General features: G+C 67.2%; 57 protein-coding genes and 1 riboswitch (2 of these 58 cut by a window edge). Of the genes, 32 read left to right on the top strand and 25 right to left on the bottom strand.

Features of this window, described 5'->3' with window-relative positions:
• The 10 genes from ACFWU2_RS17970 to ACFWU2_RS17925 all read left to right on the top strand — a co-directional run.
• On the top strand, positions 1 to 892 hold the 3' portion of the coding sequence (locus tag ACFWU2_RS17970; RefSeq protein ID WP_378608690.1) for a formamidase. It extends 143 nt beyond the left edge of the window; the window shows 892 of its 1035 coding nt (coding positions 144–1035); its start codon lies off the left edge, out of view; it ends in the stop codon at positions 890 to 892.
• A 150-nt stretch (positions 893 to 1042) separates the two neighbouring features.
• On the top strand, positions 1043 to 1675 hold the full coding sequence (locus ACFWU2_RS17965) for a flavin reductase family protein (RefSeq protein WP_378608687.1): 633 nt from the start codon (positions 1043 to 1045) through the stop codon (positions 1673 to 1675).
• Positions 1672 to 2547 (top strand): carbon-nitrogen hydrolase family protein, encoded by an 876-nt coding sequence (locus ACFWU2_RS17960; protein ID WP_378608685.1) that lies wholly within the window; start codon positions 1672 to 1674, stop codon positions 2545 to 2547. The genes ACFWU2_RS17965 and ACFWU2_RS17960 overlap by 4 nt, the downstream gene beginning before the upstream one ends.
• A 1-nt stretch (position 2548) precedes the next feature.
• The gene (locus ACFWU2_RS17955; protein WP_378608682.1) at positions 2549 to 3580 is read left to right on the top strand and encodes a hypothetical protein; all 1032 of its coding nucleotides are present in this window, start codon (positions 2549 to 2551) and stop codon (positions 3578 to 3580) included.
• 1 nt (position 3581) lies between these two features.
• Positions 3582 to 4841, top strand: coding sequence for an FAD-dependent monooxygenase (locus ACFWU2_RS17950; protein ID WP_378608679.1), 1260 nt, complete (start codon positions 3582 to 3584; stop codon positions 4839 to 4841).
• 43 nt (positions 4842 to 4884) lie between these two features.
• A complete protein-coding gene (locus ACFWU2_RS17945) occupies positions 4885 to 6294 on the top strand; it encodes an MFS transporter (protein WP_378608676.1) in 1410 nt (469 codons plus the stop codon).
• Positions 6294 to 7145 carry an FAD binding domain-containing protein gene (locus ACFWU2_RS17940; protein WP_378608673.1) on the top strand — a complete coding sequence of 284 codons (852 nt, stop codon included), beginning with the start codon at positions 6294 to 6296 and terminating at the stop codon, positions 7143 to 7145. Before ACFWU2_RS17945 ends, ACFWU2_RS17940 begins: the two co-directional genes overlap by 1 nt.
• Positions 7142 to 9523: a xanthine dehydrogenase family protein molybdopterin-binding subunit gene (locus tag ACFWU2_RS17935; protein ID WP_378608670.1), complete on the top strand. Its 2382-nt coding sequence runs from the start codon at positions 7142 to 7144 to the stop codon at positions 9521 to 9523. Before ACFWU2_RS17940 ends, ACFWU2_RS17935 begins: the two co-directional genes overlap by 4 nt.
• A complete protein-coding gene (locus ACFWU2_RS17930; RefSeq protein WP_378608667.1) occupies positions 9520 to 10014 on the top strand; it encodes a (2Fe-2S)-binding protein in 495 nt (164 codons plus the stop codon). The genes ACFWU2_RS17935 and ACFWU2_RS17930 overlap by 4 nt, the downstream gene beginning before the upstream one ends.
• A gap of 27 nt (positions 10015 to 10041) precedes the next feature.
• Positions 10042 to 10707: an SRPBCC family protein gene (locus ACFWU2_RS17925; RefSeq protein ID WP_072703932.1), complete on the top strand. Its 666-nt coding sequence runs from the start codon at positions 10042 to 10044 to the stop codon at positions 10705 to 10707.
• A gap of 18 nt (positions 10708 to 10725) precedes the next feature.
• Here ACFWU2_RS17925 and ACFWU2_RS17920 read toward each other — a convergent pair whose 3' ends face one another.
• From ACFWU2_RS17920 to ACFWU2_RS17910, 3 genes are read right to left on the bottom strand one after another with little or no spacing between them, the layout of a single operon-like run.
• Positions 10726 to 13008, bottom strand: a complete 2283-nt coding sequence (locus ACFWU2_RS17920) for a tetratricopeptide repeat protein (RefSeq protein WP_378608663.1) — start codon at positions 13006 to 13008, stop codon at positions 10726 to 10728.
• 7 nt (positions 13009 to 13015) lie between these two features.
• On the bottom strand, positions 13016 to 13987 hold the full coding sequence (locus ACFWU2_RS17915) for a glutamate ABC transporter substrate-binding protein (RefSeq protein ID WP_378608660.1): 972 nt from the start codon (positions 13985 to 13987) through the stop codon (positions 13016 to 13018).
• Positions 13984 to 15231, bottom strand: a complete 1248-nt coding sequence (locus ACFWU2_RS17910) for a hypothetical protein (RefSeq protein ID WP_378608657.1) — start codon at positions 15229 to 15231, stop codon at positions 13984 to 13986. Before ACFWU2_RS17910 ends, ACFWU2_RS17915 begins: the two co-directional genes overlap by 4 nt.
• Before the next feature lie 241 nt (positions 15232 to 15472).
• Here ACFWU2_RS17910 and ACFWU2_RS17905 point away from each other — a divergent pair, with 241 nt between their 5' ends.
• Positions 15473 to 16327, top strand: a complete 855-nt coding sequence (locus ACFWU2_RS17905) for an NUDIX domain-containing protein (RefSeq protein WP_378608655.1) — start codon at positions 15473 to 15475, stop codon at positions 16325 to 16327.
• 10 nt (positions 16328 to 16337) lie between these two features.
• Here ACFWU2_RS17905 and thiE read toward each other — a convergent pair whose 3' ends face one another.
• A complete protein-coding gene (gene thiE, locus ACFWU2_RS17900) occupies positions 16338 to 17030 on the bottom strand; it encodes a thiamine phosphate synthase (RefSeq protein WP_378608652.1) in 693 nt (230 codons plus the stop codon).
• A 28-nt stretch (positions 17031 to 17058) separates the two neighbouring features.
• Positions 17059 to 17173: riboswitch (TPP riboswitch) on the top strand.
• Between thiE and thiO the strand changes: the two genes are divergently transcribed.
• The 6 genes from thiO to ACFWU2_RS17870 all read left to right on the top strand — a co-directional run bounded on the left by thiO (position 17168) and on the right by ACFWU2_RS17870 (position 22602).
• The gene (thiO, locus tag ACFWU2_RS17895; protein WP_378608650.1) at positions 17168 to 18241 is read left to right on the top strand and encodes a glycine oxidase ThiO; all 1074 of its coding nucleotides are present in this window, start codon (positions 17168 to 17170) and stop codon (positions 18239 to 18241) included. It overlaps the preceding riboswitch by 6 nt.
• A complete protein-coding gene (gene thiS, locus ACFWU2_RS17890; RefSeq protein WP_378608648.1) occupies positions 18238 to 18468 on the top strand; it encodes a sulfur carrier protein ThiS in 231 nt (76 codons plus the stop codon). The genes thiO and thiS overlap by 4 nt, the downstream gene beginning before the upstream one ends.
• The gene (locus tag ACFWU2_RS17885; protein ID WP_378608646.1) at positions 18461 to 19261 is read left to right on the top strand and encodes a thiazole synthase; all 801 of its coding nucleotides are present in this window, start codon (positions 18461 to 18463) and stop codon (positions 19259 to 19261) included. Before thiS ends, ACFWU2_RS17885 begins: the two co-directional genes overlap by 8 nt.
• A 50-nt stretch (positions 19262 to 19311) precedes the next feature.
• Positions 19312 to 20241, top strand: coding sequence for an ABC transporter ATP-binding protein (locus tag ACFWU2_RS17880; protein WP_378608643.1), 930 nt, complete (start codon positions 19312 to 19314; stop codon positions 20239 to 20241).
• Positions 20241 to 21023 carry an ABC transporter permease gene (locus ACFWU2_RS17875; RefSeq protein WP_378608641.1) on the top strand — a complete coding sequence of 261 codons (783 nt, stop codon included), beginning with the start codon at positions 20241 to 20243 and terminating at the stop codon, positions 21021 to 21023. Before ACFWU2_RS17880 ends, ACFWU2_RS17875 begins: the two co-directional genes overlap by 1 nt.
• A 40-nt stretch (positions 21024 to 21063) precedes the next feature.
• Complete coding sequence (locus tag ACFWU2_RS17870; RefSeq protein ID WP_378608638.1) at positions 21064 to 22602, top strand: M20/M25/M40 family metallo-hydrolase; 1539 nt, start codon at positions 21064 to 21066, stop codon at positions 22600 to 22602.
• Positions 22603 to 22618: 16 nt separating this feature from the next.
• Here the strand turns inward: ACFWU2_RS17870 and thiD are convergent, their stop codons facing one another.
• Positions 22619 to 23464 carry a bifunctional hydroxymethylpyrimidine kinase/phosphomethylpyrimidine kinase gene (gene thiD, locus ACFWU2_RS17865; RefSeq protein ID WP_378608635.1) on the bottom strand — a complete coding sequence of 282 codons (846 nt, stop codon included), beginning with the start codon at positions 23462 to 23464 and terminating at the stop codon, positions 22619 to 22621.
• Positions 23465 to 23619: 155 nt separating this feature from the next.
• Here thiD and ACFWU2_RS17860 point away from each other — a divergent pair, with 155 nt between their 5' ends.
• Positions 23620 to 23976: a GNAT family N-acetyltransferase gene (locus ACFWU2_RS17860; protein WP_378608769.1), complete on the top strand. Its 357-nt coding sequence runs from the start codon at positions 23620 to 23622 to the stop codon at positions 23974 to 23976.
• A gap of 67 nt (positions 23977 to 24043) precedes the next feature.
• On the opposite strand, the gene ACFWU2_RS17855 is transcribed toward ACFWU2_RS17860, so the two are convergent.
• From ACFWU2_RS17855 to ACFWU2_RS17845, 3 genes are read right to left on the bottom strand one after another with little or no spacing between them, the layout of a single operon-like run.
• A complete protein-coding gene (locus ACFWU2_RS17855) occupies positions 24044 to 24856 on the bottom strand; it encodes an exodeoxyribonuclease III (protein WP_378608633.1) in 813 nt (270 codons plus the stop codon).
• Between the two features lie 34 nt (positions 24857 to 24890).
• Entirely contained in the window at positions 24891 to 25880 is a 990-nt protein-coding gene (locus ACFWU2_RS17850) for a GNAT family N-acetyltransferase (RefSeq protein ID WP_378608630.1), read from the bottom strand.
• Positions 25870 to 26466, bottom strand: coding sequence for a peptide deformylase (locus ACFWU2_RS17845; protein WP_169619201.1), 597 nt, complete (start codon positions 26464 to 26466; stop codon positions 25870 to 25872). The genes ACFWU2_RS17850 and ACFWU2_RS17845 overlap by 11 nt, the downstream gene beginning before the upstream one ends.
• A gap of 131 nt (positions 26467 to 26597) precedes the next feature.
• Here ACFWU2_RS17845 and ACFWU2_RS17840 point away from each other — a divergent pair, with 131 nt between their 5' ends.
• The 4 genes from ACFWU2_RS17840 to ACFWU2_RS17825 all read left to right on the top strand — a co-directional run bounded on the left by ACFWU2_RS17840 (position 26598) and on the right by ACFWU2_RS17825 (position 29573).
• On the top strand, positions 26598 to 26957 hold the full coding sequence (locus tag ACFWU2_RS17840) for a DUF3263 domain-containing protein (protein ID WP_378608626.1): 360 nt from the start codon (positions 26598 to 26600) through the stop codon (positions 26955 to 26957).
• A 32-nt stretch (positions 26958 to 26989) separates the two neighbouring features.
• Complete coding sequence (locus ACFWU2_RS17835; protein WP_378608623.1) at positions 26990 to 27589, top strand: LytR C-terminal domain-containing protein; 600 nt, start codon at positions 26990 to 26992, stop codon at positions 27587 to 27589.
• Positions 27590 to 27703: 114 nt separating this feature from the next.
• Positions 27704 to 28360 carry a superoxide dismutase family protein gene (locus ACFWU2_RS17830; protein WP_378608620.1) on the top strand — a complete coding sequence of 219 codons (657 nt, stop codon included), beginning with the start codon at positions 27704 to 27706 and terminating at the stop codon, positions 28358 to 28360.
• Positions 28361 to 28451: 91 nt separating this feature from the next.
• On the top strand, positions 28452 to 29573 hold the full coding sequence (locus ACFWU2_RS17825; protein WP_378608617.1) for a glutamate--cysteine ligase: 1122 nt from the start codon (positions 28452 to 28454) through the stop codon (positions 29571 to 29573).
• 11 nt (positions 29574 to 29584) lie between these two features.
• Here ACFWU2_RS17825 and mnhG read toward each other — a convergent pair whose 3' ends face one another.
• The 13 genes from mnhG to ACFWU2_RS17760 form a co-directional block, all read right to left on the bottom strand.
• A complete protein-coding gene (gene mnhG, locus ACFWU2_RS17820; RefSeq protein WP_378608614.1) occupies positions 29585 to 29917 on the bottom strand; it encodes a monovalent cation/H(+) antiporter subunit G in 333 nt (110 codons plus the stop codon).
• Entirely contained in the window at positions 29914 to 30174 is a 261-nt protein-coding gene (locus tag ACFWU2_RS17815) for a monovalent cation/H+ antiporter complex subunit F (protein WP_378608610.1), read from the bottom strand. The genes mnhG and ACFWU2_RS17815 overlap by 4 nt, the downstream gene beginning before the upstream one ends.
• A complete protein-coding gene (locus tag ACFWU2_RS17810; RefSeq protein ID WP_378608766.1) occupies positions 30174 to 30719 on the bottom strand; it encodes a Na+/H+ antiporter subunit E in 546 nt (181 codons plus the stop codon). The genes ACFWU2_RS17815 and ACFWU2_RS17810 overlap by 1 nt, the downstream gene beginning before the upstream one ends.
• 2 nt (positions 30720 to 30721) lie before the next feature.
• Positions 30722 to 32311 carry a Na+/H+ antiporter subunit D gene (locus tag ACFWU2_RS17805; protein WP_378608608.1) on the bottom strand — a complete coding sequence of 530 codons (1590 nt, stop codon included), beginning with the start codon at positions 32309 to 32311 and terminating at the stop codon, positions 30722 to 30724.
• The gene (locus ACFWU2_RS17800; protein ID WP_378608763.1) at positions 32308 to 32952 is read right to left on the bottom strand and encodes a Na(+)/H(+) antiporter subunit C; all 645 of its coding nucleotides are present in this window, start codon (positions 32950 to 32952) and stop codon (positions 32308 to 32310) included. Before ACFWU2_RS17800 ends, ACFWU2_RS17805 begins: the two co-directional genes overlap by 4 nt.
• On the bottom strand, positions 32952 to 35789 hold the full coding sequence (locus tag ACFWU2_RS17795) for a Na+/H+ antiporter subunit A (RefSeq protein WP_378608605.1): 2838 nt from the start codon (positions 35787 to 35789) through the stop codon (positions 32952 to 32954). Before ACFWU2_RS17795 ends, ACFWU2_RS17800 begins: the two co-directional genes overlap by 1 nt.
• Positions 35790 to 36074: 285 nt before the next feature.
• Entirely contained in the window at positions 36075 to 37256 is a 1182-nt protein-coding gene (locus tag ACFWU2_RS17790) for a hypothetical protein (protein WP_378608602.1), read from the bottom strand.
• A gap of 1 nt (position 37257) precedes the next feature.
• Positions 37258 to 39447, bottom strand: coding sequence for an AAA family ATPase (locus tag ACFWU2_RS17785; RefSeq protein WP_378608599.1), 2190 nt, complete (start codon positions 39445 to 39447; stop codon positions 37258 to 37260).
• 20 nt (positions 39448 to 39467) lie between these two features.
• Positions 39468 to 40322 (bottom strand): CDP-alcohol phosphatidyltransferase family protein, encoded by an 855-nt coding sequence (locus ACFWU2_RS17780; RefSeq protein ID WP_378608596.1) that lies wholly within the window; start codon positions 40320 to 40322, stop codon positions 39468 to 39470.
• 59 nt (positions 40323 to 40381) lie between these two features.
• Positions 40382 to 41110: a phosphatidylserine decarboxylase gene (locus ACFWU2_RS17775; protein WP_378608590.1), complete on the bottom strand. Its 729-nt coding sequence runs from the start codon at positions 41108 to 41110 to the stop codon at positions 40382 to 40384.
• Between the two features lie 124 nt (positions 41111 to 41234).
• Positions 41235 to 41699: an SRPBCC family protein gene (locus ACFWU2_RS17770; RefSeq protein WP_378608587.1), complete on the bottom strand. Its 465-nt coding sequence runs from the start codon at positions 41697 to 41699 to the stop codon at positions 41235 to 41237.
• A 155-nt stretch (positions 41700 to 41854) separates the two neighbouring features.
• Entirely contained in the window at positions 41855 to 43105 is a 1251-nt protein-coding gene (locus ACFWU2_RS17765; protein WP_378608584.1) for a lipase family protein, read from the bottom strand.
• A gap of 26 nt (positions 43106 to 43131) precedes the next feature.
• Positions 43132 to 43806, bottom strand: a complete 675-nt coding sequence (locus ACFWU2_RS17760) for a DUF6544 family protein (protein ID WP_378608581.1) — start codon at positions 43804 to 43806, stop codon at positions 43132 to 43134.
• Between the two features lie 138 nt (positions 43807 to 43944).
• Between ACFWU2_RS17760 and ACFWU2_RS17755 the strand changes: the two genes are divergently transcribed.
• Positions 43945 to 44379, top strand: coding sequence for a pyridoxamine 5'-phosphate oxidase family protein (locus ACFWU2_RS17755; RefSeq protein WP_378608760.1), 435 nt, complete (start codon positions 43945 to 43947; stop codon positions 44377 to 44379).
• Here ACFWU2_RS17755 and ACFWU2_RS17750 read toward each other — a convergent pair.
• Positions 44324 to 44818, bottom strand: a complete 495-nt coding sequence (locus ACFWU2_RS17750; protein ID WP_378608578.1) for a DUF1707 domain-containing protein — start codon at positions 44816 to 44818, stop codon at positions 44324 to 44326. The genes ACFWU2_RS17755 and ACFWU2_RS17750 overlap by 56 nt on opposite strands.
• Positions 44819 to 44951: 133 nt before the next feature.
• Here ACFWU2_RS17750 and ACFWU2_RS17745 point away from each other — a divergent pair, with 133 nt between their 5' ends.
• Entirely contained in the window at positions 44952 to 45521 is a 570-nt protein-coding gene (locus ACFWU2_RS17745; protein WP_378608576.1) for a PadR family transcriptional regulator, read from the top strand.
• Here ACFWU2_RS17745 and ACFWU2_RS17740 read toward each other — a convergent pair.
• The 3 genes from ACFWU2_RS17740 to ACFWU2_RS17730 all read right to left on the bottom strand — a co-directional run bounded on the left by ACFWU2_RS17740 (position 45472) and on the right by ACFWU2_RS17730 (position 48604).
• Positions 45472 to 46722 carry an NAD(P)/FAD-dependent oxidoreductase gene (locus ACFWU2_RS17740; RefSeq protein WP_378608573.1) on the bottom strand — a complete coding sequence of 417 codons (1251 nt, stop codon included), beginning with the start codon at positions 46720 to 46722 and terminating at the stop codon, positions 45472 to 45474. The genes ACFWU2_RS17745 and ACFWU2_RS17740 overlap by 50 nt on opposite strands.
• An 80-nt stretch (positions 46723 to 46802) precedes the next feature.
• The gene (locus ACFWU2_RS17735) at positions 46803 to 47456 is read right to left on the bottom strand and encodes a response regulator (RefSeq protein ID WP_378608569.1); all 654 of its coding nucleotides are present in this window, start codon (positions 47454 to 47456) and stop codon (positions 46803 to 46805) included.
• The gene (locus tag ACFWU2_RS17730; protein ID WP_378608566.1) at positions 47453 to 48604 is read right to left on the bottom strand and encodes a sensor histidine kinase; all 1152 of its coding nucleotides are present in this window, start codon (positions 48602 to 48604) and stop codon (positions 47453 to 47455) included. Before ACFWU2_RS17730 ends, ACFWU2_RS17735 begins: the two co-directional genes overlap by 4 nt.
• A gap of 110 nt (positions 48605 to 48714) precedes the next feature.
• Here ACFWU2_RS17730 and ACFWU2_RS17725 point away from each other — a divergent pair, with 110 nt between their 5' ends.
• The 8 genes from ACFWU2_RS17725 to groL all read left to right on the top strand — a co-directional run.
• On the top strand, positions 48715 to 49707 hold the full coding sequence (locus ACFWU2_RS17725) for an ABC transporter ATP-binding protein (protein WP_378608563.1): 993 nt from the start codon (positions 48715 to 48717) through the stop codon (positions 49705 to 49707).
• A gap of 1 nt (position 49708) precedes the next feature.
• Positions 49709 to 50602, top strand: a complete 894-nt coding sequence (locus ACFWU2_RS17720; protein WP_378608560.1) for an ABC transporter permease — start codon at positions 49709 to 49711, stop codon at positions 50600 to 50602.
• 129 nt (positions 50603 to 50731) lie between these two features.
• Positions 50732 to 51028, top strand: coding sequence for an FmdB family zinc ribbon protein (locus ACFWU2_RS17715; protein ID WP_378608558.1), 297 nt, complete (start codon positions 50732 to 50734; stop codon positions 51026 to 51028).
• A gap of 74 nt (positions 51029 to 51102) precedes the next feature.
• The gene (gene fmdA, locus ACFWU2_RS17710) at positions 51103 to 52356 is read left to right on the top strand and encodes a formamidase (protein WP_378608555.1); all 1254 of its coding nucleotides are present in this window, start codon (positions 51103 to 51105) and stop codon (positions 52354 to 52356) included.
• A gap of 49 nt (positions 52357 to 52405) precedes the next feature.
• Positions 52406 to 54331 (top strand): molecular chaperone HtpG, encoded by a 1926-nt coding sequence (gene htpG / locus ACFWU2_RS17705; protein WP_378608553.1) that lies wholly within the window; start codon positions 52406 to 52408, stop codon positions 54329 to 54331.
• 129 nt (positions 54332 to 54460) lie between these two features.
• Positions 54461 to 55237 carry an HAD-IIA family hydrolase gene (locus tag ACFWU2_RS17700; protein WP_378608550.1) on the top strand — a complete coding sequence of 259 codons (777 nt, stop codon included), beginning with the start codon at positions 54461 to 54463 and terminating at the stop codon, positions 55235 to 55237.
• Positions 55238 to 55357: 120 nt separating this feature from the next.
• Positions 55358 to 55885 (top strand): DUF6764 family protein, encoded by a 528-nt coding sequence (locus ACFWU2_RS17695; protein ID WP_169651315.1) that lies wholly within the window; start codon positions 55358 to 55360, stop codon positions 55883 to 55885.
• Positions 55886 to 56108: 223 nt separating this feature from the next.
• Positions 56109 to 57019, top strand: partial view of a chaperonin GroEL gene (gene groL / locus ACFWU2_RS17690; RefSeq protein ID WP_378608545.1) — the 5' portion only. It continues 715 nt past the right edge of the window; only the first 911 of its 1626 coding nucleotides appear in the window; the start codon lies at positions 56109 to 56111; the stop codon falls past the right edge of the window.

The raw sequence follows: 57019 nt of genomic DNA, 5'->3' as shown, positions 1-57019 counted from the left end.
CGGGTTCTCCGCCCTCGACCTCGTGGTCTTTCCCGAGTACTCGCTGCACGGACTCCGGAAGTCCGGATGGGCCCGGGACGAACTGATGTGCGACCTGGACGGTCCGCAGGTCGAGCGGCTGCGTCTCGCCTGCCGGGATGCCGGCGTGTGGGGGTGTTTCAGCGTGATGGAGCGCAATCCGAACGGGGCGCCGTTCAACTCGGGGATCGTCGTCGACAGCGCCGGTGAGATCGCACTCTATGTGCGCAAACTGCATCCGTGGACCCCGAAGGAGCCGTGGGAGCCCGGCGACATCGGTGTGCCGGTGTGCCGGGGACCGAAGGGCTCGGTGCTGTCGCTGCTGATCTGTCACGACGGAATGTTTCCCGAGGTCGCGCGCGAGGCGAGTTACCGAGGCGCCAACGTCTTGCTGCGGACCGCGGGCTACAAGTTCCCCCTGAAGCAGTCCTGGCGGATCACCAACGAAGCCAATGCCTTCCAGAACCTCGCGTACACCGCGTCGGTGTGTCTGGCGGGACACGACGGTAATGGCATTCCCTCGATGGGTGAGGCGATGGTCTGCGACTTCGAGGGAACCATCGTCGAGCGCGGAGATTCCACCCCCGACCGTGTCGTGACCGCGACGATCGAGCCCGCGCGGGCTGATGCCGCCCGGCGCGAGTGGGGCGTGGAGAACAACATCTACCAGCTCGGCCACCGCGGATATACCGCTCTCGCAGGTGGAGCGACGGATTGCCCTTACACCTACATGAGCGACCTCGTGTCCGGCCGTTACCGGGTGCCGTGGGAGGACGAGGTGCAGATCGTCGACGGGACCAGCGAAGGTTACGGGCCGCCTCGCGAGGCGGGATCCAGCGTGGACACCGCCCGGGGCGGGCTCGAGGCCCGGTGACGGGGCGGATTGTGACACGCATGTAACGGCAATGTGAAAGCTTTCGGGATACGCGACGAAAGCTCGACAATTAGTCCGAGCTGCATCTATCTTCTCCTTACGCAATCGGTTGCACAACCATTTGCGCATCTCGGAGGAGAGGCTTCCCGTATGACTTCCCAGAGCGGTGACCGCGTATCGGTCGCGGACCGGACCCGCTACGACGTCGGTGCAATGACCGAAGGCGACGTGTACAAGTTGCTGTCGTGCGCGGTGCAACCCCGGCCGATCGCGTGGGTCTCGACCGTCTCTGCCGCGGGGGTCCGGAATCTCGCACCGTTTAGTTTCTTCACCGTCGCCTCCCGGAATCCCGCCACGCTGATGATCTCCATCGGCGAACGCATCGGGGCACCGGGCGAGCCGAAGGACACGCTGGTCAACATTCGCGAGACCGGAAATTTCGTCGTGAACATTCCTTCCGCCGACACTGCCGACGCCGTCACCGCCTCGTTCGCCACCGTCGAGCCGGACGTCGACGAGTTCGCCCTCTCCGGCGCGACACCGATCGCGTCGCACTCCGTGTCGGCGCCGTCGGTGCTGGAATCGCTCATCTCACTGGAGTGCGCACTGCTCCAGGAAGTGGAACTCGGCACCGACACCCTCGTACTCGGGACGGTCACGACTGTCACGTCCCGGCCCGGTGTCCTGTCGGAGAACCTGCACGTCGACACCCTCGAACACCATTTTCTCGGCCGCCTCGCCGGCCCGTTCTACACGACCGACATGAACAGGGTCGCGCAGTGACCGCCGCGGGTGAACTGGACGCACGCGAAGCATCCTCCGACGTGGACACCATCAATATCGCAGTGGTGCAGACGGAGTCGCGCCCCGGACGGTGGCAGCGCAACATCGACGAGGTCGCGGTAACTGTTCGCCGACTCGCAGCCGAGGGCTCGGACATCATCGTTCTTCCCGAGTTCTTCGCCAGCGGATACGACCTCGAGGGCGACATCCCGTCCGTCGCGGAAACGGTGCCCGGCAGAACCTCCGACGCACTGGCCGACTTGGCCACCGAGACAGGCACCGTCCTCGTCACCGCACTGCCGCACCGCACCCCGGAAGGAACGGTCGCAGACAGTTCCCTGGTAGTCGGTCCGGATGGACTGCTCGCACTCGGGCACAAACGATTCCTGTGGGGACAGGAGAATTCGGTGTTCACCCCCGGCGCGCAGAGCGGGCTCCTCGTGCCCACACCGTTCGGAACCATCGGCGTGGTCATCTGCTACGAGGCGGGATTCCCGGAAACCGTGCGGGACCTGGCACGACGGGGAGCTGACATCATCGCGATTCCCTCGGCATTCGGTCATCCGCGCCTGCACGTGTGGAAGCTGCTGACGCGATCGCGAGCACTGGAGAACGGGGTCGTCGTCGCCGCGGCCGGCCTCACCGGCCGTACGGGCGGTGGCCCGCGGTTCGCCGGACACAGCGTCATCGTCGGTCCACGCGGCCGCACGATCGCCGAGCTGGACGAGAGCGTCGGTGCCGTTGCGGCAGTCGTCACCCGTAGTTCGCTTTCCGAAGCCCGCCAGGAAGTCCCGTACCTGAAGGACCTGCTACGTCTCGGCGGAATAGCCGGGCACACGAGCACCACCGAGAAGACACTGGAGAGGAACTGAGATGTTCGACCTGAGATCAGCCGATCTGCTGCGCGCGTTCACGCGCCAGCTCGAACTGTGCAAGGTCCGGCCCGGGGAACAAGTGGTGATCCTGGCGGAACCGGCCAGTCGCGGCGACTACGTTGCCGCTGCGTTCGGTGCTGCCCAGAGTCTCGGCGCTCAGGTGCTGTCGGCGACCGTCCCGGGAGGTAGCGCCGCGCCGATGCCCAGCACCCACACCGGTGCCGGCCCCGGCCTGGTCTCCGTGATGAACAGTGTGGCGACGCAGAACCTGCTCAAGGCAGCCGATCTCGTCGTCGACCTCACCAGCGAGGGGTTCATCCACGCACCCATCCAGCAGGAGATCCTTGCCTCCGGCACCCGCATCATCTTCGTCTGCGACGCACCGGACGTGCTGATCCGCAATATGCCCCAGGAAGGCGACAAGGAGCGCGTACAAGCGGGCGTCGATCTGGTCCGGCAGGGATCGATCATGCGCATCACCAACGAGGCCGGCACCGATCTCACAGTGGAACTGCGCAATTCGCAGCCCGAGTTCCAGGTCGGCTTCGCGGACGACAAGGGACGATGGGATCACTGGCCCAGCACCATGGTGTTGTGCTGGCCCGAAATCTCCAACGGCCGGATCGTCCTGTCCGAGGGCGACATCCTGTTGCCCTTCAAGGAATACGTCCGTGAGCCCACGACCCTGACCGTGACGAACGGCCACATCGACGAGGTCACCGGGGGAGCCGAAGCAGCATTGCTGAACATGTTCTTCGCCGATTCGAACGACAAGTGGGCCCGGTACCTCTCGCACATGGGCTGGGGCCTGATGAAGTCGGGCGACTGGTTCGCCGCAGCGATGTACGGCAAGGACGACATCATGGGCATGGATGCCCGGGCGTTCGCCGGAAGCTTCCTCTGGTCGACCGGACCCCACCCCGTTCTCGGGCGTGACTCCTACGCGCATCTCGACATCGGAATGCGCTCGTGCACCGTGTCCATCGACGGCATCGATGTCGTCACCGAAGGCCGATTGGTGGAGAACTGACATGGCACCCATCCAAGTAGTGATCGCGGGCGGAGGGCTCGGCGGACTCACGGCGGCACTCGCACTGCGTCATCGCGGCCTGCAGGTCACCGTCCTGGAGGCGGCGGCCGAACTGGGCGAAGTCGGCGCGGGCATCCAGACCGCCCCGAACGCGAGCCGGATTCTGATCGGTCTCGGAATGCGGCGCCAACTCGAGGCCATCAAGACCGAGCCCATGGATCAGGTGCGACGCCGATGGGAGAACGGCAAGGTCGTCGCGCTCACCTCGCTCGGTGAGTACTGCAAGGAGAAATTCAACGCGCCGTACTGGCACTACCATCGCGCGGATCTGCATTCGGCAATCCACGTCAAGTGCCTCGACCCCGAGGGCCCCGGGCCCATCGTGGAGTTCGTGACCGACGCGCAGGTGGTCGACGTCGACCGCACGAATCCCTCACGCCCGGTGGCGGTCACGTCGAACGGTGGACGATACGAGGCCGACGTGGTCATCGGGGCAGACGGCATCCGTTCGACCGTGCGCGACGTCATCGGCCTACCGGACACGTTGGTCTTCTCGGGCGAAATGGCCTTCCGCGCACTGGTTCCCGGAGACCGCATCGTCAAGGATCCCGCAACCCGCTGGCTCGTGGACCGCTACCAGAGCACGATCTGGTACGGCCCCGACCGCCACCTCGTCCACTACATGATCCGGGACGGGGAGTACCTCAACATCGTCGCGCTCGTCCCGTGCACCGACGAGGTGCGCGACGGAGGACCCAGACTGGTGGGGCCCGAAGAGCTGATGGCAGCCTTCCCCGGCTGGGACGACCGCGCGCTCGCCATGATGGCCAAGGCCGACGAGAACGTGCTGTGCCAGGCCCTGTACTACCGCAGGCCCGATCCGAGATGGGTCGAAGGCCGGGTCGCCCTGCTCGGTGACGCGTGCCATGCCATGCTTCCCTACCAGGCCCAGGGCGCCTCGCAAGCCATGGAGGACGCCGCAGTCCTCGCGGAAGAACTCGGCCGGGTAACCGCCGCCGGAATCGACGAAGCGCTGGCGCGCTACGTATCCCGTCGTGCGCGACACGCTCGCATGGTGCAGGATGCAAGCCTGCAGAACAAGACTTTCTATCACCTACCCGATGGACCCGAGCAACAGCTGCGGGACGCGACACTGGCGTCGTTCTCTGGGGAATCCGATATCTCGTACGACTGGCTCTGGAGCGGCACACCGCTCGACGACAGCGACGACGAGAAATTCCACTACGCGTTCGTCCGATAGCGAATCGGATGCAGCGCAAACATATCCGCGCCGGAGGGTTGCGATGAAAACTGGTGACCAAGTAGTACAGGAGCTCCCCTGGAAATGGGGAGTGCAAGGAAAAATCTTCATCATCGGCGGTCTCGGGTACATGTTCGATGCCTGGGATGTCGCACTCAACGGGTTCTTGACGCCGCTGCTCGGCACCTACTGGGATCTGACTACCGCCGAGCGGGGCCTGGTCGCCACCGGAAACCTGGTTGGCATGGCAGTCGGTGCCGTGGTGTGGGGCACTCTCGCCGACCGGATGGGGCGGAAGCGTGCCTTCTCCTTGACGCTGCTGATCTTCGCGCTGTTCTCGGTGCTCGGCGCTTTCTCGCCGAACTTCGAGGTCTTCATTCTGCTCCGCTTCCTCGCGGGCTTCGGCCTCGGTGGTTGTATCCCCGTCGACTACGCACTTGTCAGCGAGTTCTCGCCACGCAAGATCCGCGGCAAGGTCCTCTCGGCTATGGACGTGTGGTGGCCCATCGGTGCCACCGTGTGCGGCGTGGTCGCTACGCTCCTCGTGCCGATCGACGGCGACGTGCGCTGGCGATACATGTTGCTGTTCATGGTTCTGCCTGCGCTGCTGCTCTTCTGGGTGCGACGCGGCATTCCTGAGTCACCGATCTATCTCGCCAAGGTCGGCCGCGAGACAGAGGCTCGTGCGGTCATCGACGACATGGTCGAGCGCACCGGGGCACCGGTGGTCGAGTACGTCATCGTCCCGGAAACCGAGTCGCGCGGTCCCGGCGGCCTGCGGGCCGGCTGGACGCAGCTCAAGTCCGTCTGGACCTACAGCCCCGGTATCACGGCCACCGCGTGGATGCTGTTCGTCTCGATCATGTTGCTCTACTACGCCGCGCTCAGCTGGATGCCCTCGATCCTGCGGGCCGAGGGTTACGGGGAATTCGCGGCCTTCGCCGGCACCACTCTGATGACCGGCGTCGGAATCGTCGGCGTGCTCACCTCTGCGCTGCTGGTCGAGGTGTTCGGACGTAAATGGGTCATCGGGTTGTCCGGACCTGTCGCCGGTGTCGCGCTGGTGCTGTTCGCCATGATGCTGGACGTGCAGTCTGCCGCACTGATCTGGCTGGGAATCTTCGGGTTCGTCATCCAGCTCACGATTCCGGTGCTGTACTGCTACGTCTCCGAGCTGTACCCGACGACGATCCGCGCATCCGGCTTCGGCTACGCCTCGTCCGTCAGCCGTATCGCGACAGGTTTCGCACCGTTGCTGTTCGGTTCGGTGATGTGGCCGATCCTCGGCTTGCCGCTCACCTTCGGAATCGTCACCGCATTCGTCGTGTTCGCTGTTCTCTGGATGTCGTACTTCGCACCCGAGACCAAGAACCGTGAACTCGACACGCTCGTAGACGATTCCGCTGTCGGCGGCGGAACCCCCGACACCGTCGGTGGAGAGGTCCGGGTCTGATGAAGCCCGCACGATTCGACTATCACCGCGCACGCGACGTACAGGGCGCACTCCGGTTGCTTGCCGATCTGGGTGAGGACGCGAAGATCATCGCGGGCGGTCAGTCACTGGTCGCCATGATGAACTTCCGTCTGGCCCGCCCGGCTCACCTCGTCGACGTCGGTGCACTCGACGCGCTGCGTTACGTTCGCAGGGACGACGAGGGGCTCCACATCGGCGCGCTCACCACGCATCTCGAAGTGGAGTCGGGGGGCCTCGATGCAGACTTCGCGGTGCTCAGCGAAGCGATGCGGTGGGTCGGTCACTACCCGATCCGGACGCGGGGCACAGTGGGCGGGAGTATCGCGCACGCCGACGCAACAGCGGAATGGTGCCTTCTCGCAGTGCTTCTCGACGCCGTGATCGTCGTCGAGAGTGTGCGCGGACGGAGGTCGATCGATGCGGGCTCGTTCTTCTTCGGTTTCTATTCCACCGAATTGGCATTCGACGAGATGATCGTCGAGATCGTCTTCCCGAACCCGGCTCCTCACGCCGCGATAACGGAGTTCGCGGAACGGCAGGGCGACTTCGCGATCGTCGCAGCAGCCGTTTCGCTGGACCTCCGCGGCGCCGAGGTGGTGGGCGGAAGGGTCGCACTGGGTGGCGTCGGGGCCACGCCGGTGCGATCACCCGAGGCCGAACGGGTACTCGCCGCCGGCGGCACGTTCGACGACTGTGCCGAGACCGCCGCCGACGCGCTCGAACTCGAGGACGACGGCGCGTACACCGCCGACTATCGCCGTACCCTCGTCCGCACGCTGGTGGCCCGAGCGTGTAAAGACGCACTGGTCTCCCAAGGAGTTTCGTCATGACGACCGTTGCACCCAGCCATGGGGAGGGCACCCAGGCCAAGTTCGTAGGCAGATCTGTAGCACGCAGGGAAGACCCGCGGTTGCTCACCGGCCGCGGCCGATTCGTGGACGACATCTCCATGCCCGGTCTGCTGCACGCCCAGTTCGTCCGCAGCACGGTGGCCGCGGGTTCGGTGACCGCGCTCGACGTGTCGGATGTCCTCGGCGTCGACGGTGTGCGTGCGGTGTTCACCGCCCCCGATCTCGCATTGAAACCGATCCGGGCCGAGCTGAGTCGGCCACTCGAGGAGTTCGTTCCCACCGACATGCCGATTCTGAGCAGTGACCGGGTGCGGTATGTCGGTGAACCTCTGGCTCTTGTCGTCGCCGACGACGCCTACACGGTCGAGGACGGACTCGAAGCAGCCCGCGTGGCATACGAGACCGTCACCGCGATCACGTCCGCGGACCAAGCCCTCTCGGCCGGCGTTCCGTTGGTGCACGACGAAGCAGTGAACAACACGGTCGTCGACGTGCAGATGTTCGCCACCGAGGGCATCGACGAGATTTTCGATGCCGCGCACACGGTCGTGTCGGTGCAGTCACGTACCGGTAGGCAGAACGCCCTTCCGCTCGAAACCAGGGGCTGCATCGCCCATTGGGATGATCGCGACGAACAGTTGATCATCTACATCTGCACACAGATACCTCACCAGGTACGCACCGTCACAGCTCACTGTCTCGGCCTCCAGGAGCAGCAGGTCCGCGTGATCGTTCCGGACATGGGAGGGGGCTTCGGACAGAAATGCGTGGTGGGACGCGAGGAAATCGCCGTAGCAGCAGCGGCATTGAAACTTCGGCGCCCTGTGAAGTGGATCGAGGACCGTAAGGATGCCCTGACCGCGTCGTTCCTGGCGCGTGAACAACAGTACGACGTGCGGGCGGCGTTCGATGCGGAGGGGCACATTCTGGGGCTCGACGCCGACGTGATCTGCGACATGGGCGCGTACTCGTGCTACCCGTTCACGGCCGGCATCGAGCCTCTGATGGCGTCGGCAGAAATGCCTGGCGTGTACCAGGTTCCCGCGTACCGCGTCCGGGGACGTTCGATCTTCAGCAACAAGACCCCGACTGCCCCGTACCGCGGAGTGAGCCGGCCCCAGTACGTGATGGTCATGGAGCGGCTGTTCGAGAGAGCTGCCCGGGAGTTGGGCCTGGACGCGGTGGAGATCAGGCGTCGCAACGTGATCACGGCGTTCCCGTACACGGGGATCAACAACGTGACCTACGATCCCGGCTCCTACCTGGAGGCGCTCAACGCCTGTGAGAAAGCCCTGCGCGATGAAGGCTGGTACGAGTTCAAGGAACGCGCGGAAGCGGAGGGCCGGCACATCGGTATCGGCTACTCATGTTTCAGTGAACGTACTGGCTATGGAAGCACGGCATTCGCAGCACGGAAGATGAAAGTCGTGCCCGGATTCGATATCTCCGAGATCCGCATGGATGTCTCCGGGACAGTTTCAGCGACCACGGGCACGATGAACCACGGTCAGAGTCACGAGACCACGATGGCGCAGATCGTCGCAGATCGTCTCCGTGTCCAGGTAGAACAGGTCAAGATCGTGCAAGGTGATACCGACCGGATCACCTACGGATTCGGCTCGTTCGCTTCGCGCTCGATCACCATCGGCGGGAGCGCCGTGTCGGTCGCGGCAGATAAACTGGGCCAGAAGCTGTGCGAGATTGCGGCGCATCTGCTGGAGACGCGCCGCGACAACGTCGAACTCGCACCCGGTCGTGTCCGGCAGATCGACGACCATTCGAAGTTCGTCACCCACCGGGACATCGCGGACGTCGCCTACCTCCGTGCCCAGTTGCTGCCCAAAGGGGTCGATCCCGGGTTGTCCGCGACGGCGAGCTTCGACGTGTTCAACGACGGAACGTTCTCCAACGCGACCCACGGTGTCGTGGTCGAACTGCACGAGGGCACCGGAAAAGTCGAGATCCTCAGGTACTTCTGTGTGGAGGACTGCGGAGTCGCCATCAACCCGAAGGTTGTCGAGGGACAGTGCCGCGGCGGTATCGCCCAGGGCATCGCGGGAGCACTGTTCGAGCAGGTCTCCTACGACGACAACGGCAACCCGTTGTGCGCGAGCTTCATCGACTACAAGGTACCGACGGCCTGTGAGATACCCGAGATCGGTATCCACCACCTCGAAACACCCTGTCTGTTCACAGAATCCGGCGCCAAGGGTGCCGGTGAGGGTGGCACGATCGGCGCGCCTGCCGCGGTGCTCAATGCCGTCAACGACGGACTGCGGGCAACGGGAGTCGAACTCGACAACACGCCGATCACGCCGGTAGCCGTGCAACGCGCCCTGCGGAAGGAGATCGCATGAGCAACAAACAACTGATCGAACTGACCGTCAACGGTGTCGATCACGAGGTGATCACCGAGCCACGCCGCACTCTCGTGGACGTGCTGCGGCACGACCTGCGGCTGACGGGTACGCACGTAGGCTGCGAACACGGAGTGTGCGGGGCCTGCACCGTTCTGATCGACGGCAAGCCCGCCCGGGCATGCCTCACGTTCGCGGCGCAGGTCGAGAACACGGAGATCCGCACCGTCGAGTCGCTGAACACCGACGGCACGCTGAGCGACATGCAACAGGCGTTCGCCGATCATCACGGTCTGCAATGCGGTTTCTGTACCCCGGGATTCCTGATGCTCGCCGAGGGCTACCTCGCCGAGAACCCGGACGCGACCAAGGAAGAGATCCGCGAGGTCGTCGCCTCGAACTACTGCCGCTGCACCGGTTATCAGACCATCGTGGAGGCAATCGACGCGTGCGCCGAGCAACGTCGGTGCGCCGCCTGCCCGAAGTCCTGAGGCTTGTCCCCGAAACGGAGAACTGCTGTGTTACTGACCAATACGCTCGACATCGACGCGTCCGCCGACGACGTGTTCCGGTTGATCAACGACGATGTCGAACGAGTCGCCACCTGCGTGCCGGGCGCTGCGATCACCGGCAAGGACGGTGAGACCTTTCTCGGAGGAGTGAAGGTCAAGGTCGGGCCGATCAGCGCGTCGTACTCCGGCACGATCCGCTTTCTCGAAATCGATCCTGACGCGAAAACGCTGAGGCTGGCCGCGAAGGGTGCCGACTCGCACGGCAACGGCGACGCCGAGGCGGAAGTGGCGATCACCATCGAGCCGAGAGGCGCAGGTTCGCGCCTGACCCTCCGGACCGACCTGGTGATCAGCGGCAAGATCGTCTCCTTCGGTAAGGGCGCGATCGTGGCAGTGTCGAACAAGGTGCTGCAGCAGTTCGCCGTCAACCTCGGTGCCATGCTGGCGGGCAGCCCGCAGGCGACTCCCGTCGCGGCGGGAACCGCACCCACCCCCCGGACTCCCGCCGGTCTGCAGACCGCTCCGGCGGCCGCTGCTCCCCTCGCAGCCGGCGAGTTCGACGCGATGGCGCTGCTCCCCGCGCCTGCGCGCAAATACGGTCTAGTCACCGCGGTATTTCTCGCCGGCATGGTGGAGGGCTGGCTGGTTACGCGCGCCTTCGGTCGTCGATAGGGAGAACGCGTCGGCCCCTCAGATCAGGCTGCGGGGCCGGATGGCATTCGCGAGATCGACCAGGGTGTAACGGTGCGCGCGCTCCGGGCACTTGCGGGCGAGTTCGCGAAGGGCGGCTTCGGTGCCCCGGCGCAGGCCGTTCTCCGTGAACCGGCTGTCGAGGATCCGGCCGTGGTCACGCCGGGGGGATCGGCCGGCCCGGACCCATTCGAGGGCGGTGCCGAGCACCAGGGCGCGCATCTGCAGGGCGCGGCTCTCGTCGGCCGGCAACGACGACACACGCTGTGCGGCGTCGACGAGGTCGGCATCGGTCAGCTCGTCGATGTTGCCGTGACGCAGCAGGATCAGCGCCGCGGTCATGTTCGCGACGTTGTGGTGCCGAGACGTGTGGGGAACCTGGTCGAGGACGTCGACCGCATCGCCGGTCCTGCCGCTGCCCGCGAGTTGGCGGGCGAGGCCGAAGGCAGCACTGACCACGCTGTGATCGGTGCGCCACACTGTGCGGTAGAAGTTCTCGCAGAAGGTCCGCCAGGACGCGGGATCGTCGCTCTCCCAATGTTCGAGCGTCAGTTCCGCGGTGGCGGCCAGCGCGAGTTTGGGTGCGAGCTCACCCGGCAATGCCTGCAGCACCCGATCGAAGCGGGTGAACGCGCCTTCGTAGTCTGCTTGCAGCAGGGCAGCGTTACCCGCGTACCAGTCGATACGCCAATCGGCGCCGATCTCTCGTTCGAGCCGGGTGAGGATCTCGATGGCTTGTTCGCCGCGCCCCAGATCAAGGTTGGCCCGCACTTCGGCGAGAGTGATCTCGCGGGAGAACGCGGCGTCGGTGGTCCCGGACACGCGCTCGAGTCCGTTGTCTCGCGCGTGCCGCAACGAGTCGAGGGTCTGCTGCGGTTCGCTGTGCACGGCTGCGGTGAGAAGAGCGGCACTCGGATCCGCGGGGTCGAGCAGCGGCACGGGCAGCGCCGCGGTGACGTCGCGGGGGGAGAGCATCACCGTGCGGTCGACGCCGTCGGCAAGCGCGTCGGTGCGGGCCACATCCTCGTCGGTGCCGAAGGTCGTGCGTTGCGGGCTGAACATCGTGGAGAACCCGGGATGTTCGGTGCGGGTCTGCTGCGACAGGATTTCGCGGAGCACTCCGGTGAGCTGACCGGCAACCTCGTCGGCCGACGAGAACCGCAGAGCAGGATCCGCGTTCGTCGCGCGCAGGAGCAGGCGGTGGAACGAGTCGAATTCGGCGAGCAACGGAGCTTGCGCCGGTGTGGGCAGTCCGTCGAGGTAGCGGCCCTTCTCCGACGGCATCTCCAGGGTGAGCACCGCAAGAGTCCGGCCCACGGTGTAGATGTCGCTGGCGACGGTGGGACCCGTCCGCACGATCTCGGGCGCTTGATATCCGGGGGTGCCGTACAGGTACCCGTAGTCCTCGATGCCCGCCACGGCGCCGAGGTCGATCAGTTCGAGTTGCTCGTCGGTGACCATGATGTTCTCGGGTTTGAGGTCGTTGTAGACGAGCCCGATGTCGTGCAGATACTGCAGTGCCGGAAGAACTTCCAGCATGTAGGCGATGGCCTGATCCACCGGCATCCGTTGTGGCTTGGGGTACGTGTCGAGGACTTCCCGCAGCGTGTGCCCGCCGACGTACTCCATGACGATGTAGCCCATCGGCGTGCCGTCGGGGAGTGGATGCTCGACGAAGTTGTAGATGCGGACGATGCTCGGGTGGCTCACCTCTGCAAGGAATTGCTGTTCGGCGACCGCGACGGCTTGCGCCTCCGCGTCACCCGAGTGCAGCAGACCCTTGAGGACAACCCACCGATCGCTGACGTTGCGGTCCACAGCGAGGTAGATCCAGCCGAGCCCGCCGTGCGCGAGGCACCCTTGGATTTCGTACTGGCCCGCCACGAGATCTCCGCGCCGCAGGACCGGGGTGAAGGAGTAGGGCGACCCGCACCGCGGGCAGGTGCCCGTCGTCGGTCCCGGGCCGGACGGAGTGCTGCGCCCGACCGGCTCGCCGCACTTCCAGCAGAACCGTTTCCCCTCCGCGACATGCGGCGTGCGCAGAACGGCGTGCATCGGGTCCTGTGGCGCAGCGACCGGGACATCGACCAGTCCTGCGATCCGCCGACGGCCCGCTCCGCGCGGCCGGGTACGCCGGCTCGAGGAACGCTGAGAGGGCATCGAGCGCTCGGACCGGCCCGTGTCCAGGAGCGGGGCACGCTGCGTTCCCTGCCCCGGCGCGGTCTCGCTCTGCGCGTTCGCGGAAGCGGGGTCTGCGTCGTCGGGTGGGCGGTTGGCGGACATCACTTCCTCAATCCACGTACGTGGGTGCCGGTGGCTCCGGCGCGGGCCCCAGTACCGAAAGGTACCTGTCGTAGAGTGCGGTCCAGGTGCCGTCCGAGCGGATACGTTCCAGTGTGCGGTTGACGAACCGAACCAGGTCGTCGTTGCCGCGGGTGATCCCGATTCCGTACGGTTCCGTGCGCAGTGAATCTCCGACGACTTCGACGTACGGGTCCTGCGCGGCGAAGCCCGCCAGAATCGTGTCGTCGGTGCTCACGGCGTCGACCTGCTGTTGCTGGAGCACCACCAGGCAGTCCGCCCAGGACGGGACCGTCAGAATCGACGCGGACGGTTGTACCTCGCGCATCCGCTCGAGCGAGGTGGTGCCGTCGACGATGCACACGCGTCGCCCCACGAGGTCGGAGACGTTGCGAATCCCGGAATTCCTGACCACGAGCACGCGTTGCTCGGCGCGCAGATAGGTCGTGGAAAAGTCCACGAGTTCGCGACGTGCGCACGTGATGCTCATCGTCTTCGCCACGATGTCCACCGTCGAACTCTGCAGCGCCTCCTCGCGCTCGGCGGAACTGAGGATCCGGAAATCGACCAGTTCGGGACTGCCGAGGAGATCACGGGCGATTTCCCGAGCGATGTCGACATCGAAGCCGGTGATGTCACCGGTGGTGGGGTCGCGATAACTCAGCAGATTGCTCCCGGCGTCGAGCCCGACGATGAGGCGGCCCCGAGCGCGGATCGCGTCGAGGGTGGGCCCGGAGTCGGCGCCGTTCGGGCGCAGGCTCGCTGTGGGATCGCCGCATTCCGGTGAAGCGGATGTCGGCCCGGACGGTTCGGCGATCTCGGCGCCCTCCGGAAGCGGAAATGTTCTCTCGGTGGTCTCGACGACGGACGGACGAGCGGAAGGCTGCGTGCCGCAGGAGAATACGAGAGCAGCGACGGCGCACAGTGCAGCGACGAAGACGGAAGGGCGGCGCGATCTCATTGGTACTCCCTGATCCGTCGCCACAGTCCGATTCCGGTTCCCGTGAGTGCAATGACGACGAGGATCACCGCGGCCGGGACGAGCCCCGACAACGTGCGGGAGGCACGGGACTCGTTGTCGCGTAGTTCGGTACGTGACTCTGCGATGGCGGTCGAGAGGGCGTCGTCGAGTGTCGTGAACTGTGCGGTCGATTCGTCCGGACCGGGTCCGATCACCAGGACGACGGCGGCCTCGTAGTCGCCGCGTTCGAGAGCGTCCGTCGTGCGCGCATGAGAATTGATCCACGCGTCACGGGCTGCTTGCGCACGCTGTACCGCTTCGACCCCGGCTTCGGTCGGGTCGGCGCCGCCGTACCGTTCGAGAAGATCACCGAGGCGGGTGATCCGCTCGTCGTACGTTCCGTCGTACGCACCGGTGGTGTGACGTTGCGCCAGCAGCAGCGTTTCGGCGGTGCGTGACTGCTGGGCGAGGATTCTGCTCTCTGTGAGGACCGCCAGTGGTTCGGCGCCCTGTTCGAGTGCGCGTTCGGTGGCGTCGGAGGACACCAGTCCCGCGACGAGCAGCCAGGCGAGCAGCGACCCGGCGGCGGCGATGGCCACCAGCAGACCGAGATTGAATGTGCGCCGGGTTTTGCGGCTGACCAGCATGTGAACCGCGACGAGTGCAGCGACGGTGACGAGTAGCAGTCCGATCGCCGGCCAGGGTGGTCGCACCGCGGCACGTTGAGTGGCCTCGACCGCGGCGACCCCTTCCGACTGCAGTTCCTGCGCCGCGGGAAGCAACACGGACTGCATCATGTACGACGCTTCACCGAGATAGGCGGAGCCGACGGGATTGCCGCCGCGCGAATTGGCGCGTGCGGTCTCGATCAGCCCGGTGTACACGGGCAGCATGCGTCCGATCTCGGTGAGGTTGCGGGTGCTGTCGGCCTCGTCCGCGGTGAGACCGGTCGCGGCGACCACGAGATGGTCGGAGGCCTCAGCGAGGGCGTCCAGATAACGCTCTCGAACCTCGGCGGGCTCGATGCCCCCGGAGATGAACCCTGTCACCGCGGCGGCGTCTGCTACGGACAGGGCGCTGTACAGGTTTTGGGAAGCGTTCGCGAGCGGTTCGATCGTCGCGAGGAGTCGGCCGTGCGTGTCCTGGCGTGCGCCCACGAGTTGCACCGTCACCACGCACGACGCGACGAGCAGGACGGCGAGCACGCCCGCGAGGACCGCGAAGAGCACAGGAGTGGACTGCAACGTGCTGCTGTGCCGGCGGGCAGCGCGTAGGACCGGGTTTTTGGGATCCTCGGTACGCTGGTCATGGTTCTCGACCGGTAGAACAGTAGGGGTCAGGCGAATATCCACCGCATAACCCCCCTTCTCAGGTTGCCGGTTTTGTGGAGCATATAAGCAGCACGCGAAAGAATGTGCCGACCACGGACACGGGATCTCGTCGCCCGAGCACTTCCGTGACGGCTGGGACCAGGGAGCGGACAGGATGCGCGGTGACGGGGACGGCTGGGCCGTCGGGCCGGACGGTGACAAGCGGTGGGGACGGCACGGTGCCGCCGGATTGCTCCTGCGCGCGCCGCTTCCGGACGGGACTCCCGCTGTTCTTCTACAGCACCGCGCGGCGTGGAGTCATCAGGGCGGGACGTGGGCACTGCCGGGCGGCGCTCGCGACTCGCACGAAAGCACCGTCGACGCGGCGGTCCGCGAAGCGCACGAGGAGGCCGGTATCGAGGTGACGGCACTCGCCGTGCGTGCCGTGCGGGTCACCTCCGGGTCGGAGGGCGGGTGGACCTACACCACGGTCGTCGCCGACGCCGCTGCTCCGCTCGACACCACGCTCAACGGCGAGAGCACCGAACTTCGCTGGGTGCCCGAAGAGCAGGTCGGCGAGATGCCGTTGCACGCTGGCTTCGCGGAGGCGTGGCCCGCCCTGCGCACCCGCCCGGTACGGATGTTGCTCGACACCGCGAATGTCCTCGGCTCGACCGGGCCGACGGGCTGGTGGCGGGATCGTCCTGGGGCGACGAGTGCTCTGCTCGCGAATCTTGCCGCCGTCCTTCCCCGGACCGTCGAGCTTCCGGACGGCCTGTTCGGATGGGTGCCGCAGGTCGAGGCGGTCCTCGAAGGAGCCGCGCGCGGTGCGGCGACGGACGACGCGCGTATTCCCGTGCACACCGCCGAGGGGAGCGGAGACGACGAACTGGCCCGCCTCGCGGCATGCACCGCGACCGCGGTCGATCCGGGTGTGACGGTCGTGGTCACCGCCGACCGCGGCCTTCGTGAGCGGCTTCCGGAGAGCGCGGTGGCACTGCCCCCGTCCGCTGTCCTGGCGTGGCTCTAGAGCGCGTCGTTCACGGTGTGGGCAGCGCGGCCTTCAACGCGGCGGCTGCGGCGCGCGGATCGGCGGCCTCGGTGATGGCCCGCACGACGGCGATCCGGGTGGCGCCCGCGTCGAGGACCTGAGGCAGCCGCTCGAGATCGATCCCGCCGATCGCGAACCACGGCCTGCGGGGATGCGACTTGTGGACCTCTCGCAGCACGTTCAGGCCGGCTGCCGGACGACCCGGTTTGGTCGGGGTGTCCCACACCGGACCCGACGCGAAGTAGTCGACGCCCTCTTCGATGTCGGCGAGCGACGCCTGCCCGCGGGTGCCGGTCGAACGGCCGATCACGATGTCGTCGCCGAGGATGCTCCGCGCATGCTCGACCGGCAGGTCACCCTGGCCGAGGTGGAGGATGTCGGCACCCGCGGCAAGGGCGATGTCGGCTCGGTCGTTGACCGCCAGCAACGCACCGTGGCGCGCGCATGCGTCGGCCAGGATGGACAGGGCTGCGAGTTCGTCACGTGCCTCGAGCCTGCCGTACTTCTTCTCACCCGCCGAACCCTTGTCGCGCAGCTGAACGATGTCGACACCGCCGGTCAGCGCCTCGTCGATGAATCGGGCGAGGTCGCCGGTGTCGCGGCGCGCGTCGGTGCACAGGTACAGCCGGGCGGTCGCGAGACGCCCACGGGGGTCGGGATGGTTGCCGCGGTAGGTGGTCACGGTCAAGACGGTAACCTCTCGGGTAGACGAGATACGACACGGGAGTCCCGAGGTACACGGGGCTGAGAGGGGGCCTGCCGGCCCCGACCGTTATGACCTGAACCGGATCATGCCGGCGCAGGGAGTGAGGTGGACCGATGACAACAGTGGCAGTCGTGGGTGGCGGAGTGATCGGTCTGTCGATCGCGTGGCGCGCGGCCCGCTCGGGGTACGTCGTCACCGTCCACGATCCGGATCCCGGTTCGGGTGCGTCCTGGGTGGCAGGCGGAATGCTCGCCCCGTTGTCCGAAGGGTGGCCCGGAGAAGGTCACGTCCTCGAACTCGGTGCCGCGTCGCTGCAGCGCTGGCCCGAGTTCGCAGCACTCCTCCGGTCCGGGACCGGCATCGACCTGGTGACCTCCACGGCGTCGATGACCGTCGCTCTCGACGCCGCAGACGCCGCGGACCTGCGCACGGTCGCCGAGTGGGTGCAGGCGCAGGGTCATGAGATGCGGGTGCTCTCCCGCGCCGAGGTGCGCGACCTCGAACCCTCCCTCGGACCTCGCATCCGACTCGGTCTGCTCGCGTCGGCGGAATTGTCCGTGGACAACCGCGCGCTCGTCGTCGCCCTGCGTCGTGCCGCCACCGATGCCGGTGTCCGATTCTCCGAGGCACCGGTCGCCGATCTCGCCGACCTCGCCGACCTCGCCGCCGATCGCGTCGTGCTCGCGGCCGGTTCCGCCTCCTCCCGACTGTGGCCGGGCCTGCCGGTACGGCCCGTCAAGGGTGAGATCCTGCGGCTGCGGATGCGTCCGGGAGCGACCCCGCTTCCGGAGCGCACCATTCGGGGCAACGTCCACGGCAGACCCGCCTACCTGGTGCCCCGCCGTGACGGTCTCGTCGTCGGTGCCACCCAGTACGAGGCGGCAGATACGCAGGTGACGGTCGCGGGGGTGCGCGACCTGATCGCCGATGCGGAGGCACTGCTGCCGGCGATCGGCGAGTACGAACTCCACGAGGCGAGCGCGGGACTGCGCCCCATGACACCGGACAACCTTCCGCTCATCGGACGGTTGTCGGAGCGCGTGATCGCCGCGACGGGACACGGCCGCAACGGCGTGCTGCTCACACCCCTCACCGTCGACGCGGTGCTCGCCGAATTGTCCGAAGATCCCTTGCCCGAGGTGAAGCATGCTTCCCCTCAACGATTTACGGAAGTGGTAGCGCAATGACCGACCGAACTCAGTCGAACCGAACTCAGGTGGGCGTCACCGTCAACGGCGAGGACAAAGACTTCGCGGTGGCACCGACGATGTCCGAACTGCTGGCAAGCATGGGACTGCCCGAGAAGGGCCTCGCCGTCGCAGTCGACGGCGTGGTATTCCCCCGCAGCCGCTGGGGCGAGCGGGTGGCCGCGGGCGCACAGATCGAGATTCTCACGGCGGTCCAGGGTGGCTGACTTCCCCAGCGGCCTCCCCGGCGACCCGGCCGCGGACCTGCCCCCGTTGACCATTGCCGATCGCACCTTCGGATCCCGGCTGATCACCGGAACCGGCGGAGCGGCGAGTCTCGCCGCGCTGGAGGACGCGCTGGTCGCCTCCGGAACCGAACTGACGACCGTCGCGATGCGCCGCGTCGATCCGACATCGGGCACCGGTGTCCTCGATCTGGTGCGCCGGCTCGGGATCGCTCTGCTGCCGAACACCGCCGGTTGCCGCGGCGCGAAGGAAGCCGTACTCACCGCGCAACTCGCACGTGAGGCGCTCGAGACCGACTGGGTCAAACTCGAAGTCATCGCCGACGAGCGGACACTGCTCCCCGACGCGATCGAACTGGTCGCGGCTGCCGAACAATTGGTAGACGACGGATTCGTGGTCCTGCCGTACACGACGGACGACCCCGTGCTCGCGCGCCGGCTCGAGGACATCGGCTGTGCCGCAGTCATGCCGCTCGGCTCGCCCATCGGGACGGGCTTGGGCATTGCGAACCCGCATCACATCGAGATGATCGTCGAGGCCGCCGGGGTGCCGGTGATCCTGGACGCCGGAATCGGCACCGCATCCGACGCCGCGCTCGCAATGGAACTCGGTTGCGACGCAGTGCTCCTCGCAACCGCGGTCACGCGCGCGAAAGAGCCCGCGCTGATGGCATCGGCGATGCGGCACGCGGTCGAAGCGGGATTCCGTGCACGCCATGCCGGACGGATCCCGAAACGGTTCTGGGCGCAGGCGTCGTCGCCTCTCGAACCCTGACGACGGGGTGGCGGCTGCGCGCGCGTTCCCGATCGTGCAGAGTAGGGCCCATGATCGAAGTGACCGGACTGACCAAGACCTTCGGGTCCACGACCGCGGTCGACGATGTGACGTTCACGGTCCGCCCCGGCATCGTCACAGGGTTCCTCGGCCCCAACGGCGCCGGGAAGTCGACGACGATGCGCATGATCCTGGGCCTGGACCGCCCGACCTCGGGCAGCGCGCTCATCGGAGGCAAGCCGTATCGCAGCCTGACTCGGCCGCTCCAGACGGTGGGAGCGCTCCTCGACGCCAAGTGGGTGCACCCCAACAGGACGGCGCGTGCGCACCTTCGGTGGCTCGCGGCGTCCAACGGCCTGCCGGCCTCCCGCGTGGACGAGGTGCTGCGCCAGGTCGGTCTCACCGAGGTCGCCGGGAAGCGCGCCGGCGGGTTCTCTCTCGGCATGTCGCAGCGGCTGGGTCTCGCCGGGGCGTTGCTCGGCGACCCGCAGGTGCTGCTCTTCGACGAGCCCGTCAACGGGCTCGACCCGGAGGGCATCATGTGGATCCGGCGCTTCATGCACGCCCTCGCGGCAGAGGGTCGCACCGTGCTGGTGTCGAGCCACCTGCTGTCGGAGATGGCACAGACCGCCGACCATCTGGTCGTCATCGGGCGGGGACGCCTGATCGCCGACACGTCGGTGAAGGACTTCGTGGACCGGGCCTCCGAATCGGTCGTCGTGGTGCGCAGTCCTTCTGCCGACGAGCTGCGCGGTGCCCTCACCGAGCGGGGTTACACCGTCCGCGAAGAGGACGGGGCGCTGCTGGTGCCGAACGTGGGCATCGCCGAGGTCGGTGAACTCGCCGCGTCGCGATCACTTGTGCTGCACGAACTGTCCAGCCGTAACGCGTCGCTCGAAGACGCATTCATGAAACTCACCGGGGGACACGTGGAATTCCAGGGCACCGGAACCGACGACGTCATGAAAGGCGCACTGTGATGGCGGGGACCGTGCTCGACACGCTGCGGGCCGAACGGATCAAACTCACCTCGGTGCAGTCGCCGTTGTGGTGCACGGTGGTGATCGTCGCGCTCGGGCTGGGCCTGGCCGCGGTGCTCGGTTCCGTCGCGCGCAGTTCGCTCACCGCGGAGGACGAACTGGTGCAGTTCTATCCCACCGTCGATGTCGCCGTCAGCGGTGTCACGGGATTCGGCGTGTTGGTGCTGATGATCCTGGCAGCACTGTCGGTCACCAGCGAATACCGGTTCGGCGTCATCCGCACGACCTTCCAGGCCACGCCCAACCGGACGCTGCTTCTGACGGTCAAGGCAGCGCTCATCGGTGTGCTCGGCGCGATTCTCACCGGGGTGCTCGGTCTCGCGTCGTTCCTTCTCGCGAAGGTGCTGGCGGGACCGGATGCCGGGCGAGATCTCGTGCTCAGCGGCGAGCCGGCGTGGCGGGCGATCTACGGAATCCCGCTCTACGCGTTCCTCTGTGTGGTGCTCGCGATCGGTGTCGGTACGCTGCTTCGCCAGTCCGCCGGGACGATCGCGTTGCTGCTGCTGTGGCCACTGCTCATCGAATCGCTGTTCGGGTTGTTCGGATCGGTCGGGCGTGAAATCCAGCCGTTCCTGCCCTTCGCCAACGCCAACAACTTCCTCAGCATGGAGCAGGGCATCGAATTCCACTGGGGTGCATGGGGTTCCCTCGTGTACTTCGCGGTCTTCACGGCTGTGGTGTTCGCGGTGTCGCTGGTCGTGGTGAACAAGCGGGACGCCTGAGCACCACGCGCGGACCCCACCGGTCGATTACGCTCTGCCCATGGCGCGCGGACGGTGGGGACGGGCGGGGCTGTCGATCGCGGTAGCGGTCCTGTCGGTCGCGGGATGCGCGGCCGACGACAGTGCCGACAGCAGTGGCGCCAGCGGCGGGGCTTCCGACAGCGTTGGTTCCGACAGCGTTGGTTCCGACAGCGGGCAGGCACCCTCGTCGCTCGATCCGTACGCGATCGCCGATCGGGTGCAGATCGAGGCGGTCACGGCACATCTGAGCGAACTCGAACGCATCGCGGACGAGAACGAAGGCAACCGCGCGCTCGGCACCCCCGGATACGACGCGAGTGTCGACTACGTCGCCGGCCGGTTGCGCGACGCCGGGTTCGACGTGCAGACACCGGAATTCGACGTGACCGGGTTCGACGTGGAGACCGAGACCCTCGACATCGACGGCACCGCCGTGAGCGTGCGCGCGTTGGGCTTTTCGCCCTCGACCGGTCCGGACGGACTGACCGTGCGGCCCGTGCGGGTTCCGTCCGACGAGACGCCGGGCTGTGAGCCCACCGACTACGACGGCCTCGACGTCTCCGGATCGGTGGTACTCGTCGACCGCGGTGCATGCACGTTCTCGGTGAAGGAGCAGGTCGCCGCGGATCGGGGAGCGGCTGCGGTGTTGGTCGTCAACAACGAGGACGGGCCGCTGTCCGGTGCGGGGCTCACCGAGGACGAGAAACCGCGGATACCTGTCGGAGGACTCGCCCGGCAGGACGCCGACACGGTCGCAGGGGCATCCTCCGTGAAGCTGACTCTCGACACCACGACCGAGAGGCAGAGTTCGCGCAACGTGATCGCCGAGACCTCCACCGGCGCAGCCGACAATGTGGTGGTCGTCGGGGCACATCTCGACAGCGTCCCGGAAGGGCCCGGCATCAACGACAACGGCACGGGGGTCGCCTCCGTGCTCGAAACCGCACTGCAACTCGGCGCGGAACCGGATGTCGCCAACAAGGTGCGCTTCGCATTCTGGGGAGCGGAAGAAGTCGGGCTCGTCGGATCCGCTCGCTACGTCGACGGACTGTCCGACGACGAACGCCGCAACATCGCGCTGTATCTCAACTTCGACATGCTCGGCTCCCCGAACCCCGGATATCTCGTCTTCGACGGAGACGACTCCGACGGCGAAGGGGAAGGTCCCGGACCGGAGGGCTCGGCGGGGATCGAGCGGACGTTCGCACAATTCTTCGCGGAGCGCGGCATCACCGTGTCGGGCACGGATTTCGACGGCAGATCCGATTACGGACCGTTCGTCGCCGTCGGCATTCCCGCCGGCGGGGTGTTCAGCGGCGCAGACGATGAGAAGACCGCCGAACAGGCGGAACTGTGGGGCGGTACCGGCGGCGAGGCATTCGACCCGAACTACCACACCGCCGAGGACGATGTCGCGAACGTGGACCGCGCCGCGCTCGCCGCAGCCGCGGCGTCGGTCGGGTACGGCACGGCGTTCTACGCGTTGTCGGTCGACGGACCGGACGGGGTGCCCGTCGGCGACGCACGAGTGCAGGCGCGCGAGGCGTTCACCGAGTAACCGGCACCGGCCGCGGTCACTTCTCCTGCAGCCGCCACAACGGGTTGACCGGTCCGTGGCCGCGCCCCAGGTCGTACGACCATTCGAGACACTTGGTGATCCATTCCTTCGCGAACGCCACCGCGTCGGGGACCGACCGGCCGTGCGCGAGGGCCGAGGCGATCGCGGCGGCCAGGGTGTCGCCGCCGCCGTGATCGTTGCCCGTGTCGATCCGGGGAGTGGTGAATTCGAGGAAACGATCCCCATCGAACAACAGGTCGGTGCTCGACGACGACGTGCGCAGATGCCCGCCCTTGACGATGGCCCATTGCGCACCGAGCGCGTGCAGGGCTTCGGCCGCGCGCCGCGCCGACGGATCGTCCACCACGTCGATGCCCGTGATGAGACGGATCTCGTCCAGATTCGGGGTGACAACGGTGGCCCGCGGGATCAACACGGAACGGATCGCGTCGAGCGCATCGGCATGAACCAGCGGGTCGCCGTGCATCGAAGCGCACACCGGGTCGACGACGAGCGGCACCGCCAGGTCGCGGCCGATGCCCATCTCGGTGCACACTGCGGCGACGGCCTCGATGATCGACGTGGACGGGAGCATTCCGGTCTTGGCAGCCGAGACGCCGATGTCGTCGACGACGCACCGAACTTGTGCGGCGACGGTCTCGGCAGGGATCTCGTGGAAGCTCTCCACTCCCACCGAGTTCTGCACCGTGACCGCGGCGACCGCGACGCACGCGTGCACACCGCACATCGCCATGGTCCGGGTGTCGGCTTGGATGCCGGCGCCGCCACCGGAGTCGGTGCCTGCGATGGTGAGGGCGCGAACCGGCGTTTCACCGGCAGGTGACAAGGGCAGAAGTTCCACGGCGCTTACCCTACCGAGGCTGTGGGGGCTCACCCTCGGCAGCGGCTCCACGGCGGGCCCGTCACGAAAATATGGGCGCCCGAAGGTTCCGACAGGAACGTGTTCTATAGTGGTCCAGGTCACAGTTTGATCAGGAAAACCGCTTGGAGATGCTCTTGGACACCAGTACGCCGAGCGCCGATGTGTCCGACAACGCCGACCAGAACCGCTTCGAACTGCGGCTCAACGGAGACCTCGTCGGCATACTCGGCTACTACGACACCAACTGCCCATCCGGAGTGCCCGGTCCGTGCGATCCGATCGTGGACTTCATGCACACCGTGATCGTGGAAGACTTCGGTCACCGCGGACTCGCGGCCGTCCTGGTGGGCGGCTCCCTCGATATCGCACGGAAACGCGGCTGGCGGGTCCGGCCGATCTGCACCTACGTCCAGCGCTACCTCGACTCACACGTCGGTTACGAGAACGTCGTGGTCTCGCCCGGTCCGGTCGCGCGCAGGGCGGGTTCCTGACCGCCGTGCCACCGAACTCCGTGTCACCGAACTCCGTGTCACCGAACTCCGCGCCACCGGGACTTCGCTACGCGGGTTCGTCCGCCAGATCGACGATGACCGGAGCGTGGTCGCTCGCGCCCTTGCCCTTGCGCTCGTTGCGGTCGATCTCGGCGCCGGTGACCCGCGCGGCAAACGCGGGAGAACCGAGCACGAAGTCGATCCGCATGCCCTGCTTCTTGGGGAACCGCAACTGCGTGTAGTCCCAGTACGTGTACACCCCGGGGCCCGGCGCATGCGGGCGCACCACGTCGGTGAACCCGGCATCGGCGAACGCATGGAAGGCGTCGCGCTCGGGCTGCGAGGTATGCGTTTTGCCCTCGAAGAATCCGGGGTCCCAGACGTCGTCGTCGGTGGGTGCGACATTCCAGTCGCCGACGAGGGCGATCTGCTGATCGGGGTTGGCGGAGAGCCACGCCTGCGCGTCGGCCCGCAGTTTCGCGAGCCAGTCGAGTTTGTAGGCGTAGTGCGGATCGTTGAGGTCGCGGCCGTTGGGTACATACAGGCTCCACACGCGCACACCGCCGCACGTCGCGCCGATCGCGCGGGCTTCGAGCGCGGGGGAGATCTCGGGATCCTTGGAGAAGCCGGGCTGGTCTTCGAACCCGACCTGCACGTCGTCCAGGCCGACGCGGGAAACGATGGCGACGCCGTTCCACTGGCTCAACCCGACGTGCGCGACCTCGTAGCCCAGTTCTTCGAACCGCTCCTTCGGGAACTGCTCGTCCTTGCACTTCGTCTCCTGCATGGCGAGCACATCGGTGCCTGTCCGCTGCATCCAGTCGACGATCCGGTCGGTCCGGGCCCGGACCGAGTTCACATTCCACGTTGCCAATCGCACGCCCACACTCTAGGTCAGGGGTACGACGCGACGATTACGCGCGATCGGCGGACGCCGGGGCCGGGGGTTCGGTCGCGTAGGTGTAGTGGTGATGGTCGACGAACCCGAGTTCCCGGTACATCGTGCGCGCGGCCACGTTCTCGTCGTGGACCTGCAGATAGGCATGGGTAGCGCCGGCGTCGCGGGCCCAGGCGAGCAGCGACCCGCACAGCAGGGTCCCGAGACCGTGGCGCCGGTGCTCGGGGGCGACCTCCACCGCGGAGAGACCCACCCAGCGGCGTCCGTCCGGGGCATGGGTCACCGCGGCCCGCCCGATGGCGAGGGGCGGTTGCCCGGGCGCTCCGATCCGGCCGAATCCGAGGGTGCCCGCGGCGACGGCGCCGAGCACGGCCTGCGCGACCGGGGGCGCCGTGCCGTTCCTGTAGAGCGACAACCATTCCTCGTCCGGTTCCCCGGCGACCGCGACGGGTACCGGCCCCTCCGGCAGCGGCACGTTCTCGAGGTCCGCACCCATCACGACCACTCTGTCGCCGGTGGGCCAGCCCTGCGGAACGCGGGCCAGCCGGTCGGGGACGAGGAGACGCAGCGGAAGACCGCGCGCGGCGAACCAGTCGCGCAGGCGTGCCCGCACCTCGGGATCGGCAGGGTCTGCGACGGTGCCGGGCGCCCCGATCGGGGTCGCCGAGTTGGCGCGGCCGGTGAAACCGCCGCCCGCCCGCAGGAACCAGCCGTCGATCCACTCCTGTTCCAGGCCGGGCCATCCGGCTGCGGCGGCATGTTCGAGGGACCGAATCTCGGAGGTACGGATCGGCCGTGTGGCGATCTGCTTCACGGCCACCACGGCACTCGGCGAGACCTGCACGAGTCGCTTGTCCGCGGTGCGCACCGCCACGACCGGATCGACGGAGACGAGTTCGCCGATCACATCCGTCATGGGATGGCTGTATCCCGCGGGTAAGCGATAGCGCAGCACCACCCGGCTCCCGAGCGGTACTGCGGGTACGGCAGGTTCGTCAGTCGTCATCGTCGTGCCCGAACGGATCCTCGACCGTTCCGGGCATCCACGTCAGGCCGGGAGTTCCCCATCCGGCACGCTTGATCGTCTTCTTGGCTGCGCGCGCGTTGCGGCCGATCAGCACGTCGACGTAGAGGTACCCGTCGAGGTGGCCGACCTCGTGTTGCAGCATGCGCGCGAAGAACCCGTGGCCCTCGATCTCGACGGGGTTGCCGTCGGCGTCCGTTCCGGTGACCTTCGCCCACTCGGCGCGGCCCGTCGGAAAGTTCTCGCCGGGCACGGACAGGCACCCTTCGAGGTCGTCCTCGGGATCCGGCATCGTCTCGGGGATTTCCGACGTCTCGAGTACCGGGTTGACGACAACTCCCCGGCGGCGCGCGACGTGCCCGGATTCGTCCCGGTCGGGGCAGTCGTAGACGAACAGGCGCTTGGCGACGCCGACCTGGTTGGCGGCGAGTCCGACCCCGTTCGCGGCATCCATCGTCTCGTACATGTCGGCGATCAACTGAGCGAGCTCGGCGGGGGATTCGGTCACCGGTTCGGTCGGGTTGTGCAGCACGGGGTCGCCGACGATGACGATCGGAAGAATGGCCATGGTGGAACAGGATAGTGCGCGCGGCTGAGGCGCTCGTCGGGCCGGTACGTGTCGGAACAGCGTGGTTGAATTACGGTCGGAAACACACAGGTGTAATTGTCGCCCGAGTGATCCGAGCTTCGAGGAGTGACATGGACGGCGCAGCAGCGCACGATGGGGGCCGGTCCGATGCAGAGGCCCAGCGCAGTGACGACGAGATCGTCGGCGCGGCTGATCCGAATGCGGTCGGAGACGACGGCCTGAGCCGGCGCGACCACGACATTCTGGCTTTCGAGCGGCAGTGGTGGAAGTACGCCGGCGCCAAGGAAGAAGCCATCAAGGAACTGTTCGGGCTCTCCGCGACCCGCTATTACCAGGTGCTCAACGCGCTCGTCGACCGGCCGGAAGCTCTTGCCGCCGATCCCATGCTGGTCAAACGACTCCGTCGGCTGCGGGCGAGCCGGCAGAAGGCACGTGCCGCACGACGCCTCGGATTCGAAACGACGCGTTAGCCGAGCGTCAGCGAGCGAACCGTCGGCCAACTATGGTCGAACGCGTGAGCAGAACCGCCGAGAAACCCAACCGAGCACCCTCGTCGTCGGGGCCACCCCTCCGGGCCTTCGCGATGGTGTTGATCTCCCTCGCAATTCTGTTCGCCGGGATCGGGATGGCTTCACTCGGCGGCTCCGACGACGACGCGACCACCACCGCGAGCAGCGAACCCTCCGAGGCCGCTCCGTCGGCGTCGGCCGCGAGTGCGTTCGGGAGCGCGGCATCGGCGGCGCCGAACGCAGCGCAGCCGCCCGTCGCGACGTCGGCTTCCCCGGCCACCACCACCCCCGGATCGTCGGCGGCGGCAGTGCCCGCAACCCCGGCACCCGTGCGGGTACTCAACAACAGCAACGTCGCCGGTCTCGCCGCCCAGACGGCCAGTCTTCTCGAGGACGAGGGCTTCACGATCTCGGAGACGGGCAACTACAGCAACGGCACTGTCAGCCGGACCGCGGTCTATTACGGGACGACACCGGGTGAGGAGGCCACCGCGCTCGAAGTCGCCGATGCGCTCGGGGTCACGGCGCAACCGCGTCTTCCCGACCTCGCCGACGAGCCTGCGGGCGTGATCGTCATCGTCGCTGCGTCGTAGGCAAGACGAGGCGGTGCCGTCGTCCCCGACGGACGTTCCCGTAACAGGGCAAGGCCGCGTTCGGGGCCCCGGCTATGATCGGATTACTTTTCGGCACTTCGAAGGAGCGGTTTGATGGTCTCCAGTTCCACCCGTCGCATGTCTTGGCGTGCTCTGGCCCCGATTGTCGCGATCGCTGCAGTCGGCCTGACCGCGTGCTCGAACAACGAGGAACCGACCGACGTGCCGGGTACGACACCGCCCGTGTGGACCGGCTCCGCTGCCCCCGGCGACTCCCACGGGGACTCCCACGGCAGCGAATCCGGAGCAGGCGGAGCGCAGGCCGGCAGCGCGCAGGGCGGCGCCTCCGCGGGTGCGGCCGCTCTCACGGCGGACCTGAAGACGGTGGACGGCGCTTCGGCCGGCACCGTCTCCTTCGCCGAGCAGGACGGCGACGTCCAGGTCACGATCGACGTCGAGGGCCTCGAGCCCGGCTACCACGGTGTCCACGTCCACGCGGTCGGCAAGTGCGAACCCGAGTCGGTCGCTCCCACGGGTGGCGCGCCGGGAGCATTCCTGTCCGCCGGCCCGCACCTGCAGGTCGAGGGCAGCACCTCGGTCCCGGAGAGCGGTGACCTGGTGTCGGTCGTCGTCCACGAAGACGGAACGGCCACCACGACCGTGACCACGAACGCGTTCACCCTCGAGGATCTGCAGGGTGAAGAAGGTACCTCGGTAGTCGTGCACGAGGACAACCTCGGCGCCCGCCTCTCGTGCGGCGTGATCGAGTGACGTTCCCCCGGACACCGCAAGCGCGGTAATTCCACTCACAGGGCCCCGCGGGCATGATCGGTTCGCGGGGCCCTTGTGGTTGGATCGAACCGTGGCAGTCGAGTTTCCGGGTTCTCCCCGTCCGACAGTAGGCGTGGAGTGGGAGATCGCCCTGGTCGACAAGACCACCCGCGATCTGTCGAACAGTGCGTCGGACGTGTTCGACTCCGTCGGCAGGATCGCGGGTGAGACACCGCGTCTGACGAAGGAGTTCCTGCGGAACACGGTCGAACTCGTCACCGACGTACACGACACGGTGGCGGAAGCGGTCGACGACCTGTCCGAATCGCTGTCGCTGCTGCGCCGCGCCGCGGACCCGCACGGTGTCGACCTGATGTGCGCGGGCACCCACCCGTTCGCGCAGTGGACGGACCAGATCGTCACGAGCGCACCGCACTACGACGAAATGATCGATCGCACCCGCTGGTGGGGCCGGCAGATGCTGATTTGGGGGGTGCACGTCCACGTCGGCGTGTCGTCACCGCACAAGGTCATTCCGATCCTCAACGCCTTGCTCGTGAAGTATCCGCACATGCTCGCGTTGTCGGCGTCGTCGCCGATCTGGGCGGGACACGACACCGGGTACGCCAGCAACCGGGCGCTGATGTTCCAGCAGTTGCCCACTGCCGGTCTGCCCTACCACTTCTCCGACTGGGCGCAGTACGAACGCTTCATCGAGGATCAACTCAAGTCCGGGGTCATCAACACTCCGGGAGGGATGCACTGGGACATCAGGCCCGCTCCCAAATGGGGCACGATCGAAGTGCGGGTCTTCGACGGCATCACCAACCGCGCCGAACTGGCCGCACTCGTCGCGTTCGTCCACTCGCTCGTCGTCTACTTCGACGAGTGTCTCGAACGCGGTGAAGACCTTCCGATCCTGCAGCCGTGGCACGTCAAGGAAAACAAGTGGCGCGCGGCGCGGTACGGGCTGGAGGCGGAGGTGATCCTGGACCCCGAATGTCACGAACGCCTCGTCACCGACGATCTGCACGACCTGCTCGAGCAGATCACGCCGACCGCTGCCCGCCTCGGGTGCGCCGACGAACTGGCGAAGGTCGCAGACATTCCGGTGCGCGGAGCGTCGTATCAACGGCAGCGACGTCTCGCGGAAGAATCCGGAGGCGACCTCGTTGCCGTGGTGGACTCGCTGGTCGGCGAACTGCGCGCCTGACGTGCCGCCGGTCAGGTTCCGTCGCCGGGGAACTCCTCTTCGAGCAGACCGTCCCGGCCGAGCTGTTCCCGGTAGGCGATGCGTCCCACCCGGTGCGCGATCACGGGTGCGGTCAGCACCATGAACATGCCGGCGAGCGCCATCATCCAGATGTCCACCGACCCGCGCAGGATCAGCATGGCCCCGCCGAGCACGAAGAGGAGCCCGATCACCTGAGGCTTCGTTGCGGGGTGCATTCGCGAGAGGGTGTCGCGGAAGCGCACCACTCCGATCGCCGCAGTGAACGAGATGACTGCCCCGATGAGAATCAGGATGTGACCGATCAGGTCGAAAAATGTGCTCATTGTTCGTCACGCACCCGGAAGCGGGCGATGGACACCGACCCGATGAATCCGACGAGCGCCAACGCGACGATCGAGGGAGCCACGGTGGTGTCGCGACTGTAGACCGCCCAGACGGCGAGGCCGCAGATCGCGATCGCCAGCAGGGCGTCGACGCCGACCAGCCGGTCGAGGGAATTCGGGCCGCCGAAGGCCCGGTAACAGATCAGGACTGCCGACACGAACAAGAGCACGCCGGAAATCACCAGCATCACGGTCATCAGATACTCTCCGTTCCGCTTCGCCAGGGGCTCGGCTGCCATTCGGAATCGCGCTCGAACGTCCTGATCAGGAGGCGTTCGATCAGTCGTGCCGAGCGGTAGAAATCCGCCACTGCGCGGTCGGTGCTCACGTCGAGGACGTGGACGTACACGATGCGGCGCGCCTGGTCGATTTCGAGAACCATCGTGCCGGGGATGTTGTTCATGATGTCCGTCCACAGTGTGAGCACCAGGTCGGACTTGATGGTCAGGCGGCAGCGCAGGACACCGGTCACCGGAGGCGGCGCCGGACGGATCGCGAGCCAGCCCACAGACACGGTCGAGCGAATCGATTCGATGAAGATGTACACGCCCAGCCGGACTGCCGACAACAGATGCACCCTGCCCTCGACGGGAACGCGCGGGAGCGGCAGCAGGACCATGACGATGATCGACACGACCAGTCCGCCGAGGATGTTGGCGATACTGAACGTGCCCCACAGCAGCACCCACACGAAGGTCATCCAGCCGAGCACGAACAGCCTGACGACATTGGCGCGTTTCATCATCATCGTCCGTCACCTCCCAGCACGGCCTCGATGTACACCGAGCGGTCCACCAGGTTTTCGGCGGCGCGGTGGCTGATGTCGAGCAGCGGGCCTGCGAACACCGTCAGCGACACGCCGATCGCCACGAGCCAGATGGTGGGCACGAGCATCGCGCGGGGCATCTTGCCGACGTCCTCCCGCTCCTCGAGAAGGATGTCCGTTTCGGATTCGTCGATCAGCGCGGAGGGACCGATATCGGCGAGTTCGCCTTCGGGAGCGTCGGCGCGGGCCCGCCAGAACGCTTTCGTCCAGATCCGCGCCACGACGTACAAGGTCAGAAGACTGGTCAGCACACTGCCGCCGACGAGCAGCCACGCGAGAACCGAACCGTCCTCGGCACCGGCCTGCAACAACGCGACCTTGCCGATGAACCCGGAGAACGGCGGAATCCCGCCGAGGTTGAGCGCCGGGATCAGGAACAGCACCGCAAGCAGCGGGCTGGCGAGCGCGAGTCCGCCGAGACGGCGCAGCGACGCCGAACCGGCCTGCCGCTCGATGAGCCCGACGACGAGGAACAGGGTCGTCTGCACGAGAATGTGGTGACCCACGTAGAACACCGCACCGGCGAGGCCCGTCTCGGACGACAGCGCGATACCGAAAATCATGTAGCCGATGTGGCTGACCAGGGTGAACGACAGCAGACGTTTGATGTCGTTCTGGGCGATCGCGCCGAGAATACCGACGATCATCGTCAGCAGACCCGCCACCATCAGGACCCCGTCGAGCTCACCCCCGGGGAACAGCAGGGTGTGGGCACGGATGATCGCGTAGACGCCCACCTTGGTGAGCAGCCCGGCGAACACGGCGGTGACGGGTGCGGGAGCGGTGGGGTACGAGTCGGGAAGCCACGACGACAGCGGGAACACCGCCGCCTTGATACCGAACGCGACGAGCAGGACGCCGAAGATCGCCGCACGGGTGCCTTCGGGCACGTCGTCCATCCGGACGGCCATCTGCGCGAGGTTCAAGGTGCCCGTCGCGGCGTAGGCGAACCCCATGCCGGCGAGGAACACCATCGACGACACCATCGACACCATCACGTACGAGACACCGGCCCGGACGCGGTCGGCGCTCGCCCCGATGGTCAACAGCACAAACGATGCCGCGAGAAGTACCTCGAATCCGACGAACAGATTGAAGAGGTCCCCGGCGAGGAACGCGATGTTCACGCCCGCGGTGAGGGCGAGATAGGTCGGCAGGAAGATGGAGACCGGCTGTTGTTCGTCGCCGTCGTGGATGCCCTGCCCGACGGCGAAGAGCATCACCGACAGCAACACGATCGCCGAGACGACCAGCATCAAGGCCGCGAGACGGTCCACCACCAGCGAGATACCGATCGGCGCTTCCCACCCGCCGACCTGCATCACTTCGATGCCGTTGCGGTCGGCGAAGTACAGCAGCGCGGCCGAGACCGCGAGAGTCGCGACCAGGGCGAAGACGGTGATTCCGCGCTGGGCGCGCGGCCGGCGGCCGAGGATCAGGGTGACGGCGGCTGCGAGCAGCGGGATGAGGACGGGCAGCGGGATGAGGGCGGCCGAAGTAAATATCATCGGCGATCTCCCTCTCCGTGCGTGTCGTCGTGCCGGTCGCTGTCCTCACCCGAACCGCTGCCGTGCGGTTCCGCACCCGTGTGGATCGGGTCGTACGCGGAGTCGGTGGGGTCGTCGAAATCGCCGTCGTGCAGGTCTTCGTACACCTCGAGATCCTCGATGTTGGTGAGTGCCTCGAGGGGAATCGGGTTGCCCTCGGCGTCGAAGGCGTCGCCACTCTTGCTGGGCTCGCCGGTGAGCGGGTCGTCGGAGCGGTCGCGCACCGGGGCGTCCGCCGGGCTGCGCCGCCGCGACACCAACGTGTCTTCGGGGTCGTTCTCGACCTCGTCGCGAGCACGGAATGTGTACGACCGGTATGTCAGGGCCAGCACGAAGGCCGCGATACCCATCGTGATCACGATGGACGTCAGGATCATCGCCTGGGCGAGCGGGTCGGCCATGTCCTCGTGCAAGTCGCTCTCGGTGCCGACGATCGGGGCTTTGCCCGACGGGCCGGAGAGCGTGAGGATCAGCAGGTTGATGGCGTTGCCGATGAGGAGCAGCCCCAGCAGCATTTTGATGATGCTGCGTTCGAGGAGCATGTAGACACCGCACGCGGCGAACACGCCGACGATGCCCATCAAGGTGAGATTCGCGGTCATCATCGCTTCGCCCCCACGACCTCGGCGTCGAGTCGCGCGCCGAGACTGCGCAGCACGTCGAGGATCAGCCCGACGACGATCAGGTACACACCGAGATCGAAGAACAGGGCGGTCACGATCTTGATGTCACCGAGCACCGGCAGGGTGAACTGCAGGGTCGCCGACGACAGCGCCGGGGCGCCGAGCAGCACGGACACCAGGGCCGTGCCGGCGGCGAGGGTGAGACCGAGACCGAGGATCTTTCCGGCGTCGATGGGAACCGCCTCTCCGAGCTCGTAGCGTCCTCCGGCCAGGTAACGCAGCACGAGCGCCAAGCCTGCGACGAGTCCGCCGGCGAAACCGCCACCGGGGGCGTTGTGCCCGGAGAAGTAGAAGTACACCGACAGCACCATCATGGTGGGGAACACCAGACGGGTCGTGACCTCGAGGACCAGGGACCGGTATCGCGGATCGATGAGGTCACCGCCCAGCAGCCACGTCGTGTCGTTGTTCGCCGATGCCGCATCGAGCTGCGCGGCGGGCGCATCCGACACGCGGGGCGCGGTGCCGAAGCGACGGGTTCGGAACACCAGGCTGGCGACGCCGGTCGCGGCGACCAGCAGCACCGAGATCTCACCGAGGGTGTCCCAGGCGCGGATGTCGACGAGCAGCACATTGACGACGTTCTTGCCGTCGCCCATGTTGTACGCGGCGTCGGGAAGCAGCAACGAGATGGGGTCGGCGCTGCGCGCGGCGACCGCGTAGGCACCGATACCCGTCACGACCAGGCCTACCGCGATGCCGAGCAGTGCCCGCGGCAGCCTGCTCTTGGCATCGGTTGCCGGGTCGGACTCCGGCGGGAGCCTCCGCAGCACCAGCACGAACATCACGAGGGTGACGGTCTCGACGAGGAACTGCGTCAAGGCGAGGTCGGGCGCTCCGTGCATCGCGAAGAGCAGACCGAGACCGTAACCGGTGACACCGACGACCAGAACGCCGCCGAGGCGGTTGCGCAGCACGGTTGCGGTGATCGCGGCACCGGCGACGATCACGCCGACCGCCAGCTCCCACGGGGTGTCCCAGAGGCGCGTCTCCGGCATCGTGCCCAGCCCGAACACGAACATGAGAACGGTCGGGAGCAACGTGAGCGTGACGAGGATCGTCGCCTGGGTGAGCGGCAGCGAACCCCGCTGGAGGAAGGCGGTGAGCCGCAGCGACAGCAGGTCCATGCCGCGCAGCGTCGCGTCGTACATCCGGTCGGCGTTGCCGAGAGGCGGATGTTCGAACTTGAGTCGTGCGATGGTGCGGTGCGCGAGGAACAGTGCCGTACCGCCGGCGATCACCACTGCCGTGAGACCCAGCGGCAACGTCAGCCCGTGCCACAGCGCGAGATGGTAGGGCTTCGAGAGCCCGGACGGCAGCGTGTCGGCGTACGGGGTGACCAGCCTGTCGATCCACGACGCGCCGAACCCGGCGGCGAGACCGGCGGCGGCAAGCGCGGTAGGCGCCGACATCAGAAGCCACCCGGGGGCGTGCACGTTCTGCACCGCCGGACTCGGGCGCTTGAGTTGCTTGCGGCCGAACGCGCCCCAGATGAACCGGATGCTGTAGGCGAGCGTGAGGATCGAACCGACCACGATGCCGGCGGTGGTGGCCACCCTCGCCCACTCGGGCAGGACGTCGGCGACGAGTGCGCCCTCCAGCGCAGCTTCCTTCGCGACGAACCCGATGAGCGGTGGTAGACCGGCCATGCTGGCGGCCGCCAGTATCGCGATGCCGGCGAGCACCGGCGTCGCCTTGCCGAGGTGGGCGAGCTTGCGGATGTCGCGGGTGCCCGTCGAGTGGTCGATGATGCCCACGACCATGAACAGGCACGCCTTGAACATCGCGTGCGCAATCACCATGGTGAGCCCGGCCAGCGCCGCTTCACGACTGCCGATCCCGACGAGTGCGGTGAGGAAGCCGAGCTGACTGACCGTGCCGAACGCGAGGATCAGTTTGAGGTCGAAGGCCCGGAACGCTCGCCAGCCGGCGAGGATCATCGAGGCGAGACCGAGACCGATGACGATCGGTCGCCATGCCGCACTGTCCGCGAAGCCGGGCGCCAACCTTGCGACGAGGTAGATGCCGGCCTTGACCATGGCCGCGGCATGCAGGTAACCGGATACCGGGGTGGGTGCCGCCATCGCGCCGGGCAGCCAGAAGTGCAGCGGGACCACGGCCGATTTCGACAGTGCGCCGATGAGGACGAGCACGATGGCGACGCCCGCCAGCCAGCCGTGTGGAGCGGCCTCCACGACCGCCGACAGGTTGTAGCTGCCCACCATCTGCCCGAGGATGATGATGCCGACGAGCATTGCGAGACCGCCGGCGGTGGTGACCAGGAGGGCCTGCGTCGCCGCACGGCGGCTCGATGCTCGCTCGGCGTAGTGGCCGACCAGCAGGAACGACAACACGGTCGTCAGTTCCCAGAAGATGTAGAGCAGCAGCATGTTGTCGCTGACGACCAGGCCGAACATCACTCCGGCGAAGGCGACCATCTCGGCGGCGAACAGTCCGAGCCGAGGTTCGTCGTCTTCGAAGTACCGGGAGCAGTAGAGCAGGATCAGCGATCCGATGCCGAGCACCAGCAGGCACATGATCGAGGCGAGAGTATCGAACCGGAGGTCGATATCCATCGACAACGAGGTCGCCCAGGGGATCTGCACCCGCTGCTCGGTTCCCCAGTGCGCGATGACCCAGCCCAGGCTGCCCAGCGGTACGAGTGCCAACGGCAGGAAGGCGTTTCTCCCCATGACTCTGACCAGAGACGGTGCCAGCAGAGCGGCTACCGCGTGAGCGAAGAGTATGGCGAGCAAAAGGCACTCCGTCGGGGTCGAGCCAGGCGGCGGTATCTGACTATGCGGCGTAACACATTTGTCAAGAAATACGGCACAATGCCGAAACGCGGGACGCCCCGACATGCGTTCGTTCCGCTCCTAATGGGCGAAACGGAATGAATCCATCTTAACGGTTGGCTTCGCACGCTTGCGAATCGGGTGGGAACAGCCTTCGCACGACGTGCCTGCGCAGTTCGCCGAATTGGATGTACCCGTCATCGAATTGAAGAGCCGCCCGGGCACCCGGATCGGCTACGGATCGGGCTACCGCACCTGCCACGCACATGCGCCGACGGTCGCGGCGAGCGCGAGCACGATCCACCGTGGGTCGGCCGGCAATACCCACACCGCTCCGATCACCGCCGCCGCGGGCACGGGGAGTGCCAGGCCCAGCGCCGCGATCGACGCCGATCCCGGCAGTGACGCGGCGAGGGCGAGACCGGTCCCCGCGGCGACGAGCGCGACACGCACCACGAGCGGAATTCCCTCGCCGATCTCTTCGGGAAACCAGATCGCGGCCACGGACACGACCGTCGCTACCGTGAACCCGGCGAGTGGGCTGGGGAAGTACCGGGCGAGACGAACCCCCACGAGCACGGCACCCACCGTGACCAGGAGAACCCACCGCGGTGCGCCCGCCCACAGTTCGACAACGATCGGATATCCCGCAGCGACTGCCCCGGTGGCGGCGAGTACGAACCGGTCGTTGCCCGGCGGGAGGAGACGTGCGGTGATCTCGGCTGCGATCACGATCGCAAGGAGGGCCGCTCCCACGACGAGCCACATCCGCACGGCGCTTTCGACCGCCTGCGACGTGACGAGATCACCGAGAAGCCGGTAACCGAGTGTGAGGACACCGGCGGCCACGACCGCGATGACGGACACCCGTGGGTCCAGCCGTTGCACGCGCATCCCGGGCCGGGCGGTGATCGCGGCAGCGACCAGCGCGACGAGGGCGAGCACCAGCAGCCATTGCGGCACGGTCCAGCGCATCACCGCTACCGGCACCACCGCGCCGGCGGCCGCTGCCGTGAGAAAAGCCGACCAGGCCCCGGTGACGAGCGCCCATTGGCCGCTCGCCGAACCCCACGCCCCGGCGGCCGCCGAGCCGAGCAGCACACCGGTGGTCGCGGCCACCACGAATCCCACGGCGGTGAGCGTCTCGGACGACGCGTCGACCGGAACGATGTACCGCACCGAGCCGAGCACCAGAACAGCGCCCGCCCCGATTGCCCATGCGGTCCGTCGCGAACCCGACCGCTGCAACCCGGTTGCGGCCAGAACCGCGAGCACCGCGGCGATCACCGGCGCGTAGTCGTTGCGCGTGCCCGCGGGCAGGACGGAGTCACCGACGGCGAGCACCATGACGGCCGCAGCCGCAGCAGCTACCGCGGCGAGCGTGGACACCGGATCGGCGAGCCGCACGGCCGTCGAGGCGGGAGACATGTCAGCGACCCTCGGCGTACGTGCGTAGGTGCTCGACCTGCACCGGGTCGAGTGACGGACGCACCTTGTCGCGCGCCACGGCCATGTCCTCGGAGGTCACCACCGCGGCATCGACATTGCGGCGCATCGCGGCGAGCGCGGCCTCACGCAACAGCGCGGAACAATCCGCCGCCGAATACCCGTCGAGTTGCCTGGCGAGGTCGGCAAGGTTCACGTCGTCGGCCAGCGGGACGGACCGGCCGGCCGTTTCGAGGATGGCGGCGCGGGCCTCGGCGTCGGGCGGCGGTACGAACACCAGCCGTTCGAGCCTGCCGGGACGCAGTAGCGCAGGATCGATGAGATCCGGACGGTTCGTCGCGGCCACCACGACGACGTCCCGCAGCGGTTCCACGCCGTCGAGTTCGGTCAGCAGTGCCGCGACCACCCGATCCGCAACACCCGAATCCGAACTCTGCCCGCGCCGCGGTGCGAGCGCGTCGACCTCGTCGAGGAACACGAGCGCCGGGGCGGAGTTGCGGGCACGCTGGAACAGTTCGCGCACGGCCTTCTCCGACGCACCGACCCACTTGTCCATCAGCTCGGCGCCCTTGACCGCGTGCACGCTCAGCTGGCCGGTGCCGGCGAGCGCCCGGACCAGGTAGGTCTTGCCGCAGCCGGGCGGCCCGTAGAGCAATACACCGCGCGGAGGATCGACCCCGAGCCGGGCGAACGAGTCGGGATGCTGCAACGGCCACAGCACGGCTTCTGTCAGTGCCTGCTTGGTTTCGACCATGTCACCGACGTCGTCGAGGCTGACGCTGCCGATCGCGAGCTCCTCGGTTCCCGATCGTGACAGCGGACGGATGACCTCGAGGGCACCCATCAGGTCGTCCTGGGTGAGTTTCGGCTCGTCCGCGTCGCGGCTCGCGCGCGACGCCGCGCGGAGTGCGGCCTCGCGGCACAGTGCGGCGAGGTCCGCGACGACGAAACCCGGGGTACGGCCGGCGACCGCCGACAGGTCGAGATCTGCCGAGGGAACCGTGCGCAGCAGCACCTCGAGCAACGCGCGTCGCGTGGTGCCGTCGGGTAGTGGCAGCGACAGCGCACGATCGCAGATTTCGGGTGCACGGACCCGAGCGTCGAGGTCGTCGGGATGGGCGGTGGTGACGACGAGTGCGACACCCGGGGTGTCCACCGCGCGCCGGAGTTCCTCCAGGATCAACGTGGCGACGGGCTCGGCGTCGGAGGGAAGAAGCGCATCCGCATCGGTGACCAGCAGGATGCCTCCGCTGCGGACGTCCTGTGCGGCGGCGGAGACCCGGCGCAGGCGCTCGTCTGCCGCGAGCGCTCCGATGCCGGGACCGTCGAGTTCGAAGACCCGTCTGCTCGCGAGGACCGAGCGCACGAACGTCGCTTTGCCGACGCCGGCGGGGCCGGTCACCAGTACGCCGAGGTGCGGCGACGCACCGAGCGTCCGGAGCAGTTCGGGTTCGTCGAGTGCGAGGGTGAGCCATTCGGTGAGCTTGGCGGCCTGCGGCTGTACGCCGACGAGGTCCTCCACCGGGGGCGGCGGAGCGGAAGGGGCCGGGTCGGGAATGCGGGTGCTCCCCACGTCGTGGACGGCGACGGGAGCGGTGCCGCCACCGGTGCCGGCTGCGCTTCGCCATGTGACCGCGCTGTTGGGCTGCACGCTGACCGGACCCTGAGGATCGACCGTGGCCACGGTGAGCAGTTCCGACGTCCACGCGACCCCGAACGTCCGGGACAGCGTCCGCGACGTGTCGGCACTGCTCGTTCCCGGTCCGAGGTCACGGGGGAGCAGCGAGACCGCGTCACCGACGGTGAGGACCTTGCCGAGCAGCGCCTGCCGCAAGGTGGTGTCGGAGATCGACTGTCGCGCGAGTGCAGATCCGGTGACCGTCACGCTGCGCGCGCCGTACACGGTGACGGGTTCGACGACGACCGTGGAGTCTTCTCGGAGTCCGGTGTTCGACAGCGTCACGTCGTCGAGCAGGATCGTGCCCGTGGGTGTCCCGGGTGGCGCGAGCCCCGCGACCGCGGCGGTGCGCCGCGCTCCCACCAGTGCGATCGCATCCCATTCCCGGATCCCGAGAGCCGCGAGCGCCTCCGCGTGGAGGCGGACGACGCCGCGGCGCGCGTCGGCCGCGGAGGTGTTGAGTCGGACGGTCAGCGCGAGTTGTGGAGAGGTCACGCGCCGAGCCTAGAACGTGCTCACTCCCCGCGGGGACGACGCAGGCCCAGGCGCGTCGCCGACCGCGCTGTCGTGGTCACCCGGCGGGCGCCCGCTCGGTGGGGCCGAGCGGCGCGGGTACGGGCACGCATCGCGCGTCGTTCCGCCGGCTTGATGTCCCACGTCTCGGGCCGCGCCGCGACCCATCGGTTGGAGCGGATCGCGAAGGGAATGTGCAGCAGGTAGCAGCCCACGAGCACGAGCATCAGGACGAACGGGTACGTGACGAGCGCAGCGGCCGCGACGGCGACGAGGGCGAGGAGCAGCACAGCCAGACGCGCGGGCACCGATGCCGACTTCATCGCGAGGGTGGGCACCCGGCTGACGATCAGAGCTGCCGATATCAGGGTCCACACCGCGACGAGCGGCATCGATGACCACCAGCCGTCACCCCACTGGATGTAGGCGGCGACCGGAGTGAGCGCGACGAGCGCGCCCGCGGGAGACGGCACACCCACGAAGTACTCGCGCGCATACGCCGGCACGCTGTCGTCTTCGAGGAGTGTGTTGAATCGGGCGAGTCGGAGCACGATGCTCACCGCATACAGCAACGCGACGATCCAGCCGAACGCACTGCCGTCGAGCAGGGTGACGTAGAGCACCAGGGCGGGCGCGACACCGAAGGCGATGGCGTCGGACAACGAATCGAGTTCGGCGCCGATCTTGCTCGTTGCGTCGAGCATGCGAGCGATGCGGCCGTCCAGCGAATCGAGGACGGCGGCAGCGCCGACAAGTCCGATGGCGGTGCCGAGCTGTCCGTCGAGTGCGAACTTCACGGCCGACAGGCCCGCCGACAACGCGAGAATCGTGATGACACTGGGGAGTAGGCGGACCACTTGCGGCCGGTTACGGGTCTTCCGAACCGGGGCCGGGCGGACTGCCGGACCGGGAGGATTCACGACAGCGGCGTAGTCGGCAACTGCGCAATCACCGTCTCGGCGCCGATTGTGCGCTGGCCGCGCTCCACGAGCAGCGTGCTCCCGGGCGGGAAATAGGTATCGACGCGCGACCCGAAGCGGATGAGGCCGTACGTGTCGCCGATCGGAAGAGTGTCGCCGATCTGTGCGTCGCACACGATCCGGCGTGCGAGCAGGCCGGCGATCTGCACGACCGCGACCTCGCACCCGTCCCGTGTTTCGAGCAGCATGCTGTTGCGCTCGTTCACCTCGCTCGCATCGGCGAGGTCGGCGGAGAGGAACTTGCCCGGTGTGTGCACGACTTTCCGTACGGTGCCGCCGACGGGGCTGCGTTGCACGTGCACGTCCAGCACCGACAGGAAGATGCTCACCCGCGGGCGGGGCTCTGTGCCGAGGCCGAGTTCGGCCGGAGGCGGTGCGGTATCGACGAGCGCGACCTCGCCGTCGGCCGGCGCCACGACGACTCCGACCCGGTTCGGCGGTACCCGATGCGGATGGCGGAAGAACGTGGCTGTGGCGGCCGCCGACGCCAGGCCCGCGCGCCGCACCCACTTGTGGCGGCGGCCGAGGGCGGCCACCGCCAGAGGCGCGGCGACGAACGGGACGCCTCCGGGGTGGAGCGGCGGAATCACGTGCCGGACCAGGTCGACGATGTGGGCTACACCGCTGGTGGGGGCTTCTCCGGCGGGGGACGGCTTACGTGCCACGGCTCCTCTTTTGTGTCGCGTTCGGTGTGTCGCCACGGCCGTGGGGCCGCGGGCTACCCGGCCGCAAGGCCTCGGGCTACCACAGAGTACGTGAGCGAAGTCGGGGATGCGCGGAGCGGAAGCGTCAGACGGTGGCGCCGGCTTCGACCTCGTTCTTGATGCGCGCGAGGGTCGCGTTCATTCCCTGGATCATGTCGTCGTCGAACGGTTCGCTGCCCCCCAGAACGTATTTGATGAGGGTTTGCGAGACCTTGCTGGTGCCCTGCGGTGCTTCACGACGCTGAACGATCCGCGTTCCGGTAGCCGTGGGCTCCAGGGTGAACGACCAGATCGACCGGTTCTCGTTGATGCGGAACCGCAGTTCGCGTCCGGGTTCGAAGGCGATGACCTTGGAGGTGGTGGGCCACACGAGCAGGCCCTTCTTGTTGATGTTGATCGTTTTGGTGCCGCGCGCGACGGTGCCACCCCGAATGATCATCTTGCGGCACTGCGGGCTCCACTCGCCCATGCGCTTCAGGTCCGAGATGACGGTCCAGACACGCTCCGGAGGTGCGGCGATCTCTACAGTGGCTTCGAGGGTTTTGGACACTTGCGGCTCCTATTTGGTCGGGTTCCATCCGGGTGTACCCCAGGAATCGTTACCTGATACCTCCGGTTACAGAAGACCCGATCGTAGCGGACACTGTGTTGCGGGTCACCGCCGCAACCCCGCGCGCGGCATCGCTGCCGCGGTTGTCGAGGCGGTCAGCAATCGGCCGGAGCGGGTTCGCCGCGGAATCGGGCGTCCAGCCAGTCGAGCGCGGGCGGGAGTCCGAGGGCTGCGGCCGAGAGGTGGTCGGGACTCGCCGTGAGCAGCGACTGCACCGCGACTCCGGCGCCGCAATAGCGTGTCAGCGTGTTCTCGAGAGAGTCGACGGGGATCAGCACGTCGGTGGGACTGTGCCATTCGAACAGGGGAGCGGCCGGAACGCGTGGGTACAGTTCGAGACTGTTCTCCTCCAGCACCTTCCTGGCTTCGGGCAGGTCCATGAAGTTCTGCTGGTTGTCGGTCATCTCGGCTGCACTCCGGCCGGCACCCCAGAACATGATCTCGTTGGTGCAGCCGTTGCCGATCAGTCCGCGCATCCGGCGACCGTTGTCGTTGAGGCGGTCGGTGACCTCGACACGTTCGGGATATTCCCGTTCGAGGCCGAGCGCCGCGGCCATCGCGAGGCCGAACGCCGGGTGCGGTTCGGTCCCGAGCGCTTCGCCCATCTTGACCAGGTTCATCGGAGTTCCGCCTGCGGCGGCTCCGATGATGTCCAATTCCGGAGCGTAGGTCGGGGCCAGCGCCGCCGCCCATGCCGTCGCCATCCCCCCGCCGGAGTAGCCGCCCATGCCGACCTTGCTGTTCGTGACCTGGAATTCGGGCACGTTCTGCACCGCTCGGATGCCGTCCAGAGTGACCTGACCGCCGAGTTTCCCTGCGCCGTAGGCCATCCGGGGGCCGAGGTGGTCCGGCAGTGCCACGGCCCACCCGCGCCCGAGCGCGATGTTCAAGCCCACAGCCTCGCGGATCTGGTTCAACGGCTCGGTGGTGTACAGCGCGGTGGCGATTTTGCACTTGTGGCCGAGCGCATTGATGATGTGCTGATACGACAGCAACGGGCCGTCCTGCACATGATTCGAGGGCAGGACATAGGTCGTGTTCGCGGCGATCGGCCGCCCCTGGGAATCCGTGGTGCGGAAGAGAAGCTCCCACAGCGCACTGCCCGGGAAGTAGTAGGACGGCGGGAGCTGCCGGATCTTCAGCACATCCCCGGGCCGGTGTGCCGCGAGATCTTCGGGCGCGGCATAGAAGGGGTCGGGGTCCGGCAGCGGAAACACCTCCGATTCCTGGGACGGAGGAAGCGGAAATGGCTGTGCGGCAGCCATTCCCACGCTCGTCCCGGTGCCGATCGATACCACCGCCACAGTGAGTGCGGCCCCCATCGAATATCGAAAAGCTTTGCTCATATCGCCCTCGCGTTCCCTGGAAGCGATCAGGGAATGCATTTTGCCAGAATTGGCGGAATTCGCGACTCGATCGAATTCTCGTGCCGGCGACGGGTCCACTCAGTAGAAATGCGCGTCCGAGATCGCGGCACGAAAGAACTCACGTCCGAGCCGTCGCCGGTGCCCCATTCCGCCCGGATTCGCGAGGCGATGGTGATGCCGTCGAAACTGCGCTCGGCGTCGACGGCCCACCGTGCGAGGGGGAACGCGGTGGGAACGAAGATGCTCTGCCCGGCAAGTCGGCCCGCGGCACTGTCACCGACATCGCGACCGTGGCAGACACCACCGGAATGATTCCGCCCGTTCGCCGGCGCATCTCGCCGGTTCCGGCGGTGAACCGGTCGTAACCCGATGCCGGTACGGGCCCGATCCTCGTTGTCGGCCCAGATGAATCCCGTTGCCGGGACGAGAAGCTGGACGGCAGTGAACGGTCGCCACGATCCGAGACGGATCTGTCCGGACATATCCAACCGGACCGAACGCGCCAGCGGTGTGCCCGCGGCAACCGCACAGGTGCTCCAGCGGCGGGCCGCGAGGGGAAGATGTTCGGCGAGGGCGGGGGCGAACCGCTCTCCGCTACCTCGTTCCTCGGCGAGCGTCCGCCACTGGTCACCGACGGGACGCGCGGCGCGGAGAACAAGGGGTGAAGGGGCATCGAACATGTCCTCCTGTCCTGGGCGTTGTGCCGCGAGCGCCTCGATGAGAGCATCTATCTCAAAATCAAGAATATGATTCTCGGGAGGTATGCGGTGACGTCAGGTGAAGTGGTCCGGCAGCAGCGACGGGGTCGCGCGATCGCCATGACTCCGGAAGAGGTCGACGCTTTTCTTGCCGAGGAGCGGACGTGCCGAGCGGCCACCGTCGGGAAGGACGGCAGCCCGCACGTGGCACCGCTGTGGTTCGTGTGGGACGGAACGTTCGTATGGCTCAACTCGGTGGTGCGCAGTCAGCGGTGGACCGACCTCGAGCGTGACCCTCGTATCGCCGTCGTGGTGGACGGAGGGGAGGAGTTCGGAGATCTCCGCGGGGTGGAGATCCGGGGCACCGTCAGGGTGGTCGGTGACGTGCCTCGCGGCACGGATCCGGACGGCGCGCTCCACGGCGTCGAATTGGCCTTCGCCCGAAAGTACACGGGCAAACACGAATTCGTTGCGGACGGGCGGCACGCCTGGCTCCGGGTCACTCCCGAGTCGATTGCAAGCTGGGATTTCCGTAAGTTCCGGAGGGGGCACTGAGGGCGCGCACATGACGAAGGGCGATCGCGTGCGGTGAGCTGTCGATGCCGAGCAGTGTGCGGCCGAGGAGTGCGAGGCCCCACGGTCCGATCACCCAGAGCGGCCACGGGTAGATCATCGATGTGGTCGCGAGGGAGATGATCCCCCAGATCAGGATGTTGATCGCACCCACTCCCAGCCACACCGACCACTCGATTCGCTGGTTCGGCGTGAGGTGGGGCCGCGTGCGGAGCCGTGGGTTTCGGGGTGCCGGCAATGTGCTCACCGGCAGATCGGTGAATTCTCTCCGGGCTTCGGCGGCGGTTCTAGCCCCGTAGATGCGGCCTGCCCGCTCTTCGAATTCTTCGATGGTGAGGCGGCCGGATCCGGCGTGCTGCGCGAGCTCTTCGACGTGCTGTGAGCGTTCGGAATCGGATAGCCGCAGGTTGTCGGTGGACATAGGGTCCTCCAGGGGTCCGGGGGAGGTGCTCCCGAGGGAGACTTCCGGAGAAGATTCCATTGTGGAATGTCGTGGTTTCCATGGTGGATATGCCACAGTGGAATGTCAACCCCCTGCGGAGAGGAATCAATCGATGGCCGGTCGCCCGCTCAATGCCACGGCAGCGTCGCTACTCGGGTTCCTGCACGAGGGCCCGAAGACCGGCTGGGATCTGGTGACCACGGCGCAGATGCGCATCGGAAAGTTCTGGTCGTTGACCACCAGTCAGGTGTATCGGGAACTCGCGGCGATGGAACGCGACGGACTCGTCGAAGCCGGCGAGAAGGGACCGCGAGAACGTAAGCCCTACAGCGTGACCGACGCCGGACGGCAGGCATTCACCGCCTGGCTCGAACGCGAGCCCGGACCGGAGAACATCCGGCACCCGCTGCTGCTCACAGTCGCGTTCGCCGACCATCTGCCGCCCCACCGGCTCGCCGAGATACTCGCCCACTATCGCTCTGAGCACGAACGGCAACTCGCCGAATACGAAGAACTCCTCGCGGGTCACTCGTTGCCCGACTATCCGGCGGCCACCGTCGAATTCGGAGTGGCGTACGAACGTGCCGTCCTCAGCTGGCTCGACGGCATGGATACACGACTCGATACGGCGGTCACCGAAGCGGATCCAGATACTTTAGCAACGGATCCTGCTGTCCCGTAATCGCATCCGCCAGCATCCGGCCCGTCATCGGCCCCAGCGCGACACCCCACATGCCGTGCCCGCCTGCGACGAAGATCCGAGGTGAACGTGTGCATCCGATCAGGGGCAGGCCGTCGGCGGTGCAGGGCCGGGAACCCACCCACTCCTCGTGCCGCCCGTCCCAGTCGATCCGTGGCAGGAGCGGACGGGTCGCGTCGACGATCGCCGTGATCCGTCGCGGATCGAGCGGGGCGTCGGGACTGCGGAACTCCATCATTCCGGCGATGCGCAGCCGGTCGTGCAGCGGAGTGCAGGCCACCCGCTGCGCCGGAAAATAGATCGGGTTCTTCGGCAACGTCGCGGGCTGGACGCTGAAGCTGTACCCGCGACCGGCCTGGACCGGCGTGCGCACCCCGAACGGGCGGGCAAGCGCGTTCAACCGCGCACCGGTCGCGAGTACCACTGCGTCGGCATGCCTTTCGTCCCCGTCGGCGGCAGACACCACCACCTCACCGCCGCTGTCGCGCACTTCCACCGCGTCGAAACAGGTAACGATCTCCCCGCCACGCTCCCGCACCGATGTGGCGAGGGCATCGACGAAGCGCGGCGGATCGATGTACCGCTGGCCCCGGATCCGGACACCCGACCGAACGGCGGCCCCCAGCAGCGGCTCGAGCGAACGTGTCGTCGCGCCTTCCAGGACGTCGTAATCGATGTCGCTGCCGGCCGTACGTGCCTGCTCGAGTTCCGCGACCAGATGGTCCCGGTCCGCGTCGGACGTGAAAGCCGCCAGGAACGGATCGGCGGTCCGCGTCATCTCGGCCACCCGGTTCTCCCGGCCTCCGCGCGTGAGATCGTCGTACGCTTCCAGCGCACGCCGGTTGAGTTGCGCGAACACGCCCATCGTCGACCGCCATTGCCGCGTGGTGCAGTGGCGCGCGAAACCCAGGAGGAAGCGGATCAATCGCGTGTCGGTGGTCGGCGGAACGTAGACCGGCGACGACGGAGTGAACACGGACCGCAGCCCGTAACGAAGGACGTCGGGCGACGGCAACGGCAGCGTCAGGGCCGGGGCGAGCCAGCCCGCATTTCCCCACGACGCGTCGGCTGCCACCCCGACCCGGTCAAGGACGGTGACCTGGATGTCGTGCTCCTGGAGAAACCATGCGGTCGACAACCCCACCGCCCCTGCACCCACGACGACCACTCGGCGAATTGCCATGGCGCACTCCCGTCGTCCGGCTATCCCTTGTCATCCATCATGGACCGGTGCAGGGAAGTGCGCCGGGTGGCTTCGGCCCGTCACGGTTGCAGCCCCGATCGGATCGCGAACACCACCAGCTGGGCACGGTCGCGCGCGCCGAGCTTCGTCATCGCCCGCGAGACGTGGGTGCGGACCGTCTCGGGGCTGACCACGAGTTCGTGCGCAATCTCCTTGTTGGAGCGGCCCGTCCCGACCCACGCGACGATCTCGCGTTCCCGCGTGGTGAGGGCTCCGAGCCGGGGATGCGGGCCCGGCGCTTCCTGCCGGTGGAGGAAGTGTTCGATCACCCGCCGGGTGACGGACGGCGCGAGCAGCGACCCGCCGTCCGCGACGATGCGCACGGCGTCGAGCAGTGCCGTCGGCTCCGCGTCCTTGAGCAGGAAGCCGCTCGCGCCGGCATGTAGTGCCTCGAACACGTACTCGTCGAGTTCGAAGGTCGTGAGCATCACGACCCGCACGCCGCGCAGCACCGGATCGGCGGTGATCCGGCGTAACACCTCGAGTCCGTCCGGTGCAGGCATGCGGATGTCGCACAGGACCACGTCCGGTCGGGTGTGCTCGACGACGGAAAAGGCCTCGGTGCCGTCGGCAGCTTCACCGACCACCTCGATGTCCGATTCGGCGGTGAACAACGTCCGGAGCCCCACGCGCACGAGCGCCTGGTCGTCGACGAGCACCACCCGCACCGTCACCGTCCGCTCCCTCGGTTTGCGGCCGCGCGGGCCGGGAGCACAGCCCGCACGACGAATCCACCTTCCGGTCCGGGAGCGGTGACGAGCGTGCCCCCGAGTTCCGCTACGCGGTCCGCCATCGCGCACAAGCCCATTCCTCCGGTCGAGCCGGTCGCGTCCCCGCCGTGCCCGTCATCGGTGACCTGCACGGTTACCGCCTGCCCTTCGTGCGACACGTCGACGCGCACCGCGCGGGCATGCGCATGCCGCAGGACGTTGGTCATCGCCTCTGCAACGACCGAGTACACAACCCGGTCGACGTCGGAGGGCAGCGACCGGTCGGGTACCCGCACGTCGACGTCGAGGCCGGCGGCCCGGATCCGGTCGACGAGAACCGGAAGGTCCGCCGTGACGCGTTGCGGGCGTCGTTCGGCGGAGTCCCCCGCAAGTGTCGTGAGTTCCGCTCGCAGTTCACCGAGAGCATCACGACTCGTGTCGCGGATCGCGACGAGCGCGGCCCGCACTGCCGCGGGATCGCGTTCGAGCACATGCAGCGCCACGCCTGCCTGCATCGCGATCACCGCCAGTCCGTGGCCCACCCCGTCGTGCAGATCGCGGGCCATCCGCAGTTGTTCCTCGGTGGCCGCGCGCCGGACCCGCTCGGCGCTCGCGTCCCGTCGCGCCGACCGCCAGAGGCCCACGGTTGCGGCGGCAACTGCGACGGCCGTGGTGCCGATCGTCTGCCATACCGCGACCCACAGGGGATATCCGGTGACTGCGACCCGCACTCCCTGCCCGGTGGCGAAGATCAGGACGGCGAGAATGCCCGGGGCCGCGAGGTCCCGGACGGGCCGGACCGTCGCCGCACCGAAAGCGGCGAGTGCGGGCATGAGGAAAATCGGTCCGTCGGCCCCGCCGGTCACGAAATAGACGCCCATCAGCACGGGCACGGCACCGAGCGCGGCCCGGGGCCACCTCACCGCGGCGAGCGCGACCGCGGCGCACGCGGCCGCGAGTACACCTGCACCGACCGTCGCCGCCGGCGGCCGCGTGCTGTTCGCGCCGAAGGTTGCCAGGGCTATGAGTAAGACCACCGCGACCGCGAACCCGGCGCGGAGTACCGCCGGCCCGGTGACTTCGGGGACCTCACGGCTGTGGTCGGTACTCACACCTTTCGAGGCTAGCCGCGCCGAGGGATCCGTGGCGTACGCAATTCTGCGTATGTCCGCGCCGCCCGTCGGCGGACGACACCGGCGCGTCCCGGTCCCACGATCGGTTCATGACCGAACACACTCCACACCATCCCGAAACAGACACCCCCACGCGGACCACCGATCCGCCCGGCCGCGCGAAGCCGGCTGCCGCCGACACCGTGGTCGAGACCGCCGCACTGACCAAACGCTACGGCGACCGCGCGGCCGTCGATTCCGTGGACATGACCGTCCGCCGCGGCGAGATCTACGGCTTCCTCGGCCCCAACGGCGCCGGGAAGACCACGACCCTGCGCATGATCCTCGGCCTGATTCGGCCGACCTCCGGGTCCGCTCAGGTTTTCGGCAGCGCGGCCGGAACCCGCGAACCTTGCTCCCGGACAGGTGCTCTCATCGAGGGGCCCGGGTTCTTCCCGTACCTGTCGGGACGCGCCAACCTCTGTACCCTCGCACGTCATCGAGGGTGCAGCGACCGGTCGGTGGAGGATGCACTGACCCGTGTCGGCCTCCTCGACCGTGGTGCCGACACGTACAAGTCGTATTCGCTGGGGATGAAACAACGCCTCGGTGTCGCCGCGGCGCTACTCGGTGATCCCGACCTGCTCGTGCTCGACGAACCCACCAACGGGCTCGACCCGAACGGCATGGCCGACATGCGAGCGCTCATCCTCGAACTCGCACGCTCCGGGCACACCGTGATCCTGTCGAGCCATCTGCTCGGGGAGATTCAGGAGATCTGCGATCGCGTCGGCGTGATCGCGAACGGGCGTCTGCTGCGCGAATCGGCGGTGTCCACACTGCTCGGCGACGCAGTCCTGAAAGTTCGCGGCACGCCGCTGGATCGCGTGGTCTCGCTCGCCTCGGATACCGCCGGTGAGAACGGTTTCCGGATCGACGGCGACGATGTGCTGCTCGACATTTCACCCGACCGCGCCCCCGATGTGGTCCGGATGCTCGTCGCCGCAGACGTCGCGGTGTCCTCGGTCGGACCGGACGAACGCACCCTCGAAGACGTGTTCTTCGAGATGACGAGCGACTCCTCACGTCAGAAAGGGATGTGACATGTCTGCCTCGACCTTCCGGGCGAACACCGGAGACCTCTCGCCCGGCGCCCTGCACAACACCGTTCCCCGCAGTCTTCGCGCCGAACTGTTCCGGCTGCGCTCGTGGCCGGCGATGTGGGCGACCATCGGTACGTGGTTCCTGCTTGCCGTGGTGTTCGGTTACGTCTTCCCCTACGTCTCCTACACGACCGGGAACGCGGGCTTCTCGACCGAGGGCGAGTCGAGCGAGGCCCTGCTCAGCGGCGTTCTGCCCGAGTCCTTCCCCGACGTGCTCGCCCAGGGGACGCCGCTGTTCGGCGGTGCACTGGTGCTGGTCCTGGGTGCGCTCGTCGCCGGGAACGGCTATGCCTGGGGAACCTGGAAAACCGTATTCGGCCAGGGGCGCCTGCGCCCCACGGTCGGGGTGTTGCTCGCCCTCGCGGTGATCGTGGCCGCAACGGTAACCGTGACCGCCGCACTGTGCGCGCTCGTGTCCGTCACGATCGCCACGGCCGAGTCGCAACCCGTCGCATGGCCCGCAGTGACCGCGCTCCTGGGGTCCGCCGGTACCGCATACCTCGTGTTCATGATGTGGGGCGCGATCGGCTTCGCGCTCGGCACCTACGCCCGCAGTGCTGCCCTGTCGGTCGGTCTCGGGCTCGTGTGGACACTCGTGGTCGAGAATCTGTTGCGCGGAGTCGGTGCCGCCCTGCCGATCGTCCAGGCCGTGACCGCGTTCCTGCCCGGCACCGCTGCCGGATCGCTCGTCGGCGCGGTAACAGGTGGCGGGGAGGGCACACCCGGTGTGGTCGACGTGATCTCCGGCCCGCGCGCCGCGGTCACAGTCGGCGCCTACATCGTGGTCTCGGTACTGGTCACCGTGGTCCTGGTGCGGCGCCGGGACGTGAATTGACCGCAGTGTTTCTGCCGCGTAACGACTTCCGGCGACGCCCGACTTTGCGGGCGTCTGTCGGCTACGGTCGGGAACGGTTGCTGCACAAGAGGTTGTCGCAGCGCGAGTTCACTGCTGCCCGAAGGGTCGATGTCGATGCCGCTCTACGAATACCGTTGTGCCGAATGCGGTCCATTCGACGTATCCGTCTCGATGAGCGAGGTTCGGCCGGTCACAGCGTGTCCCGTGTGTACCGCCGAGTCGCCGCGCGCGGTCACCGCGCCCCGCCTCGGTCGCGGCCCGACGGCAGCGATGCGCATTCTAGAGTCCACCGCGCGCACCGCGTCCGAACCCGCGGTGGTGTCGGGCGCGGTACCCGGTCGTCCGCGCACGCCGCCGCGTCCGGTCACCACCGATCCCCGTCATCGCATGCTTCCTCGGCCCTGACGAATGTCGATTTCCGAGGTATCGGCTCGCATCCCCCGTTGCTCAGCCGCCGCCGCTCCCTCCAGGAGGTTCCCTTGCCCGACGTCATCTTCCCGCTCGACTCCACTCGCAAGTTCACCGAGCAGGAGAAGATCGGCCACAACCGTTGGCACCCCGACATTCCACCCGTCGCGACGGTCAAGCCGGGAGACTCGTTCCGGGTGCACTGCCGCGAGTGGTTCGACGGGGAGATCCACAACGACGACTCCGCCGACGACATTCGCCATGCTCCATTGCACACCGTGCACGCGCTGTCCGGACCGTTCGCGGTGGAGGGTGCGAAACCCGGGGATCTGCTGATCGTCGACATCCTCGACCTCGGGCCGATCCCGCAGGAGGACTCCGGGCCGCTCGCGGGACAGGGCTGGGGGTACACCGGCATCTTCGCCACACCGAACGGCGGCGGTTTCCTCACCGACCAGTTCCCCGACGCGTACAAAGCGATCTGGGACTTTTCCGGTCAGACCGCGACGAGCCGGCATGTTCCGCACGTCTCCTTCACCGGCATCGTGCACCCGGGACTGATGGGCACGGCCCCGTCGCACGAACTGCTCTCGACGTGGAACACGCGCGAGGCCGCACTCATCGCGACGGACCCGGATCGTGTTCCGCCACTGGCACTTCCGCCGGAGCCGAACGGTGCGATTCTCGGCAGCCTGAACGGTGCGGAATTCGATCGGGTTGCCGGGGAGGGCGCACGTACCGCGCCGCCGCGTGAGAACGGCGGCAATCAGGACATCAAGAACCTGACCAAGGGCAGCCGGATCTTCTATCCCGTTTTCGTCGACGGAGCGAACCTTTCGGTCGGCGACCTGCATTTCTCCCAGGGTGACGGCGAGATCACGTTCTGCGGCGCCATCGAGATGGGCGGGTTCATCGATCTTCGCGTCGACCTCATTCCCGGCGGGATGACGACGTACGGGGTGAGCGAGAACGCGATCTTCATGCCGGGCAACACCGACCCGCAATTCTCGGAGTGGCTCGCCTTCTCCGGAACCTCGGTGACGCTCGACGGTGAGCAGCGCTATCTGGACTCGCAACTGGCGTACCAGCGCGCGTGCCTGCATGCGATCGACTACCTCACCAAGTTCGGCTACAGCCCGGAGCAGGCTTACCTGCTGCTGGGTGCGGCACCCATCGAGGGCCGGCTGTCGGGCGTGGTCGACATCCCGAACTCGTGTGCCACGGTGTATATTCCGACGTCGATTTTCGACTTCCCCGTCAGCCCGAGTGTCGACGGCCCGTTCCGGATCGATCCCGGTGCGGGGGCGCCCCGCTCGCCGGCGTAAACACGTCCTAAGATCCCGTTCGAAAGTTCTGCTGCCGAAGGGGACAAGAATGAGCACACACGTCGAACAGCGTGAGTTCCAGGCCGAGACGCGCCAACTGCTCGATCTGATGATCCACTCGATCTACTCCAACAAGGACACATTCCTTCGTGAGTTGATCTCCAACGCCTCCGATGCGCTCGACAAGCTCCGGCTCGAGTCCTTCCGGGACAAGGATCTGCAGGTCGACACGTCCGACCTGCACATCGAACTCGAGGTCGACAAGGCGGCCCGCACCCTCACGGTCCGGGACAACGGCATCGGCATGACGCGCGACGAAGTCGTCGATCTGATCGGCACGCTTGCGCGTTCGGGCACCGGTGAACTGCGGCAGAAGTTGCGCGAGGCCAAGGACGCCGCCGCATCCCAGGAACTGATCGGCCAGTTCGGCATCGGTTTCTACGCCTCGTTCATGGTCGCCGACAAGGTCACGCTGGTCACCCGCAAGGCGGGCGAAGCCTCGGGAACCAGGTGGGAATCGAGCGGGGAATCCACCTACACGATCGAGACCGTGGACGACGCCCCGCAGGGCACGTCCGTCACCCTCCATCTCAAGCCGGAGGATGCCGACGACCACCTCTTCGACTACACCTCGCAGTGGAAGCTCGAGGAGATCGTCAAGAAGTACTCCGACTTCATCGCCTGGCCGATCCGTATGGAGGTCACGCGCACCACCAAGGGTGAGGACGGTACCGACGAGGTCAGCGTCGAGACCAAGACCCTCAATTCGCAGAAGGCGCTGTGGGCGCGCTCGCGGGACGAGGTGTCCGACGAGGAGTACACCGAGTTCTACAAGCACGTCGCCCACGCGTGGGACGAACCGCTCGAGATCATTCCCATGCGCGCGGAGGGGACGTTCGAGTACCAGGCGCTGCTCTTCATTCCGAGCCATGCGCCGTTCGACTTGTTCGCCCGCGAGCGGACGACGGGCATCCAGCTGTACGTCAAGCGCGTCTTCATCATGGACGACTGCGAGGATCTCGTTCCCGAGTACCTGCGGTTCGTCAAGGGTGTGGTCGACGCGCAGGACCTCTCGCTCAACGTCTCCCGCGAGATCCTTCAGCAGGACCGGCAGATCCGCGCGATCCGCCGTCGCCTCACCAAGAAGGTCCTGTCGACGGTCAAGGACATGGCGACCCAGGACGCCGACAAGTACCGGACCTTCTGGAACGAGTTCGGCCGCGTCCTCAAGGAAGGCCTGATCTCCGATACCGACAACCGCGACACGCTCCTCCAGATCGCGTCCTTCGACTCGACGGCGAGTGACGACGAGCAGACGACGCTCGCCGGATACGTCGAACGCATGAAGGACGGCCAGGACGAGATCTACTACATCACCGGCGAGTCCCGGCAGCTGCTCGAGAGTTCCCCGCACATGGAGGCGTTCGCGGCGAAGGGCATCGAGGTGCTGCTGCTGACCGACCCGGTCGACGAGATGTGGGTGACGTCGGTTCCCGAGTACGACGGCAAACCGTTCCGGTCTGTCGCCAAGGGCGAGGTCGATCTCGACACCGAGGACGAGAAGAAGGCGGCCGAAGCCGAACGGGAGGAGCAGGAGAAGGAGTTCGGTGACCTGCTGACGTGGATGAAGGACACCCTCGACGAACACGTCAAGGAGGTGCGGCTCTCGTCACGCCTCACGACTTCGCCCGCCTGCATCGTGGGCGACACCTTCAGCATGTCGCCGGCCCTCGAGCGCATGTACCGGGCATCGGGCCAGCCGATCCCGCGGACCAAGCGCATCCTCGAACTCAACGCCGAACACCCGCTCGTCTCGGGTCTTCGCACGGCACACGCGGAACGCAACGACGATCCCGCGCTCGCCGAGACCGCGGAACTGCTGTACGGGATGGCGCTGATCGCCGAAGGCGGTGAGGTCGAGGACCCGGCGCGCTTCACCCGGCTTCTCGCCGACCGCCTCGCCCGCACGGTGTAAGCGCCGTAAGGGGCGGTGTAATCGGGCCCAGGGGGGGGCGGTGTAATCGGGCCCAGGGGGGCGGTGCGGAACCGACGATCCGCTCCGCCCCCCTGGCTCTGCCCCGAACGTCATCGATAGGGTCGGTTCATGAGTGACGTGGGTGGAGTTCTGTTCGACATCGAGGGCGTGATCGTCACCTCGTGGAAGCCGGTGCCGGGGGCTGCCGACGTGCTGGCCCGGTTGCGTGAGGACGGCGTGACCCGGGCATTTCTCACCAACACCACCTCGCGCACGCGCGCCGCGATCGCGGGCACGCTCACCGATCTGGGAATGCCGGTCGACCCGGACGAAATAGTGACGGCTGCGGGGCTCACCGCAGAATATGTTCGGCAGACCTACCCGGGCCGGCGCTGCTGGGTACTGAACGAGGGCGATATCGAGGACGACCTCGAGGGCATCGTGCAGGACGATGCCGATCCCGAGGTCGTCGTCCTGGGTGGAGCAGGTCGTCATTACGACCACCGCTCGCTGAGCAGGGTCGCGGACCTGATGCTCGGCGGAGTGCCTGTCGTTGCGATGCACCGGGCGATGTCGTGGCAGACGGACGACGGGTTGCGCCTCGACACCGGGTCGTACCTTGCCGGACTCGAGGAACTGACCGGCCGGACGGCGGTGACGGTAGGTAAGCCCTCGATGCGTGGGTTCCTCGTCGCGGCGGACCTGATGGGCGCGGAGCCTGACTCCATCGTCGTGGTCGGTGACGACCTCGCGGGTGAGGTCGTTCCCGGCCAGCGACTCGGAATGACCGGAGTTCTGGTGCGTACCGGGAAGTTTCGCCAGTCGGTGCTCGATCTCTCGGTCGACGAGCCCGACCACGTGATCGACTCGGTGGCCGATCTGCCGGCACTGCTCGACGCCCTCTGAGGAGGCCTGCCCACCTGTGAGGTGGTTCCTCGCGCCCGGCCGGTGTGATCGGTACCCTACCGCCGGGGGATCAGCCCTCACCGTCTCCTGTGGAGGCAATCCAGCGCAGAGGAGTGCTCTTTGTCCATTCGATCCTTCCGTTCCGTTCTCTCCGGCCGCCGTGTCGCACGCGCCGGTGTGCTCGTCGCCCTCGGAGTGGCGTCGGCTGCCTTCATGGGGACCGGGACCGCGGCGGCCGCTCCGGTGACGTGCCTGTCTCCTCCGTCCGCAAACCAGATCCTCGTCTCGGACGCCGCAAGCTGTGGCGCGACGGCCGCTCCCGGCGCTACGGCTCGCGCGTCGGCTGCCGACAGCGGCACCGCGGTGTCCGTCGCGGAGCGAGGGGGAGCTGCCGAGTCCCACGCAACCGGATTCGGCACGGCTCTCAGCGGGGCAGCCGACGGAGGCCGCTCCTACGCGTACGCGCTCGGCGGCGGGCTGAGCCATTCGTGGGCCGAGGGCCCGGCGATGACGGTATCGGTCGCGGGCTGGGGTTCGGGCGCGACCGCCGATACGACGGGCGTGACCTGCGTGGGTGCCCAGTCGTTCGCGGTCAATACGGCGACCGGTCAGTGGTGCGCCGTGGGTGTCGGTTCTACGCGTCGATAATTCTCTTCCGCGTTTTTCCGCTGCACTGTGACGGGGGTGGTGAGTGCCTGTAATCTTGCACTCACCATCCCCGAGTGCTAAGAATGCACTTAGCACTCGCAACACGTGAGTGCCAGGTCGGGACGGTGAGACCGGGAATTAACGACACTCCCTGGTCGTCCGTCGCGGGCACTGAACCCGGCCGGCAAGCGTGTCACCCCCATACCCGGAGGATCACTTCGCAATGGCCAAGATCATCGCGTTCGACGAAGAGGCTCGTCGCGGCCTCGAACGGGGCCTCAACAGCCTCGCCGACGCAGTCAAGGTGACGTTGGGCCCCAAGGGTCGCAACGTCGTTCTCGAGAAGAAGTGGGGCGCTCCCACGATCACCAACGATGGTGTCTCCATCGCCAAGGAGATCGAGCTCGAGGACCCGTACGAGAAGATCGGCGCCGAGCTGGTCAAGGAAGTCGCCAAGAAGACCGACGACGTTGCGGGTGACGGCACCACCACCGCCACCGTGCTCGCCCAGGCGCTGGTGCGCGAGGGTCTGCGCAATGTTGCAGCAGGAGCGAACCCGCTCGGCCTCAAGCGCGGCATCGAGAAGGCCGTCGAGGCTGTCACGGCCCGGCTGCTCGACACCGCCAAGGAAGTCGAGACCAAGGAGCAGATCGCTGCTACCGCCGGCATCTCCGCCGGTGACCCCGCGATCGGTGAGCTCATCGCCGAGGCCATCGACAAGGTGGGCAAAGAAGGCGTCATCACCGTCGAGGAGTCCAACACCTTCGGCCTTCAGCTCGAGCTGACCGAGGGCATGCGCTTCGACAAGGGCTACATCTCCCTCTACTTCGCCACTGACGCAGAGCGTCAGGAGGCAGTGCTCGAGGATCCCTACATCCTGCTCGTCAGCTCCAAGATCTCCACGGTCAAGGACCTGCTGCCGCTGCTCGAGAAGGTCATCCAGTCGGGCAAGCCGCTGCTGATCATCGCCGAGGACGTCGAGGGCGAAGCCCTGTCGACCCTGGTGCTGAACAAGATCCGCGGCACCTTCAAGTCCGTCGCGGTCAAGGCTCCGGGCTTCGGCGATCGCCGTAAGGCTCAGCTCGCCGACATCGCGATCCTCACCGGTGGCGAGGTCGTCAGCGAAGAGGTCGG

This window comes from Rhodococcus sp. NPDC058639, from assembly GCF_042717545.1.
GTDB lineage: Bacteria > Actinomycetota > Actinomycetes > Mycobacteriales > Mycobacteriaceae > Rhodococcus.
The sequence above is the reverse complement of the archived record's forward strand: the minus strand, read 5'-3'. Positions and strand labels throughout refer to the sequence as shown.

Coding starts and splice junctions, on each gene's coding strand:
- ACFWU2_RS17810 (WP_378608766.1), bottom strand. CDS start 30,719: ATGAAACGCGCCAATGTCGTCAGGCTGTTCGTGCTCGGCTGGATGACC.
- ACFWU2_RS17755 (WP_378608760.1), top strand. CDS start 43,945: ATGACTCCGGAAGAGGTCGACGCTTTTCTTGCCGAGGAGCGGACGTGC.
- ACFWU2_RS17715 (WP_378608558.1), top strand. CDS start 50,732: ATGTCGATGCCGCTCTACGAATACCGTTGTGCCGAATGCGGTCCATTC.
- ACFWU2_RS17920 (WP_378608663.1), bottom strand. CDS start 13,008: ATGTCCGCCAACCGCCCACCCGACGACGCAGACCCCGCTTCCGCGAAC.
- ACFWU2_RS17945 (WP_378608676.1), top strand. CDS start 4,885: ATGAAAACTGGTGACCAAGTAGTACAGGAGCTCCCCTGGAAATGGGGA.
- ACFWU2_RS17835 (WP_378608623.1), top strand. CDS start 26,990: ATGGTCGAACGCGTGAGCAGAACCGCCGAGAAACCCAACCGAGCACCC.
- mnhG (WP_378608614.1), bottom strand. CDS start 29,917: ATGAGCACATTTTTCGACCTGATCGGTCACATCCTGATTCTCATCGGG.
- ACFWU2_RS17815 (WP_378608610.1), bottom strand. CDS start 30,174: ATGACCGTGATGCTGGTGATTTCCGGCGTGCTCTTGTTCGTGTCGGCA.
- ACFWU2_RS17915 (WP_378608660.1), bottom strand. CDS start 13,987: ATGAGATCGCGCCGCCCTTCCGTCTTCGTCGCTGCACTGTGCGCCGTC.
- ACFWU2_RS17700 (WP_378608550.1), top strand. CDS start 54,461: ATGAGTGACGTGGGTGGAGTTCTGTTCGACATCGAGGGCGTGATCGTC.
- ACFWU2_RS17845 (WP_169619201.1), bottom strand. CDS start 26,466: ATGGCCATTCTTCCGATCGTCATCGTCGGCGACCCCGTGCTGCACAAC.
- thiS (WP_378608648.1), top strand. CDS start 18,238: ATGACCGACCGAACTCAGTCGAACCGAACTCAGGTGGGCGTCACCGTC.
- ACFWU2_RS17840 (WP_378608626.1), top strand. CDS start 26,598: ATGGACGGCGCAGCAGCGCACGATGGGGGCCGGTCCGATGCAGAGGCC.
- ACFWU2_RS17935 (WP_378608670.1), top strand. CDS start 7,142: ATGACGACCGTTGCACCCAGCCATGGGGAGGGCACCCAGGCCAAGTTC.
- ACFWU2_RS17800 (WP_378608763.1), bottom strand. CDS start 32,952: ATGACCGCGAATCTCACCTTGATGGGCATCGTCGGCGTGTTCGCCGCG.
- ACFWU2_RS17950 (WP_378608679.1), top strand. CDS start 3,582: ATGGCACCCATCCAAGTAGTGATCGCGGGCGGAGGGCTCGGCGGACTC.
- ACFWU2_RS17880 (WP_378608643.1), top strand. CDS start 19,312: ATGATCGAAGTGACCGGACTGACCAAGACCTTCGGGTCCACGACCGCG.
- ACFWU2_RS17750 (WP_378608578.1), bottom strand. CDS start 44,818: ATGTCCACCGACAACCTGCGGCTATCCGATTCCGAACGCTCACAGCAC.
- ACFWU2_RS17765 (WP_378608584.1), bottom strand. CDS start 43,105: ATGAGCAAAGCTTTTCGATATTCGATGGGGGCCGCACTCACTGTGGCG.
- ACFWU2_RS17740 (WP_378608573.1), bottom strand. CDS start 46,722: ATGGCAATTCGCCGAGTGGTCGTCGTGGGTGCAGGGGCGGTGGGGTTG.
- ACFWU2_RS17790 (WP_378608602.1), bottom strand. CDS start 37,256: ATGTCTCCCGCCTCGACGGCCGTGCGGCTCGCCGATCCGGTGTCCACG.
- ACFWU2_RS17720 (WP_378608560.1), top strand. CDS start 49,709: ATGTCTGCCTCGACCTTCCGGGCGAACACCGGAGACCTCTCGCCCGGC.
- ACFWU2_RS17725 (WP_378608563.1), top strand. CDS start 48,715: ATGACCGAACACACTCCACACCATCCCGAAACAGACACCCCCACGCGG.
- ACFWU2_RS17745 (WP_378608576.1), top strand. CDS start 44,952: ATGGCCGGTCGCCCGCTCAATGCCACGGCAGCGTCGCTACTCGGGTTC.
- ACFWU2_RS17930 (WP_378608667.1), top strand. CDS start 9,520: ATGAGCAACAAACAACTGATCGAACTGACCGTCAACGGTGTCGATCAC.
- ACFWU2_RS17965 (WP_378608687.1), top strand. CDS start 1,043: ATGACTTCCCAGAGCGGTGACCGCGTATCGGTCGCGGACCGGACCCGC.
- ACFWU2_RS17805 (WP_378608608.1), bottom strand. CDS start 32,311: ATGATATTTACTTCGGCCGCCCTCATCCCGCTGCCCGTCCTCATCCCG.
- ACFWU2_RS17905 (WP_378608655.1), top strand. CDS start 15,473: ATGCGCGGTGACGGGGACGGCTGGGCCGTCGGGCCGGACGGTGACAAG.
- ACFWU2_RS17850 (WP_378608630.1), bottom strand. CDS start 25,880: ATGACGACTGACGAACCTGCCGTACCCGCAGTACCGCTCGGGAGCCGG.
- ACFWU2_RS17940 (WP_378608673.1), top strand. CDS start 6,294: ATGAAGCCCGCACGATTCGACTATCACCGCGCACGCGACGTACAGGGC.
- thiO (WP_378608650.1), top strand. CDS start 17,168: ATGACAACAGTGGCAGTCGTGGGTGGCGGAGTGATCGGTCTGTCGATC.
- ACFWU2_RS17870 (WP_378608638.1), top strand. CDS start 21,064: ATGGCGCGCGGACGGTGGGGACGGGCGGGGCTGTCGATCGCGGTAGCG.
- htpG (WP_378608553.1), top strand. CDS start 52,406: ATGAGCACACACGTCGAACAGCGTGAGTTCCAGGCCGAGACGCGCCAA.
- ACFWU2_RS17760 (WP_378608581.1), bottom strand. CDS start 43,806: ATGTTCGATGCCCCTTCACCCCTTGTTCTCCGCGCCGCGCGTCCCGTC.
- ACFWU2_RS17955 (WP_378608682.1), top strand. CDS start 2,549: ATGTTCGACCTGAGATCAGCCGATCTGCTGCGCGCGTTCACGCGCCAG.
- ACFWU2_RS17830 (WP_378608620.1), top strand. CDS start 27,704: ATGGTCTCCAGTTCCACCCGTCGCATGTCTTGGCGTGCTCTGGCCCCG.
- ACFWU2_RS17875 (WP_378608641.1), top strand. CDS start 20,241: ATGGCGGGGACCGTGCTCGACACGCTGCGGGCCGAACGGATCAAACTC.